This window comes from Campylobacter sp. CFSAN093233, assembly GCF_011068165.1.
GTDB lineage: Bacteria > Campylobacterota > Campylobacteria > Campylobacterales > Campylobacteraceae > Campylobacter_D > Campylobacter_D jejuni.
In genome coordinates this window covers 286,313-334,529 of the sequence record NZ_JAAMWY010000006.1, presented here as the reverse complement: position 1 = coordinate 334,529, position 48,217 = coordinate 286,313, and the positions used below count along the sequence as shown (strand labels likewise).

The 48,217-nt window shown below is 32.0% G+C and carries 46 protein-coding genes, 5 tRNA genes, 2 pseudogenes and 1 riboswitch (1 of these 54 only partly in view); of the genes and pseudogenes, 38 read left to right on the top strand and 15 right to left on the bottom strand.

Annotation, left to right across the window (positions count from 1 at the left end; genetic code table 11):
• Positions 1–182: 182 nt before the first annotated feature.
• Both murD and mraY read right to left on the bottom strand, forming a co-directional pair.
• The gene (murD, locus tag FBF15_RS06230) at positions 183–1,391 is read right to left on the bottom strand and encodes a UDP-N-acetylmuramoyl-L-alanine--D-glutamate ligase (protein ID WP_038816711.1); all 1,209 of its coding nucleotides are present in this window, start codon (positions 1,389–1,391) and stop codon (positions 183–185) included.
• Complete coding sequence (mraY, locus tag FBF15_RS06225; RefSeq protein ID WP_038816710.1) at positions 1,391–2,452, bottom strand: phospho-N-acetylmuramoyl-pentapeptide-transferase; 1,062 nt, start codon at positions 2,450–2,452, stop codon at positions 1,391–1,393. The genes murD and mraY overlap by 1 nt, the downstream gene beginning before the upstream one ends.
• A 79-nt stretch (positions 2,453–2,531) precedes the next feature.
• Here mraY and gpmI point away from each other — a divergent pair, with 79 nt between their 5' ends.
• The 7 genes from gpmI (at position 2,532) to sdhE (ending at position 9,238) form a co-directional block, all read left to right on the top strand.
• A complete protein-coding gene (gene gpmI, locus FBF15_RS06220; protein ID WP_038816709.1) occupies positions 2,532–4,010 on the top strand; it encodes a 2,3-bisphosphoglycerate-independent phosphoglycerate mutase in 1,479 nt (492 codons plus the stop codon).
• Positions 3,994–4,092: a hypothetical protein gene (locus FBF15_RS09950; protein WP_002869268.1), complete on the top strand. Its 99-nt coding sequence runs from the start codon at positions 3,994–3,996 to the stop codon at positions 4,090–4,092. The genes gpmI and FBF15_RS09950 overlap by 17 nt, the downstream gene beginning before the upstream one ends.
• Positions 4,082–4,825, top strand: a complete 744-nt coding sequence (gene fabG / locus FBF15_RS06215) for a 3-oxoacyl-ACP reductase FabG (RefSeq protein WP_002859879.1) — start codon at positions 4,082–4,084, stop codon at positions 4,823–4,825. The genes FBF15_RS09950 and fabG overlap by 11 nt, the downstream gene beginning before the upstream one ends.
• Positions 4,826–4,831: 6 nt before the next feature.
• Entirely contained in the window at positions 4,832–5,242 is a 411-nt protein-coding gene (locus FBF15_RS06210; RefSeq protein WP_072223319.1) for a pyridoxamine 5'-phosphate oxidase family protein, read from the top strand.
• A gap of 337 nt (positions 5,243–5,579) precedes the next feature.
• Positions 5,580–7,415: an 8-methylmenaquinol:fumarate reductase flavoprotein subunit gene (sdhA, locus tag FBF15_RS06205; protein ID WP_165434606.1), complete on the top strand. Its 1,836-nt coding sequence runs from the start codon at positions 5,580–5,582 to the stop codon at positions 7,413–7,415.
• The gene (gene sdhB, locus FBF15_RS06200) at positions 7,412–8,377 is read left to right on the top strand and encodes an 8-methylmenaquinol:fumarate reductase iron-sulfur subunit (protein WP_002854950.1); all 966 of its coding nucleotides are present in this window, start codon (positions 7,412–7,414) and stop codon (positions 8,375–8,377) included. Before sdhA ends, sdhB begins: the two co-directional genes overlap by 4 nt.
• Positions 8,378–8,380: 3 nt before the next feature.
• Entirely contained in the window at positions 8,381–9,238 is an 858-nt protein-coding gene (gene sdhE, locus FBF15_RS06195; RefSeq protein ID WP_002855106.1) for an 8-methylmenaquinol:fumarate reductase membrane anchor subunit, read from the top strand.
• A gap of 23 nt (positions 9,239–9,261) precedes the next feature.
• Here sdhE and tenA read toward each other — a convergent pair whose 3' ends face one another.
• Positions 9,262–9,930 carry a thiaminase II gene (gene tenA / locus FBF15_RS06190; protein WP_002864183.1) on the bottom strand — a complete coding sequence of 223 codons (669 nt, stop codon included), beginning with the start codon at positions 9,928–9,930 and terminating at the stop codon, positions 9,262–9,264.
• A gap of 109 nt (positions 9,931–10,039) precedes the next feature.
• On the opposite strand from tenA, the gene acpP reads away from it, so the two are divergent.
• From acpP to FBF15_RS06165, 5 genes and pseudogenes are all read left to right on the top strand, one after another.
• Complete coding sequence (acpP, locus tag FBF15_RS06185) at positions 10,040–10,273, top strand: acyl carrier protein (protein ID WP_002854831.1); 234 nt, start codon at positions 10,040–10,042, stop codon at positions 10,271–10,273.
• A gap of 26 nt (positions 10,274–10,299) precedes the next feature.
• The gene (locus tag FBF15_RS06180; RefSeq protein WP_038816771.1) at positions 10,300–11,514 is read left to right on the top strand and encodes a beta-ketoacyl-ACP synthase II; all 1,215 of its coding nucleotides are present in this window, start codon (positions 10,300–10,302) and stop codon (positions 11,512–11,514) included.
• 1 nt (position 11,515) lies between these two features.
• Positions 11,516–12,454, top strand: coding sequence for an acetyl-CoA carboxylase carboxyltransferase subunit alpha (locus tag FBF15_RS06175; protein WP_002859886.1), 939 nt, complete (start codon positions 11,516–11,518; stop codon positions 12,452–12,454).
• A 133-nt stretch (positions 12,455–12,587) separates the two neighbouring features.
• Positions 12,588–14,660, top strand: coding sequence for a TonB-dependent receptor (locus FBF15_RS06170; protein ID WP_052803879.1), 2,073 nt, complete (start codon positions 12,588–12,590; stop codon positions 14,658–14,660).
• A gap of 82 nt (positions 14,661–14,742) precedes the next feature.
• Positions 14,743–15,338, top strand: a pseudogene (locus FBF15_RS06165) (NUDIX domain-containing protein).
• Between the two features lie 31 nt (positions 15,339–15,369).
• Here FBF15_RS06165 and FBF15_RS06160 read toward each other — a convergent pair.
• From FBF15_RS06160 to rpmB, 3 genes are all read right to left on the bottom strand, one after another.
• Complete coding sequence (locus tag FBF15_RS06160) at positions 15,370–16,467, bottom strand: methyl-accepting chemotaxis protein (protein ID WP_002858516.1); 1,098 nt, start codon at positions 16,465–16,467, stop codon at positions 15,370–15,372.
• Between the two features lie 9 nt (positions 16,468–16,476).
• Positions 16,477–16,692, bottom strand: a complete 216-nt coding sequence (locus tag FBF15_RS06155) for a YdcH family protein (protein WP_002855201.1) — start codon at positions 16,690–16,692, stop codon at positions 16,477–16,479.
• A gap of 184 nt (positions 16,693–16,876) precedes the next feature.
• On the bottom strand, positions 16,877–17,071 hold the full coding sequence (gene rpmB, locus FBF15_RS06150) for a 50S ribosomal protein L28 (RefSeq protein ID WP_002854974.1): 195 nt from the start codon (positions 17,069–17,071) through the stop codon (positions 16,877–16,879).
• 139 nt (positions 17,072–17,210) lie between these two features.
• Here rpmB and rpe point away from each other — a divergent pair, with 139 nt between their 5' ends.
• From rpe to thiC, 3 genes are all read left to right on the top strand, one after another.
• On the top strand, positions 17,211–17,858 hold the full coding sequence (gene rpe / locus FBF15_RS06145; protein WP_002858571.1) for a ribulose-phosphate 3-epimerase: 648 nt from the start codon (positions 17,211–17,213) through the stop codon (positions 17,856–17,858).
• Entirely contained in the window at positions 17,855–18,616 is a 762-nt protein-coding gene (locus FBF15_RS06140; RefSeq protein WP_002874332.1) for a 3'-5' exonuclease, read from the top strand. Before rpe ends, FBF15_RS06140 begins: the two co-directional genes overlap by 4 nt.
• 20 nt (positions 18,617–18,636) lie before the next feature.
• Positions 18,637–18,741: riboswitch (TPP riboswitch) on the top strand.
• 56 nt (positions 18,742–18,797) lie between these two features.
• Positions 18,798–20,090: a phosphomethylpyrimidine synthase ThiC gene (gene thiC / locus FBF15_RS06135; protein WP_165434605.1), complete on the top strand. Its 1,293-nt coding sequence runs from the start codon at positions 18,798–18,800 to the stop codon at positions 20,088–20,090.
• Here thiC and FBF15_RS06130 read toward each other — a convergent pair.
• Genes FBF15_RS06130 through FBF15_RS06105 form a run of 6 tightly spaced genes read right to left on the bottom strand, consistent with a single transcriptional unit; the run spans position 20,082 to position 24,228 of the window.
• The gene (locus FBF15_RS06130) at positions 20,082–20,600 is read right to left on the bottom strand and encodes a hypothetical protein (protein WP_002868197.1); all 519 of its coding nucleotides are present in this window, start codon (positions 20,598–20,600) and stop codon (positions 20,082–20,084) included. The genes thiC and FBF15_RS06130 overlap by 9 nt on opposite strands.
• Positions 20,590–21,117, bottom strand: a complete 528-nt coding sequence (locus FBF15_RS06125) for a hypothetical protein (RefSeq protein ID WP_002858498.1) — start codon at positions 21,115–21,117, stop codon at positions 20,590–20,592. Before FBF15_RS06125 ends, FBF15_RS06130 begins: the two co-directional genes overlap by 11 nt.
• Positions 21,114–22,073, bottom strand: a complete 960-nt coding sequence (locus FBF15_RS06120) for a hypothetical protein (protein WP_052801885.1) — start codon at positions 22,071–22,073, stop codon at positions 21,114–21,116. Before FBF15_RS06120 ends, FBF15_RS06125 begins: the two co-directional genes overlap by 4 nt.
• A gap of 1 nt (position 22,074) precedes the next feature.
• Positions 22,075–22,704: a lysophospholipid acyltransferase family protein gene (locus FBF15_RS06115; RefSeq protein ID WP_002868794.1), complete on the bottom strand. Its 630-nt coding sequence runs from the start codon at positions 22,702–22,704 to the stop codon at positions 22,075–22,077.
• Positions 22,688–23,989, bottom strand: coding sequence for a tRNA (N6-isopentenyl adenosine(37)-C2)-methylthiotransferase MiaB (gene miaB, locus FBF15_RS06110; RefSeq protein ID WP_165434604.1), 1,302 nt, complete (start codon positions 23,987–23,989; stop codon positions 22,688–22,690). Before miaB ends, FBF15_RS06115 begins: the two co-directional genes overlap by 17 nt.
• Positions 23,986–24,228, bottom strand: a complete 243-nt coding sequence (locus tag FBF15_RS06105; protein ID WP_002851103.1) for an HP0268 family nuclease — start codon at positions 24,226–24,228, stop codon at positions 23,986–23,988. The genes miaB and FBF15_RS06105 overlap by 4 nt, the downstream gene beginning before the upstream one ends.
• A gap of 126 nt (positions 24,229–24,354) precedes the next feature.
• Here FBF15_RS06105 and nusA point away from each other — a divergent pair, with 126 nt between their 5' ends.
• On the top strand, positions 24,355–25,443 hold the full coding sequence (nusA, locus tag FBF15_RS06100) for a transcription termination factor NusA (RefSeq protein WP_002859895.1): 1,089 nt from the start codon (positions 24,355–24,357) through the stop codon (positions 25,441–25,443).
• A 15-nt stretch (positions 25,444–25,458) separates the two neighbouring features.
• Here the strand turns inward: nusA and FBF15_RS06095 are convergent, their stop codons facing one another.
• Positions 25,459–26,646, bottom strand: coding sequence for an MFS transporter (locus tag FBF15_RS06095; RefSeq protein ID WP_002859024.1), 1,188 nt, complete (start codon positions 26,644–26,646; stop codon positions 25,459–25,461).
• Positions 26,647–26,720: 74 nt separating this feature from the next.
• Between FBF15_RS06095 and FBF15_RS06090 the strand changes: the two genes are divergently transcribed.
• The 3 genes from FBF15_RS06090 to recG are packed head-to-tail and all read left to right on the top strand — an operon-like array spanning position 26,721 to position 30,800.
• Positions 26,721–27,767 carry a dehypoxanthine futalosine cyclase gene (locus FBF15_RS06090; RefSeq protein ID WP_165434603.1) on the top strand — a complete coding sequence of 349 codons (1,047 nt, stop codon included), beginning with the start codon at positions 26,721–26,723 and terminating at the stop codon, positions 27,765–27,767.
• A complete protein-coding gene (locus FBF15_RS06085) occupies positions 27,767–28,987 on the top strand; it encodes a pitrilysin family protein (protein WP_165434602.1) in 1,221 nt (406 codons plus the stop codon). The genes FBF15_RS06090 and FBF15_RS06085 overlap by 1 nt, the downstream gene beginning before the upstream one ends.
• Entirely contained in the window at positions 28,977–30,800 is a 1,824-nt protein-coding gene (gene recG, locus FBF15_RS06080) for an ATP-dependent DNA helicase RecG (RefSeq protein WP_002884840.1), read from the top strand. Before FBF15_RS06085 ends, recG begins: the two co-directional genes overlap by 11 nt.
• 15 nt (positions 30,801–30,815) lie before the next feature.
• Here recG and ctb read toward each other — a convergent pair whose 3' ends face one another.
• Positions 30,816–31,199 (bottom strand): truncated hemoglobin Ctb, encoded by a 384-nt coding sequence (gene ctb, locus FBF15_RS06075; protein WP_002872879.1) that lies wholly within the window; start codon positions 31,197–31,199, stop codon positions 30,816–30,818.
• Between the two features lie 95 nt (positions 31,200–31,294).
• Between ctb and nssR the strand changes: the two genes are divergently transcribed.
• From nssR to rpoC, 19 genes and pseudogenes are all read left to right on the top strand, one after another.
• On the top strand, positions 31,295–31,891 hold the full coding sequence (gene nssR / locus FBF15_RS06070; protein WP_002859899.1) for a nitrosative stress-sensitive transcriptional regulator NssR: 597 nt from the start codon (positions 31,295–31,297) through the stop codon (positions 31,889–31,891).
• Between the two features lie 14 nt (positions 31,892–31,905).
• Complete coding sequence (locus FBF15_RS06065) at positions 31,906–32,607, top strand: amino acid ABC transporter permease (protein ID WP_002859900.1); 702 nt, start codon at positions 31,906–31,908, stop codon at positions 32,605–32,607.
• On the top strand, positions 32,600–33,256 hold the full coding sequence (locus FBF15_RS06060; RefSeq protein ID WP_165434601.1) for an amino acid ABC transporter permease: 657 nt from the start codon (positions 32,600–32,602) through the stop codon (positions 33,254–33,256). The genes FBF15_RS06065 and FBF15_RS06060 overlap by 8 nt, the downstream gene beginning before the upstream one ends.
• A gap of 1 nt (position 33,257) precedes the next feature.
• A pseudogene (locus tag FBF15_RS06055) lies at positions 33,258–34,018 on the top strand (amino acid ABC transporter ATP-binding protein).
• A gap of 92 nt (positions 34,019–34,110) precedes the next feature.
• A tRNA-Thr gene (locus FBF15_RS06050) sits at positions 34,111–34,186 on the top strand.
• A 49-nt stretch (positions 34,187–34,235) separates the two neighbouring features.
• Positions 34,236–34,321 (top strand) — tRNA-Tyr (locus tag FBF15_RS06045).
• A gap of 6 nt (positions 34,322–34,327) precedes the next feature.
• A tRNA-Gly gene (locus FBF15_RS06040) sits at positions 34,328–34,404 on the top strand.
• Positions 34,405–34,508: 104 nt separating this feature from the next.
• A tRNA-Thr gene (locus tag FBF15_RS06035) sits at positions 34,509–34,583 on the top strand.
• A gap of 68 nt (positions 34,584–34,651) precedes the next feature.
• A complete protein-coding gene (tuf, locus tag FBF15_RS06030) occupies positions 34,652–35,851 on the top strand; it encodes an elongation factor Tu (RefSeq protein ID WP_002855271.1) in 1,200 nt (399 codons plus the stop codon).
• 52 nt (positions 35,852–35,903) lie between these two features.
• Positions 35,904–36,062 (top strand): 50S ribosomal protein L33, encoded by a 159-nt coding sequence (rpmG, locus tag FBF15_RS06025; RefSeq protein WP_002793551.1) that lies wholly within the window; start codon positions 35,904–35,906, stop codon positions 36,060–36,062.
• 12 nt (positions 36,063–36,074) lie between these two features.
• Positions 36,075–36,150, top strand: a tRNA-Trp gene (locus FBF15_RS06020).
• 18 nt (positions 36,151–36,168) lie between these two features.
• Positions 36,169–36,348, top strand: a complete 180-nt coding sequence (gene secE, locus FBF15_RS06015) for a preprotein translocase subunit SecE (protein ID WP_002869529.1) — start codon at positions 36,169–36,171, stop codon at positions 36,346–36,348.
• Positions 36,349–36,357: 9 nt separating this feature from the next.
• Positions 36,358–36,891: a transcription termination/antitermination protein NusG gene (gene nusG, locus FBF15_RS06010; protein ID WP_002851098.1), complete on the top strand. Its 534-nt coding sequence runs from the start codon at positions 36,358–36,360 to the stop codon at positions 36,889–36,891.
• Positions 36,892–36,916: 25 nt separating this feature from the next.
• On the top strand, positions 36,917–37,342 hold the full coding sequence (gene rplK, locus FBF15_RS06005; protein WP_002779452.1) for a 50S ribosomal protein L11: 426 nt from the start codon (positions 36,917–36,919) through the stop codon (positions 37,340–37,342).
• 54 nt (positions 37,343–37,396) lie between these two features.
• Positions 37,397–38,098, top strand: a complete 702-nt coding sequence (rplA, locus tag FBF15_RS06000) for a 50S ribosomal protein L1 (protein ID WP_002854928.1) — start codon at positions 37,397–37,399, stop codon at positions 38,096–38,098.
• 151 nt (positions 38,099–38,249) lie between these two features.
• Positions 38,250–38,729: a 50S ribosomal protein L10 gene (rplJ, locus tag FBF15_RS05995; RefSeq protein ID WP_002857585.1), complete on the top strand. Its 480-nt coding sequence runs from the start codon at positions 38,250–38,252 to the stop codon at positions 38,727–38,729.
• A gap of 20 nt (positions 38,730–38,749) precedes the next feature.
• Positions 38,750–39,127, top strand: a complete 378-nt coding sequence (gene rplL, locus FBF15_RS05990; protein ID WP_002859903.1) for a 50S ribosomal protein L7/L12 — start codon at positions 38,750–38,752, stop codon at positions 39,125–39,127.
• A gap of 108 nt (positions 39,128–39,235) precedes the next feature.
• Positions 39,236–43,372, top strand: a complete 4,137-nt coding sequence (gene rpoB / locus FBF15_RS05985) for a DNA-directed RNA polymerase subunit beta (RefSeq protein WP_079461906.1) — start codon at positions 39,236–39,238, stop codon at positions 43,370–43,372.
• Positions 43,365–47,918, top strand: a complete 4,554-nt coding sequence (gene rpoC / locus FBF15_RS05980) for a DNA-directed RNA polymerase subunit beta' (protein ID WP_002858508.1) — start codon at positions 43,365–43,367, stop codon at positions 47,916–47,918. Before rpoB ends, rpoC begins: the two co-directional genes overlap by 8 nt.
• 30 nt (positions 47,919–47,948) lie before the next feature.
• Here rpoC and FBF15_RS05975 read toward each other — a convergent pair whose 3' ends face one another.
• A protein-coding gene (locus FBF15_RS05975) for an IclR family transcriptional regulator (protein WP_002793545.1) crosses the window boundary here: on the bottom strand, positions 47,949–48,217 show its 3' portion. The gene runs 493 nt beyond the window's last position; 269 of the gene's 762 nt are visible here — the last part of the coding sequence; its start codon lies off the right edge, out of view; it ends in the stop codon at positions 47,949–47,951.

The following is a 48,217-nucleotide window of genomic DNA, read 5'->3' as shown; positions in this document are numbered from 1 at the left end:
GCTCATTGCGGACTTGTTAAATGTCTTCATTACTTACTTTATATATAAATCCTATGTTTATTTTTATTGTTGTTTTAGATGGTGCTTAGAATCGTGTTTAAAAAAGAGTTTGTTGCTGGTTAGGGTTTTTAGAGAGAATAGGGTGTTTTTAGGGGTTTGGAAAGTTTAATATGTAAAATAAATTAAATTTTATTCACACATTCTTTAAAGACTTTTCCACGCTCTGCGTAAGAGTTGAACTGATCTAAACTTGCACAAGCAGGACTTAAAAGAGCCACTTCATTGACTCTTAAGTGATTTGAAATTTCATTTACAGCCTTAGATAAAACTTCACATTTATAGGCTTTCAAATTCGCTTTTTTTGCATAATCAAGCATTTTTTCAGTACTAATACCTATAGCATAGAGTTCTATATCAAATCCTTTCATAAAATCAAATAAATTGCTAAGATCTACACCCTTATCATCTCCCCCTATGATAAGATGGATTTTTTTATCTTTATAGCGACTAAGTGCAGCCATTACAGCACTTTCATTTGTAGCTTTAGTGTCATTTACCCAAAGCCTATTTTGACTGTCTTTAAGCTCTTCGAGTTTATTTTTTTCCATTACAAAGCTATTTAAAAGCTCATAGCTTAAAGTATCAAGTAGAATTTTTTCTATAGCTAAAGCCATGATAGCATCGAGTAAAAAAGGACTTTTAAAGGAAATTTTTTCCGTATCAATGCCAAATTTAACAGCTAGATCTTTTTCATCTTCATAGCTTATTTTATGAGCTTTTGTTGGAGTATTTGCATAAATTTTAGGCAGTATTACTACATCACATTCATTCATTCTTTTTAAAACGCTTAGCTTATCTTGAACATAATTATCAAAACTTCCATGCCAAGAAAGATGATCAGGACTTATAGGTAAAAGTGCATAAATTTCAGGTTTAGCTTTATGAGTGTAGTGTAGGGTAAAAGATGAAGTTTCAAGTATCCAAAGTTTTGCATAAGGATTAAGCTCTGCTAAAGGAGTTCCAACATTTCCACCCATAACAGCACCAATGTGTGATAATAAATGTGTAGCCATTTGTGTGGTGGTGGTTTTGCCATTGGTTCCGCTTATCCAAACGGATTTTGGCATGACATCGTAAAAAAAGTCATATTCGCTTTGTAAATTTTTTGCTTTTTGAATGAGTTTGTGCTTTGGTGGAAAACCTGGACTAGGAATTTCAATATCGCTTAAATTATCATCAAAATCATTAGGATTTAAAAGTAAATTTCCTAGTGTATCTTTTTTTGTTTCTGTAAAATGATCATCATAGATATCAAAAGGCCCAAATTTATCTACCAAATTTTCAGCAATAGCGCGTGTGGTTTTTCCGTATCCAAAAAGTGAAATTTTCATTATCTTAGCTTTATTGATGCAAGTGCAAGTAAATTTGAAAGTAAGGCTATCATCCAAAAACGCACTATAATTTTATTTTCTACCCAGCCAACTTTTTCAAAATGATGATGAATAGGTGCCATTTTAAATACTCTTTTATTAAAAATTTTAAAACTTCCAACTTGTAAAATTACAGAAACAGTTTCAAGAACAAAAACAAAACCTATGAGTAAAAGTAAAATTTCATTTTTGCTAATGATAGCTAAAAATCCTATGAATCCACCTAAAGCTAAACTCCCGCTATCCCCCATAAAAACCTGCGCAGGATAACAGTTGTACCATAAAAATCCTATTAAAGCACCGATTAATGCAGCACAAATAATCACTACTTCACCAAGTCCTTGAATTTTTGGCAAAAGTAGATATTCACTATAATTTAAATTTCCACTCAAATATAAGAATATCCCTAAAGTAGATAAAGAAAAAATGCTTGGAACTGTAGCTAAGCCATCAAGTCCATCGGTTAAATTTACAGCATTAGAGCTAGAAATTAAAACCAAAATCCAAAAAGCAATGGCAAAAATTTCCATATCAAAAAGAGGGTGTTTATAAAAAGGTATAAAAAGTTCCGTGCTAAGCTCTGAACTAAAATATAAAGGTAAGATGCAGATAAGTCCAGCGATGATTTGTGCTAAAAGCTTCATTCTTGGACTAAGTCCTGAATGATTATTTTTTTTTAGAACTTTGCCTAAATCATCTATGAGTCCTATCAAACAAAAAAGTATCAAACAAAGTAAAGCACTTATAGCAAAAATATTATCAAATTTGATACAAAATAAACTTGCGATTACTGCAGAACTAATGAAAATAAGCCCACCCATGGTTGGAGTATGGCATTTGGTTTTATGAGTTTCTGGGGCGTATTCGTAAATAGGTTGACTAGCATTTTTAGCTTTTGCCCAAGTAATAAATTTAGGCATTAAAAATAAAGACAAACATAAAGCGATAAAAAATGCAAATCCTGCACGCACACTAATATAAGTAAAAAAAGCATAATGACTTAAATCTGAAAGATAATACAAAACCTAGCCTTCTTTTTGGTTTTTAAAAGTTTAATTTTAGTAAAATCTAACCAAAAAAATTCTTATAAAAGAGAGAAAAATGAAGCAAAAATGCGTTTTAATTATTACAGATGGAATAGGGTATAATAAGAATAGTAAGTTTAATGCTTTTGAAGCAGCTAAAAAACCAAGTTATGAAAAGCTTTTTAAGGAAGTCCCAAATTCTTTACTAAAAACGAGTGGTTTAGCTGTAGGTTTGCCAGAAGGGCAGATGGGAAATAGTGAAGTAGGGCATATGTGTATAGGAAGTGGGCGTATTATTTATCAAAATTTAGTGCGTATTAATAAAGCCATTGAAAACAAAGAACTTGAAAAAAATGAGAATTTACAAAAACTTTTAGCAAAATGTAAAAGAGTGCATATTATAGGGCTTTATAGTGATGGCGGGGTGCATTCTATGGATACGCATTTTAAAGCCATGCTTGAAATTTGTGCGAAAAATGGCAATGAAGTTTTTGCTCACGCAATCACTGATGGGCGTGATGTAAGTCCAAAAAGTGGCTTAAATTTCATAAAAGATTTAAAAGAATTTTGTGAAAACTTAGGCGTGCATTTTGCTACGCTTTGTGGGCGTTTTTATGCTATGGATAGAGATAAGCGTTGGGATAGGGTAAAAGAGTATTATGAGTGCTTGTTAGGTAAGGCTTATAAAGTGCCAAATTTATTAGAATACCTACAAAAATCTTACGATGAAAATGTTACTGATGAGTTTATCAAAGCAGCTCAAAATGAGAATTACAAGGGCATGAGAGAAGAAGATGGCATTATCTTTATCAACTTTAGAAATGATAGAATGAAACAACTTGTTGAAGTGTTAAATTCTAAGGATTTTAAAGAGTTTGAACGCGAAAAAATCTTTGAAAATTTACTTACTATGAGTGTTTATGATGATAAATTTAAACTCCCTGTGCTTTTTGAAAAAGAAAAAATTGAAAATACTTTAGCGCAAGTGATTTCTAAAGCAGGGCTTAGTCAGCTTCATACCGCAGAAACCGAAAAATACGCCCATGTAACTTTCTTTTTTAATGGCGGAAAAGAAGAGCTTTTAGAAAATGAAACAAGGGTTTTAATCCCAAGCCCCAAGATAAAAACTTATGATGAAAAACCCCAAATGAGTGCTTTTGAAGTGTGTGATGCAGTGAAAAAAGGCATAGAAAAGGGTGAGGATTTTATAGTGGTAAATTTTGCAAATGGAGATATGGTTGGACATACAGGTGATTTTAATGCTGCTATAAAGGCTGTCGAAGCGGTGGATACTTGTTTGGGCGAGATTATAGAATGTGCAAAAAAGCATGATTATGCTTTTATCATTACAAGTGATCATGGAAATTGCGAGGCTATGCAAGATGAAAAAGGAAATTTGCTTACCAATCACACCACTTTTGATGTTTTTGTTTTTGTGCAAGCAAAGGGAGTTTCAAAGATTAAAGATAATATGGGGCTTAGCAATATCGCTGCAAGCGTGCTTAAAATTTTAGACTTAGAAATTCCAAAAGAAATGAATGAGGCTTTATTTTAGTTTGTTTGCCTTTTTTATAAGAAATTTGTTAAGATTGCAATTTTTAAAATTAAACTTATTAAGGATAGATAATGAAATTTAGTGGAAAAAATGTTTTAATTACTGGAGCAAGTAAGGGAATAGGTGCTTCTATCGCAAAAACTTTGGCGGGTTTTGGACTTAAAGTTTGGATCAATTATCGTTCAAAACCTGAACTTGCAGATGCTTTAAAAGATGAAATTATTGCAAGTGGTGGCGTTGCTGCTGTGATTAAATTTGATGCAAGCAAAGAAGATGAGTTTGAAAACGGTGTAAAAACTATAGTTGAGAGTGATGGAGAATTAAGTTATCTTGTAAATAATGCAGGCGTTACAAATGATAAACTTGCTTTAAGAATGAAATTAGAGGACTTTAGTAGCGTTGTAGATACAAATTTAAGCTCAGCTTTTTTAGGTTGTAGAGAAGCTTTAAAAACCATGAGTAAAAAACGTTTTGGTGCTGTTGTAAATATCGCTTCTATTGTCGGAGAAATGGGCAATGCTGGACAAGTAAATTATTCTGCTAGTAAAGGTGGAATGATAGCTATGACTAAATCTTTTGCTAAAGAAGGAGCAAGTAGAAATTTACGCTTTAACTGTGTGACTCCAGGTTTCATAAAAAGCGATATGACTGAAGTTTTAAGTGATGAAATCAAACAAACCTATCAAGACAATATCCCTTTAAAACGCTTTGCAGAACCTGAAGAAGTGGCTAATTGTGTAGCGTTTTTACTTAGTGATTATGCCTCTTATGTGACAGGCGATGTGCTTAAGATCAATGGTGGTTTATATATGTAAGGAAAAATGATGGATTTAAAAGAAATAGCACAATTTTTAGATGATAATGCACCAGCATTTTTAGCCACTTTAGGAACTTGTGGAAATCCTAGAGTGCGTCCTATACAAAGTCCATTGCTTGTGGGAGATAAAATTTATTTTTGCACAGCAAATACAAAAGGACTTTTTAAGCATATAAAAAATTATAATGGTATTGAATTTTGTTCTTGTGCAAAAGATGGGACTTTTTTAAGACTTAGGGCTAATGCGGTTTTTGAACCAAATTTAGAAGTTAAAAAAATGATGTTTAAAAAATATCCTTATCTTGTAAATCTTTATGAAACTCCGCAAAATCCAAAATTTGAAGTTTTTTATCTTGATCATTTAAGCGCTAGAATGCAATTTATGAATGGAGAATTTAAGCTTTTTAAGGCTTAATGATTTGATAATTTTATTAACTATATATTAATTAAGATAAATATTATCTTAATTAATATTAACTTTTTGTTATTTTTTTAAGGTATAATCATTCCGTTTAATTTGCAAGGAATAGATTATGATATATTGCAAAAATTTTTTAATATTTATTTTATTATATTCATCTATCTTCTTTGATTATTTATCTTATGCTTTTTTATATTTACTAAATTATAAATTTGTTTTTAATCCATTTTATATTGAAAGGAGAGTTTGTTTTTGGATTTTTGGCATGCGGTTATGTAAGATTGACTTACATTAAAAATTATTATTAATTTTTTTAAATAAGGAGAATGATATGGGTGAATTTTCTAGAAGAGATTTTATAAAAACAGCCTGTATTAGTGTAGGAGCTTTAGTTGCAAGTTCAAGTGGAGTTTATGCTTTAGATGATTCATCTAAGATGGATAAAGATGCAAATTTACCTTCTTGCGATGTTTTGATAATTGGATCAGGTGGAGCAGGTTTGCGTGCTGCAGCCGCAGTGAGAAAAGAAAATCCAAAATTAAGCGTTGTAGTAGCTACAAAGATGATGCCATCGCGTAACGCAACTTGTATGGCAGAGGGTGGAATGAATGGAGTTACTGATTTTTCTAATGGAGATTCCTATAAATTACATGCTTATGATACTATTAAAGGCGGAGCTTATTTGGTAGATCAAGACGCGGCTTTAAAATTTTGCGAATTAGCTGGAAAGGCTATTTTTAATATGGATTTTATAGGAACCTTGTTTTCAAGAAATGAGCAAGGTGGAGTAGCTCAGCGTTTAATGGGAGGAGCTTCTAAGAAACGCTGTAACTATTCTGCAGATAAAACAGGTCATATTTTAATGCATTCTTGTTTAGATGATGCTATTAGTAGTGGTGTGAAATTTTTAATGGATCATGAACTTTTGGATATAGGTGTTGTGGATGGAAAATGCGAGGGTGTCGTTTTAAGAGATATACAAAGCGGTGGAATTTATCCTGTGTTATGCAAAGCTTTGGTGATTGCTACAGGGGGATACACAAGGATATTTTATAATAGAACTTCAACTCCTTTTATTGCCACAGGAGATGGTGTGGCAGCTGCTCTTAGAGCAGGACTTGGTTTTGAAGATCCTGAGATGATACAATTTCACCCAACAGGAGTTGCAAATGGTGGAACTCTTATTACAGAAGCGGCGCGCGGTGAAGGGGGATATCTTTTAAATAATCGTGGTGAGCGTTTTATGAAAAATTACCATGAAAAAATGGAGCTTGCACCGCGAGATGTGGTTGCGCGTGCTATAGAAACAGAAATTCGTGAAGGTAGAGGTTATGGCGAGGGACTTGGAGCTTATGTTTTGTGCGATGTACGCCACTTAGGAAAAGAAAAAATTTTAAAAGATTTACCAAAAATTCGTCACACTGCAATGCTTTTTGAAAATATTGATTTAGTAGATACTCCTGTACCTATCCGTCCAACGGCGCATTATTCTATGGGTGGAATTGAAGTGGCTAAATTTGAAGATATGAGTACTAAAATTGCTGGAATTTATGTAGGTGGAGAAGCTTCTTGCATTTCTATACATGGAGCTAATAGACTAGGGGGAAATTCTTTAGCCGATGCAGTTGTAACAGGGCATTTAGCAGGCATTGGTGCGACAAATTATGCTAAAGATGCAAGTTTTGGAAAAGGGGTAAAAACTCATGAACTTGCTCAAAAATGGCAGGTTAGATTTAAAGAAATTACAAATAATGGCGGAAATGGTCAAGAAATGTATGAATTGCGAGAAGAGCTAGGAAGTCAAAATTGGGATAATATGGGGATTTTTAGAACTCAAGAAAAACTCGATCTTCTAGCAAAAAAATTAGAAGATATACAAGCGAGATATGAAAAAATTCGTATTCCAAATCCTAATGAAGTGATGAATACTGCTTTTACAGATTATGTAGAGCTTGGTAATTTGATTTTACTTTCTCGCTGTGCTTGTTTAGCAGCTAGAAATAGACTTGAAAGCCGTGGGGCTCATACTAGAGAAGATTATCCAAAGCGAGATGATAAAAATTTCTTAAAACATAGCATTGTAAATTTAGAAAATGATGAATTAAAACTTAGTTATAAAGATGTCGTGGTAACTGAGTTTTCACTTGATGGAAGGAGAGTACAATGAAAATTATCATAGATCGTTTTAATGGCAAGGAAAAATATGAACAAAGTTATGATATTGATGATAAGGATATACAAGGAAAAACTCTGCTCTCTCTTTTGCTTTTTATCAAAAAAACAAAAGATATTACTTTAAATTTTACCGCCTCTTGTCAATCTGCAATTTGTGGGGCTTGTGCAGTTCGTGTGAATGGGCATTCTTATCTTGCTTGTGATACTAAAATGCAAGATTTATTAAAAGAATATGATAATCCTTCAAGTATACGCATTTCTCCGCTTGGAAATTTTAGAGTAATTTCTGATTTAATTGTGGATTGGGAGCCTTCTATAGAAAATTTAAGAAAAATTCGTCCTGCCATGGTGGCAAAAAATGAATTTTCAGCGGAAAAGGGCTGTAAACAAAGTCAAGAAGAATTTGATCGTATTAGCAAGCAATGGGATTGTATTTTATGTGGTAGCTGTGCCTCAGAGTGTAATAAATTAGAAGCAGATAGTAGCGATTATATGCAACCTTTTGTTTTTACTCATGCTTGGCGTGCAGCGGCAGACTCTCGAGGTAAGGATCCTATGTTGCATGTAAAACCCAGCGTAATGAATGGACTTTGGCTTTGTGTTCATTGTCAAGAGTGCGCTGATCGTTGTCCAAAGGGTATAAGTTCAGTAAGTGATATAGCAAATTTAAGAGTGATGGCGATTAAAAAAGGTTTAAATGAAGGCTTAGGGCCTGATCATGCTGAAGCTTTTTATAAAGATTTAGTTGAAGGTTCAGGACGCTTGAATGAAATTTATCTTGCTTTGCGTTCTGAGGGTGTTATAGGTTCTATGGGTAAAACAGATATAGCTTTTAAACTTATGCGTGCAGGAAAAATGAATCCTATGCATGTTTTTGGCGAGGATGAAATAGAAGGTCATAAAGATTTGGTTAAAATGATAAAGGCGGCACAAGAAGCTGCTGTTAAGGAGTAAAATATGCAAAAAGAATACGCTTTTTTTCCAGGTTGTGTTTTATCTCAAGCTGCAAAAGAATCTAAAATTTCACTTGAAGCTATTGCACCTATTTTGGGTTGGAAGTTGAATGAAATTAAGGGGTGGAGTTGTTGTGGGGCTTCTCAAGCGCAGTGTGTTGATCCTATTGCGACTTTGGTAGCTAATGCAAGAAATATTGCTTTAGCAGAAGAGATGAAAATGCCAATGCTTACAACTTGTAGTACTTGTATGCTAACTTTAACTAAAGCAAAAAATACTCTTGATAAGGGTGCAAAAGAACGCATCAATATTTTTTTAGCACAAGGTGGAATGAAATATCAAGGTTCAACGCCTATTACAAGTCTTTTGTGGGAGCTTTATGAGGATTTGGATAATTTAAAAAGCAAGGTGAAAAAGCCGCTTTCAAATTTAAAAGTAGCTTTATTTTATGGTTGCCATAGTTTAAGACCTGAAGATGCTTTCGGTAAAAAAGAAAGTTCAACCAATCCAAAAAGTTTTGAAAGTGTAGTAGAAGTTTTAGGGGCTAAAATAGTTCCTTTTGAAAAACGCCTTGATTGTTGTGGTTTTCATGCTTCTTATCCTGCAGAAAAATCTGTGAAAAAAATGTCTAGTCAAATTGTCAATAATGCAAGTGAAAATCAAGCTGATTGTGTTGTAACACCTTGTCCACTTTGTCAAATGCAGCTTGATATCTATCAAGAAAGATTTCAAGATTATACTAATTCTAAAGCAAGATTGCCTATTATTCATTTATCACAATTAGTAGGACTTGCATTAGGACTTTCTAAAGAAATGGTTGGTTTAGATTATAATATTATTGATGCAAGTAAAATTGCATAAAAACATGGGCAAAAAGCCCATGTTTAAAGATTTAATTCCATTCTTAAAGAATGCTCCCAAAAAGCCACTTCTAAGCGTGTTACAGTATGAAAAATTTCGCTGAGTTTTTGGAATTTTTGTGCACCAACACTTGAAGTATAAGAATTAACAAAATCTTCAAATTCTTTAGCTTCATTTTGAAAATTTTCACTTCCATAGGTCAAAATCCATTCCTTGTAAGGATGATCTTTTAAATTTTCATTTTTTAAACGATTTATAATTTCAGCACCTATTTTTGCATAGCCTATAGCGCAAGCACTAAGAGCAACTAACATATCTAAAAAATCTCCATTTTCACCTACGCTTAACATATAACGCGAATAGGCTATATTGACTAAACTTTCATCTTTTATATCGAGTTCATCTGCATTAATGCCAAGAGATAAAATTGCACGATGAAGTTCCATTTCTCCTTCAACTATATAATTTTGAAATTTCATAGCAAAACGAAGTTCTTTTGCAGTATTTGAGTTAAGTGCTAATCTTGCATAACATTTTGCGTAATTAAGCAAATAAATATAATCTTGCTTGAGATAAAAAAGAAAATTTTCTTGCTTTAGGCTTTTATCTTCCAATTTTTTAACAAAATCATGATGTAGATAAGCATTCCAAATTTTTTGATTTTCTTTGATTAAATTAGAGAAAAGCATCATTTTTCCTTTATGTTTTAATATTTTATTTTCAAGTATAATGAAAAACTATAAATATTTTAAGCTTTTTATAGTAAAATACGCTTTATTTTAATTTTTTGAAGGAGAACAAATGGCAACATTTGATGATGTAAAAGCAGTAGTAGTAGAGCAATTAAGTATTGATGCAGATGCAGTTAAAATGGAATCAAAAATTATTGAAGATTTAGGTGCTGATTCTTTAGATGTTGTAGAGCTTATTATGGCTTTAGAAGAAAAATTTGAAGTAGAAATTCCAGATAGTGATGCTGAAAAATTAATTAAAATTGAAGATGTTGTAAATTATATTGACAATCTAAAAAAATAATTTTTTTTCTTGCAAGGAGCTTATTCTTGAAAAGAGTTGTAGTTACAGGTATTGGTATGATCAATGCCCTTGGTTTAGATAAAGAAAGTTCATTTAAAGCAATTTGCAATGGAGAAAGCGGAGTAAATAAAATTACTCTTTTTGATGCTACGGACTTTCCTGTTCAAATTGCAGCTGAAGTTAAAAATTTTGATCCATTAGAGGTTGTTGATGGCAAAGAAGTAAAAAAAATTGACCGTTTCATACAACTTGGAATTAAAGCAGCAAGAGAAGCAATACAGGATGCTGGATTTAGTGAAGAATTAGATAAAGAAGAATTTGGCATTGTTTCGGCTTCTGGTATTGGAGGTTTGCCTAACATAGAAAAAAATTCCATTATTTGTTCCGAGCGAGGTCCGCGTAAAATTTCCCCTTTTTTCATACCTTCGGCACTTGTAAATATGTTAGGAGGTTTGATTTCTATAGAGCATGGACTTAAAGGGCCAAATATTTCTTGTGTTACAGCTTGTGCAGCAGGAACTCATGCTATAGGAGAAGCTTATAAAAGTATAGCTTTGGGAAATGCTAAAAAGATGTTAGTCGTAGGTGCAGAAGCTGCGATTTGTCCTGTGGGTATAGGTGGTTTTGCTTCAATGAAAGCTTTATCAACTAGAAATGAAGATCCACAGCATGCTTCAAGACCATTTGACAAAGAAAGAGATGGTTTTGTCATGGGAGAAGGTGCTGGAGCTTTAGTTTTTGAGGAATATGAAGAGGCTAAAAAACGCGGTGCTACGATTTATGCTGAATTAATTGGATTTGGAGAAAGTGCAGATGCGCATCATATTACTTCACCAACTTTAGATGGGCCTTTAAGAGCTATGAAAAAAGCTTTAAATATGGCAGGGAATCCAAAGGTAGATTATATCAATGCACATGGAACTTCAACCCCTGTAAATGACAAAAATGAAACAGCAGCAATTAAAGAGCTTTTTGGCAATAATATCCCGCTTATAAGTTCCACCAAAGGACAAACAGGTCATTGCTTGGGTGCTGCAGGTGCAATTGAAGCAGTTGTTAGTGTTATGGCTTTAAGAGATGGGGTAGTTCCACCTACAATCAATCAGCTTGTAAAAGATGATGAATGTGATCTTGATTATATTCCAAATATATCAAGAAAAGTAGATTTAAAAGTGGTGATGAGTAATTCTTTTGGTTTTGGTGGCACAAATGGCTGTGTTGTATTTAAAAAAGTAGATTAATATGGCTTCTTATTTAGATTTTGAAAAAAATATTCAGCAAATTGACGAGGACATTATCAATGCTCAGATTAAAGGAGATACTGAAGCTGTATCAATTTTAAAGAAAAATCTTGAAAAAGAAATTTCTAAAACTTATAAGAATTTAAGTGATTTTCAGCGTTTGCAATTAGCGCGTCATCCAGATCGCCCTTATGCTCTTGACTATATTGAACTTATTTTAAATGACGCTCACGAAATACATGGTGATCGTGCCTTTAGAGATGATCCTGCTATTGTTTGTTTTATGGGTTATTTAGGAGAGAAAAAAATAATTGTAATTGGTGAGCAAAAAGGACGTGGAACAAAAGATAAAATCGCTAGAAATTTTGGGATGCCACATCCTGAAGGATATCGCAAAGCCTTAAGAGTAGCAAGACTTGCAGAGAAATTTCAAATTCCTATTTTATTTTTGATAGATACTCCAGGTGCTTATCCTGGAATAGGTGCTGAAGAAAGAGGACAAAGTGAAGCTATCGCTAGAAATTTATATGAATTAAGTGATTTGAAAATACCGACCATTGCTATAGTTATCGGAGAAGGCGGTAGTGGCGGGGCGTTAGCTATAGGGGTTGCAGATAAACTTGCAATGATGAAAAATTCTGTTTTTTCAGTAATTTCTCCTGAAGGTTGTGCTGCAATACTTTGGAATGATCCTGCAAAAAGTGAAGCTGCAACCAAGGCTATGAAGGTAACGGCTGATGATTTAAAATCTCAAGGTTTAATTGATGATGTTATAGATGAGCCTACAAATGGTGCACATCGCAATAAAGAGGCTACAGCAGTAGCTATTGCTGATTATGTAAAAAAATCTCTAAATGAACTTGAAAATATTGATGTACGAGAACTTTCTGCAAATCGTATGCAGAAAATTTTAAAGCTTGGAGCCTATCAAGAGGCTTAGGCTTTTACTTCGCTTTTTTAAATAATTTTATTATTTATAATTGTTATCAAAATTAAGTTAATTAAAAGTATTCTTTTTTTATACTTCAAAAATGATTTTAAATATCAAAATAATTATTTTTAAAGGAATTAATTTGACTCAAATCAAAAATATAAAATTTAAAAAAAGTTTACTGTGTTTTTTAATTTTATCTGGAGCTTTGTTAAAAGCAGAAGAAAAATATCAACTTAATGATGTTGTGGTTAGTGCTAGTGGTTTTGAACAAGATTTGGTTGATGCGCCTGCTAGTATTTCTATCATTACAAAAGAAGAGCTTGAAAAAAAGCCAATTAAGGATATAGGAGAGGCTATAGGAGATATTCCAGGTGTAGATGTGACTATGAATAAAACAGGCACTTATGATTTTAGCATACGAGGTTTTGGTAGTTCTTATACTCTAGTTTTAATTGATGGAAAACGTCAAAGTGTTGCAAATGGGTTTTATGATAATGGTTTTAGTGGCAGTGAGTCAGGATATCTGCCACCTTTGTCTATGATAGAGCGTATTGAGGTTATACGTGGTCCAGCTTCTACACTTTATGGCAGTGATGCTGTAGGCGGTGTGATAAATATTATCACTAAGAAAAATCCTGATAAAATCGAAGCAAATATAGAATTTAATACTCTTTTACAACAGCACTCTAATCACTATGGTAATGCTGGGGGATTTAATGCTTATGTAGCAACTCCTTTGATTGAAGATACATTATCAATTTCTGCAAGGTTGAAGTATTATGATAAGGCAGCTTCTGATTTAAAATGGCCTACACCGGTTTGGAATAATAACAATCAAAGACCTGATAATTATCAAATTGCTAGTCATAGCCCAGGTGCTTTTACTAGCTTGGGTTTTGGTTCTAGGCTTAATTGGACAGTAGATGATAAAAATAATATATATTTTGATATAGAACGATATATTAATGAAATTTCAGTGAATTCTACAAGTAGTAGGGCTATTAAAAGTGAAAGACAACTTTTTAAGGATAATATTGTTTTGAATCATGATGGTAACTATGATTTTGGTTCAACTAACTCATATTTACAATATGGTAGCACTAAGGATAAGGAGCTGCATAGCCAAATTTGGGTAGGAGAAGGTAAGGTTGTTTTACCTTGGAATTTAGGTCAATACGGTAATTTAGTAAATACCTTTGGTGCAAGGATTGATTATGAGATATTAAAAAATGATCAAGCAAGCGCAGGTAGTCAAATAAGAGGTAAAAATCTTGATCAAACCACGGTTGCGCTTTATGGGGAAAATGAGTATTTTATAACCGATGATTTGATTTTTACTACAGGTTTGCGTTATATTTATAGCGATTTGTTTGATTCTGAATTTACGCCTAGGGTTTATTTGGTTTATCACTTAAATGATAATATAGCCTTGAAAGGAGGTGTTTCAAAAGGCTATAAAACTCCTGCTGCCAAGCAGTTGACAAATGGATATTATAATTATGCCAATAATAATGCTTATTTTGGAAACCCTGACTTAAAACCAGAAGAAAGTATAAATTATGAATTGGGTGTTGATTTTATGGTATTTGATTTTGCACATTATTCTATTACAGGATTTATTACTGATTTTACAAATCAAATCAGTAGTGAAGATTTAACAGGTATGCAAAATGATATTAATTGTAGCAATGGCATTGTTTGTAAGCGTCCTATTAATCTTGGAAAAACGCAGACTAAAGGTATAGAATTTGCATTTAATACCAAAACTTACAATGGCTTTAGCCTAAATTCAAGTTATACTTTTATGGATAATCGCTACAAAGATGGTCAAAAAAATTGGTTTGGTGGTGATAGAATAGAAAATTTACCAAGACATATAGCAATGTTAAAATTAAACTATGAGCGAGGTAAATTTAGTTCCTATATAAAAACACGAGCAAGACTTGATACTATAGCTAAAGCAAAAGGTGGCGGTAATGGTAGTCTGCCATGGCAAAAATATAAGCCTTTTTATATAGTAGATTTAGGGATAAATTATAAAATCAATAAGCAATCTAGCTTAAGTTTTGCAGTGCAAAATCTTTTTGATAAAAATTTCTTTGATCCGCAAGTTACAAGATGGGATGGGGCTAATCCTGCTGGATATGCAAATCGCTATCAAGATTATATAGAAGGAAGAAGTTTTTGGTTAAGTTATAAATATGATTTTTAATTTTTTAAGGCTTTAATCACCTTTATATTTTCAAAAAAGCAAAAATAAAGTACAATGTGAAAAATAAATAAAAGGTTTTATTATGGCGTTTAAAAATTTAAAAGAACTTTCTTTTGAAAAATCAAATTATATTAAGCCTAAGAGATTTGCTTATGAAAGTAATGGTAGGCTTTGCACTTGGGATTTTATAGAATCTAAAGATAGTGTTTCAGTGCTTTTGTATCATAAAGAATTAGAAAGTTTTATTTTTGTACGCCAATTTCGTATACCACTTTGGTATCATCAAATGCATGATAAAGATTATGTAAAAGATGATGATATGGGCTATACTATAGAGCTTTGTTCTGGGCTTGTGGATAAAAAATTATCTTTAGAGGAAATAGCAAAAGAAGAATGTATAGAAGAACTAGGATATGCTCCTAAAAATTTAGAAAAAATAGGAGATTTTTATACAGGGTTTGGTTCAGGTGTAAGCAAGCAAAGCTTTTATTTCGTAGAAGTTGATGAAAAAGATAAAATTTCTTCTGGAGGTGGAGTTGATGATGAAGAGATTGAAGCTGTTTATGTTAAGGTGCAGGATTTTGAAAAAAAATGTAAAATATGATAAGAACGCCTTTGCTTGATTTTGCTTATATGTGGTTTTTAAAGGAAAAGTGGGGAAAATTAAAGATTATTTAGGTTAAACCTTAAAAAGGTTCAACCTAGGATTTTAATGATCTGACTCATCAAGCATTTCTTTAAATACATTGAAAAGATCAAGCGATGCATTTTCAGCAACTTCGCATTTATTAATTATGCTGTGTTGAGTAATATCTTTGCTAATATCTTCTGTATTTGCTATTGTTATAGCATTATTCATATTTTCATGAACTTTTTCATGTGGCTCGTTAATTTTTAAGAAGCTTTTATTTTGCCCAAATCTTTCTTTTCCTGTGCTAGCAAGCCATTTTCCTAAGCGACAAGATGTATGATCGGCTAATTGCTTTCCTGATTTGGAAAAAATTTCTTTATAACCATTTAATTTAAAAGCTATATGATCTAGTTTTGCTAAAGATACGAAAGCTTCTGAAGCGATACCAACTGCATTTGAATTAGTAGAATGCGCTTCATTTACTAAGTGAGTAAATTTTTCGGAAAAACTCATAATATGAGCATTAGAATCTATAGAAATTTTTTCAACTTGCTCACTTTGAGTATACATTTCATTTGCATTTTGCTTTAGAAGGTTGATATTCATTTCAACTTCTGTGGTTGCTTTTTGTGTTTTTTCAGCTAGTTTTCTTACTTCATCGGCAACAACAGCAAAACCACGCCCATGTTCACCTGCGCGTGCAGCTTCTATGGCAGCGTTAAGAGCTAAAAGATTGGTTTGATCGGAAACATCTTTAATTAGATTAATTACATTAGTAATTTCATCTACACTTCTATGCAATGTTCCTGCAACATCTCTTGTTTTATTGGCTGATTCTGTAATATTTCCCAAAGAGGCATTGATAGAATTAGCAATATGGTTAAGTTCATCCATTTCAGCAAGAGAAGTTTTAGAATAGCTAGAGATAACTTCTGCCTTATTTACATTTTCTAACATATCGCCTTGAATAATAGTAATATTTTTTAAAACCCCAGTTAATAAAACATTTAAAAGATCTGTTTTAAGTTTAGACTCTAAAGCCGCTTGTTCTAATGATGTAATTTTATTTTTTAATTCTAAATTTTCCGATTGAAATTTTTCAATTTTATGTGTAAGATTTTTATTTTCTTCTTCAAGTTTTTGAAGATCAGAATGGTTTATTTTACTTCCAAACATTGTTTTGCCTTATTTTTTATAATTTGCTAGATATTGGCTAAGTTCATCTTTTACATGAAGCTTTTCTTTTTTTAAAGTTGAAATTTCCATGCTGCTAAGAGAAGTTCTACCTTCTTCTGCATCTTTAATCATGTCATCAAGTTCATTATGACGATCAAATAGTTTATCAAAATGAGCATCTTTACCTTTTAGCTCTGACATTAATTCTCTATATTCATGTAGCATAAACTCTCCTTGTATTAGTGAAATTTAAAATTCATTTAACAAGGTATTTTACACTATTAAAAGATATTTTTAGCTTAAAAAATAATAAAATTAATAATAATTTTTAAATGTGTGTTATATAAGTGATTTGTTAAAGTTTATTTTTAAATTGGAAATTTTAAAATTGAGGAATAAATCCTCAAAATTATTTAGAATTTTGTTTTTTTAGAGTTCTTAGAGTAGAAGCTGCAATTCTCATTTTTCTCGTGGTGCCATCTTCTAAAGTTACACGAACTGTTCTGAGATTAGGTAAAAAGCGTCTTTTTGTTTTATTGTTAGCATGGCTGACATTATTACCCACCATTGGACCCTTGCCTGTGATTTGACATACTCTTGCCATTTTTTTGTCCTTATGAAAATTTTTAAATGGAGATTTTATCAAAATTAAGCTTAAAATATTCCATAATTTATAGTTTTTTTAATATATAAGTCGATAAAATATTATTTATCACATTTATATATAGTTTAAGGTTTTGATCATGTATGTAGCTCCAAGTTTATTGTCTGCAAATTTTTTGAAATTAGAAGAAGAAGTTAAAGCTATTGAAGCTGCAGGTGCGGATCTTTTACACATTGATGTAATGGATGGACACTTTGTTCCAAATTTGACTTTCGGACCTTGCGTGATCGAAAAGATTTCAACTATTAGTAAGTTGCCATTAGATGTGCATTTAATGGTTAAAGATGTAAGTAAATTTGTAGATCTTTTTATCTCTTTAAAACCGAAATTTATCTCTTTTCATATGGAAAGCGAAGTTCATCCTATAAGGCTTTGTGAATATATAAGAAGTCAAGGAATCCATCCTGCTATTGTTTTAAATCCACATACTCCTATTGATTCTATTAAACACATGCTAGAATTTGTAGATATGGTGCTTTTAATGAGTGTTAATCCTGGATTTGGTGGGCAAAAATTTTTACCTTTGATACATGAAAAAATCAAAGAATTGCGCCAAATGATTGATAAAAAAAATGCTAAAGTTTTTATAGAGGTTGATGGTGGTGTTAATGGTTTAAATGCTAGTGATTTAGAAGAATCTGGAGCTGATATTTTGGTGGCTGGAAGTTATATTTTTTCTTCCAATGATTATAAAACTGCAATTTCATCTTTAAAGCTTGAATTTTGAGTTTACAGCAAATTGATCAGATTATTTCTATATTAAATAAGCAAAGCAAGCCTTATGATTGGGTGATGCAAGAGTTTGCCAAAGTTGAAGAATTAAAAAATTTTGATTTAGATTTAGAAACTTTTGAGCTTTTGGGGTTAGGTTTAACTTTAAATAAAGATAATATTTTTACTCTTAAAACACGCACAACAAAAATTAAAGATGAAATTTTTTGCATAGTGGATATAGAAAGTACTGGTGGGGTGAGCAAGGGGGAAATTTTAGAAATTGGAGCGGTAAAAATTCAAAATTCTAAAGAAATTGGACGCTTTCAAAGTTTTGTTAAAGTAAAAGAAATTCCAAAAAATATAACTGAACTTACGGGTATTACTTATGAGATGGTGGAAAATGCTCCAAGTTTAGCAAAGGTTTTAAGTGATTTTAGGCTTTTTTTAAAAGACAGTATTTTTGTAGCGCATAATGTGCGTTTTGATTATAGTTTTATTTCTAAGGCTTTAAATGAGTGTGGTTTTGGCATTTTGCTTAATCGTCGTATTTGCACTATAGAATTTGCACAATGTTGTATAGAAAGTCCAAAATATAAACTAGAGGTTTTGAAAGAATTTCTTGGCGTGGAAAATATGCATCATAGAGCCTTAGATGATGCTTTGGCAGCTGCTGAAATTTTTAAATATTGCCTTGGAAAACTTCCTTATCATATAAAAACTACAGAAGAACTTATAAATTTTACAAAAACTGCACGTATAAAGCAAAAATAAATATTTAAAGTGTATAATAAAACATAAATGACGGGAGCTTGTGTAACAGGCTGAGAGTAAGCTAAAAGCTTAGACCGAACCGGATCTGGATAATGCCAGCGTCGGGAAGATTTATAAATTTCAATACTTTAAAAATTTATACTCACCCTTCATTTATCCAAATTTTTTAAAGGATAAATTTATGAAAACTCAAATGAATTATGCGAAAGAAGGTATTTTTACTAAAGAAATGCAGATTGTTGCACAAAAAGAAAATTTAAGTAAAGATTTTTTGCTTGAAAATATTGCTTGCGGTAAAATTATTATCCCTGCAAATATTAATCATAAAAGTCTTGATCCAAATGGTATAGGTTTTGGACTGCGTACTAAGGTTAATGTAAATTTAGGAGTTTCAAATGATTGTGTTGATTATAGCGAGGAAATGAAAAAAGTAGAGCTTGCTCATAAATTTGATATAGAAGCGATTATGGACTTAAGCAATTATGGCAAAACAAGTCGTTTTAGAGACGAGCTTGTTAATGTTTCAAAAGCTATGATAGGAACAGTTCCTGTATATGATGCGGTAGGATTTTTAGAAAAAGATTTAAAGCAAATTAATGCCAAAGACTTTTTAGATGTTGTATATCATCATGCTAAAAGTGGGGTTGATTTTATGACAATTCATGCAGGTATTAATTCTCGTGCTGCACATATTTTTAAACAAAGTAAAAGACTTACAAATATAGTTTCAAGAGGAGGCTCTGTGCTTTATGCTTGGATGATGATGAAAGATGCTGAAAATCCTTTTTTTGAGTATTATGATGATTTGCTTGACATTTGTTTAAAATACGATGTAACTTTATCTTTGGGTGATGCTTTGCGTCCTGGCTCTACTCACGATGCAAGTGATGGGGCGCAAATTTCAGAGCTTATAGAATTGTCGCTCCTTACTCAAAGAGCTTGGGATGTTGGAGTTCAAGTAATGATAGAAGGTCCAGGGCATATGGCCATTAATGAAATAGAGGCAAATATGCAATTAGAAAAGCGTTTATGTAAAGGAGCTCCTTTTTATGTCTTAGGACCTTTGGTAACAGATATTGGTGCAGGGTATGATCATATTAGTGGTGCTATTGGAGGAGCTGTGGCTGCAGCTAGCGGTGCTGATATGCTGTGCTATGTAACACCTGCTGAACACTTAAGACTTCCAAATTTAGAAGATGTTAGAGAGGGTATAGTTGCAACTAAAATTGCAGCTCATGCAGGAGATATAGCCAAACTTCCAAAAGAAAGAGCAAGGGATGATGAGATGAGTAAGGCTAGGCAAGAGATAGATTGGGAGAAAATGTTTAAACTTGCTATTGATGGAGAAAAGGCCAAAAAAATGTTTAATGAGCGTCGTCCTGATGATTTAAACTCATGTTCCATGTGTGGAAAAATGTGTGCAATGAATACTATGAATCAAATTTTAAAAGGCGAAGATGTGAGTTTAGCTTGAATAAACTTTGAGAGTAAGATCTATAGAGATACCTTGCTCTCCTGCTTTAAGATTAAGTGGATAATCAAGCTTGATTAAATTATTATAGTTTTTTAGAGCATCAATAAAATCATAAAGTCTTCTAGGATTATTCATTGTCGCTTTAATGGCTAAGCGGTTTTTTAGATATTTTTCTTGTTTTTCGGGCTTAGTTTCTTGAATTTTTACATTTTGAAAATATTTTTGTAAAAAAATATCAAAATTTCCTATATTAAAATTTTGCTCAAATTGCTCTAAACTTTTGTTGTTTTCGCTTCTTAGAGTTGATATTTTATCTTCACTAAAGTCAAATTTTGATTTAGCGGCTTTTAAGATAGCAAGTTGTGAGTTTTCTCTAAGATTTGCTTGTTTGTAATTTTTTAATGTCGGTAAAAGTAAAAATAAGATCAAAGCTGTGCAAACGCTTATAAAACTTAACGCGCAAATGATAAGCTTTAATAAATCAATTTCTTCTAGACTTTTATCTTTCATCTGCAACTCCTGGAATTTGTTTACTAATACTAACAAAACGATACCACCCATTATCTAAGCGATAATAGGTTGTGTAGCTTTGATCAAAGATGCTTTTTAAAGGGGTTTCTAAAAGTAGAGTAAACATTTCTCTTGTAGGAGTGACTCCGATAAGTTTTAAGGAATATTCGTCTTGTTCAACACTTTCAAGAGTAATGTTATCAGTTTTTACAATAATATCAAATAGATTTCTTAAGCTTTCTTTAACAATTTGATTTTGAGTGTTAAAATTTTTCGCTATTTGGCTTTGATCAAATAAAATTTCATAAAGCATTTCATTTTGCTTAGTTTGATTTTGAAGCACTATAACTTGTTGTTTTTCATCATCGATAGAGCTATTGATTAATGCAATTTTTATTGTATATGTAAAATATACTAGTAAGATAAATAATATACTAAAACCAAAAAGTCCTAGCCAAATTTTATCAAAGAGTGTGAAAATAGGTTTTTTTCTTGGCTGTATAAAGCTATAAGTCATTTAACCTCCTTTCGCATCAATTCTATTATAAGATCTAAGGTGTTGATTTGTTTCGTTTTTATCTCTAAAAAAGTTTCACTTTCTAAAAAATCAATAGCACTTATGTTAATATCTGATTCGCTATATAATAAAATACCATTGATAAATACCCCAGCATATTTATCATCATTATAAAATTTTTCAATGCTCGTAATAATATAACGGCAAAGTTCCATATCATTGCTAAATTGATTTAATTCATCAAGATTAAAATTATCATTATTATCCAAAGTTTCAAGATTATTTTCTTGATCAAGTAGATCAAATTTATTATTTAAGGCTTCATTGAAGTTATCTAAGGTAACTTCAGTATCATCGTTGTTGTTTTCAATTTCTTGATTATCTTCTGATGGAAGTTCAAGCTCTAAACCTAATTCTTGCTCAAATATTTTAAAATCACCGTATAAGATAGTATTGCCTTTAGCAACAATAATTGCCAAAAGATGTCCTTGCTTAAATCCATAAAGTAAAATTTGATCATCAGGCTGTTTTTCTTTTTGCATATTGTAGTAAAGAAGAGCAAAAGGGGAATATAAAAAATCTAAACCTCTATATTCTTCAAAAAGCTCACTATAATATTCTACATGTTCGGTAGCCGTATAAACAAGGGCATTATTAAGCAAAATATGCTGTAAGCTGATTTTTCCTATATTAAAGTGCTCACAATCTTGAATATTTGTACTAGGTATTAATCCTTGTTCTTTGGCGTCTAAAAATAAAGCAGTGTGGTAAAATAAGAAATGCTTGCTTAAATTTTTTATGTACTCTAATAAATTTTCACTTTTATCAAAAGTTTTTTCATTGCTACTGATTAGTTTATTTCGTCTGTAAATAGAAGCTTTTACAATATTTTTTTTATCTTCTAAAATAATACTAATAAAAAGTTGTGGAAATATTTTTTTAAGTAAAAATAACATTTCATTCCTTAAATTGATCAGCTAAGCTAATTTTATCAAATTGTTCCATTAGAAATTCTTTAGCTTTTTCTTTATCTAAAGATAAAATATCCAAAGGTTCACTTAGACTATAAGTAATCCTACTAAAAGGTTTTGGCATGATCATCTTATCCCAACTTTTAAATTCCCAAAAACGATTTGCTTCATAGTTTAAAATTCTTATCTTTAGTTCTTTTTTTTGAGCCAAAATGATAGAACCATCTGAAATACTATGATAAGGCCCTCGTGGACCATCGGGCGTGATAACTATATCGTCATTTTGTTCTAAAACTTTAAATGCAGCTCTAAGTGCACTGCTAGCACCCCTTGAAGTGCTTCCTCTTACAGTATCAAGACCGAAAAGCTTGATGATTTTTGCAATTTGCTCTCCATCTTTATGGTGAGAGATCATGACATAGGCTTTTTTATTTTTTTGCCTATAATGTCTAAACGCAAAAGGCATAAGTGCTAATTTTCCATGCCAAAAAAGTATCACACCAGCTTTACGGTCAACTTTTTCACCTTTATAGTGCTTTTTACAGCTTAAAAAAATAAGCCATTGCAAGATGAAAATTATATATGTTAAGCAATGGATTTTAAACGATTTCCCCATATAAAACCATACGCTTTGCATTAGTTATTTTTACTTCTTTAAATTGCCCTAAAAGTTCTTCGCTACCTTCAACTTGAACTAAAAAGTTATTATCTGTTCTTCCAGCAATGCTATTGCCTGCTCTTAATTCTTCAAATAAAACTTTAAAAGTTTTATTTTCTTGTTTTTTTACAATTTTATCTAAAATTTCACTATGACGATTTTGTAAGGTGCTAAGTCTTCTTGAAGCTATTTCTTCATCGATTTGATTAGGCATGGTTGCGGCTTTTGTTAAAGGGCGTTTGGAGTATTTAAAAGAAAAAATTTGTTCAAAACGCACTTTTTCCAAAACATCCATAGTTTCTTCAAAATCTTTTTCACTTTCCCCTGGAAAAGCTACAATAATGTCTGTAGAAATGCTAACATTTGGACAAAGTTCTCTAAGTTTTAAAGCTCTATTTAAATACCATTCTTTAGTATAGCCACGCTTCATAGCTTTTAAAATTTCACTTGAGCCGCTTTGTAAAGGCATGTGCATGGATTTGCAAACTTTTGGATTATTGGCAAAAACTTCTAAAAATTTATCATCCATGTGCAAAGGATGTGGACTTGTAAAGCGAATGCGTTCCAAACCTTCTATAGTGCTAAGTTCTTCTAAAAGATCTGAAAAGTCCATTTTTTTATGTTCGTTTCTAAATCTTTTGCCATAGTTATTGACATTTTGTCCTAGCAAGAAAATCTCTTTAGCGCCTTTTTCAATAGCTTTTTGAGCTTCTTTGTAGATGATGTTAAAAGGTATGGAAATTTCATCTCCTCTAGTATGTGGCACTATACAATAAGTGCAGTGTTTGTCACAACCTATGGAGATATTAATATAGGATTTATAAATACTATTTCTAAAATCTGCAAAAGCAAATTCACTTTCATCATAGTCTATGTCCACGCCCATAAATTTTGGAGTTTTTATAGCTTGAGTGATTTTGGAAATATTTCTTGCTCCTAGAACAAAATCCACATAAGGAGCACGTTTGAAAATTTCATTTCCTAAATGTGATGCAGTACATCCACAAACTCCTATTTTAGCACCTTCTTTTTTAACTTTTTCAAAACCACCTACTTCTGAGAAAAGTTTATGCACAGGTTTTTCACGCACTGAACAGGTATTGATAAGAATAAGATCTGCTTCTTTGATATCTTCTGTTAGTGCGTAATTTTCTTTTTGTGTTAATTCTGCGATCATATGCTCAGAATCTCTGACATTCATCGCACAACCTAAAGTTTGGATAAAAAGTTTTTTAGCACTCAAAGAATATGTACCTCATACATAAAATCATTATCATCAAGTCCGTATTTTACGGTTCTATGATAAATGCTTACTCCTTTTTTTTCAAAATGATTTACAAGGGCAATAAGTTGTTTGTGTGTATTATCTTTATCAAAATAAAAAAACTTTTGTCCTTCTTTTTCTATAGCCTCTTCGATTTTTTCTAGGCTAATATTTTTAGGTTTTTCATTAATCAAAGTTCTTGCCAATTTTAATTCCATAGCTAAATCCTTAAGAATTTTCATTTTAATCTATAATTTTAGCAAATTTTACTTTTAATTAAACTTATTAAGGATATAATTTTTATCTACATTTTTAAATTTCCCACAAAAAAGGTTTTATAAAATATGGAAAAGATAGCAGATATTATCGAATCTATTGCTAATGAAAAAAATTTAAACTTAGAGAATGTAAGAGAAAAGGTAGCTACCGCTTTAATCAATACTGCAAAAAGAATTTATGGACAAGAATATGAGTTTTTTGTGGATCCTAAAAATTTAAATCTTTATCAAAAAATTACCATAGTAGCAGATAATGACGAGAGATTGCAAAATAAAAGTGAGAGTTTTATCGCGTTAAGTAAGGCAAAATCAGAAGCTCCAGATGTTGAAATAGGAGATGAATTAACCTATGAATGTTCTTTGGAAAATTTAGGAAGAACTGCGGTAAATACCTTGCATAAAGAACTTGAATATCATATACAAAAATTATTAGAACAAACTATTTTTGAAAAATATAAAAACAAAGTAGGGCAAATGGTTTTTGGTACAGTTGTTAGAGTGGATAATGAAGAAAATACTTTTATTGAAATAGATGAATTAAGAGCTTTTTTACCGAGAAAAAATCGCATTAAAGGGGAAAAATTTAAAATAGGTGATGTGGTAAAAGCTGTGATACGCCGTGTTTATACAGATAAAGGTATTAAAATCGAGCTTAGTCGTACAAGTCCTAAATTTTTAGAATGTTTACTTGAAGCTGAGGTTCCAGAAATCAAAGATGGTTATGTCAATATTATAGGATGTGCTAGAATTCCAGGTGAAAGAGCAAAAATCATTCTTCAGGCCAATGGAGCAAATATCGATCCTGTAGGTGCTACAGTAGGTGTTAAAGGTGTAAGAATTAATGCAGTAAGCAAAGAGCTTCATAATGAAAATATTGATTGTATAGAATTTACAAATGAGAGTGAAATTTTAATTTCTCGTGCCTTGGCTCCCGCTATTGTAAATTCTGTAAAAATTGAAGATAAAAAAGCTATTGTAAGTTTAAATAGCGAACAAAAAAGCAAAGCCATAGGAAAAAATGGTATTAATATTCGCCTTGCTTCTATGTTAAGTGGTTATGAAATAGAGCTCAATGAATTAAGCTCATCACAGCTAAATAATGCCATCAGCAATGAAGAAGCAATGAAAAATCTTCAAGATTTATTTAAAATTTAAAATATTTGTGAATTTTCACAAATATTTTTTATAAAACCACTTCCAATAAAATGCCACAAAGATAAAAATCATACCCAATAAGCCTGTAATTAGTTCTAAACTCAAGCCTATTTCAAATAAAAAGCCCATAAGCATTGAAATAATAGCGCTAAAACTAAGATAAATCATATCTGTATAAGCGATCACTCTACCATGATATTCTTTGTCGGCATTTTTTTGTATCATAGTGTAGGTGTAAGCCCAAAGTGCTGAGGTAAAAAAACCTGCACCGATTAAACCTAAAAAAGAAATATAAAAATTAAATTGAGTTAAAGCCCAAAGTATAATACCCAAGCCTTGACCAAGATACATGTAAAATAAATTTTTATCATTAATAAATTTGCTTAAAACCATAGGTCCTATAGCTAAAGAACAAGCACGTACTGCATTTAAAAACCCTATTACTAAAGCAGCAGATAAAACTTCTTTATATTGATGTTGCGCTAAAAGCGTAACCAAGGTTTCATAAGCAGTTAAACCTATAAAAGCGTGAAGCAAGATAAGATGAAAAATTATCTTATTGTTTAAAACATAGAAAAATCCTTCTTTTATCATGGTAAAAAAGCGACTTTGTGTTTTGTGATGAAAATCAGGAATGCTTAATCTTACTAAAAAAGAAATGCCTATGAGTATAAGTATACAGTCAAATAGAAAAGCGGTTTTAACTCCTAGAAAATAAATAAAAATTCCCGCACTTGCCATACCTGCTGTATAAGAAATCGCCCAAATGACACTGTGCATTTCATTAGCGAGTTTAAGTTCTTGAGGAGTTAAAATTTTGGCCAATAAACTCATTTCAGCTTGAAAATAAATCGAAGCAACACAAAGTCTTATGAAAATTAAAATAAATAAAAGCCAAAGCATACTAAGACTTGTGACAAAAATAAGACAAAAAATAGAAATTAATTCTATGCTAATCATGCTGAGTAAAAGTTTTTTAGGTTTATTTTTCTCTACTATGACGCCATTAATAGGAGCAAGTAAAACTCCAGGTAAAAAAGCAAGCATAGCACTTGTAGCTGTTGCCCAAGTAGGAGCATTAAGCTCGACTAAAAGGGTAAAAACTCCCGTTTGAGAAAACCATGCTCCAAAATATACTATAAACTGAACCGAAGCCAATATTCTGATATTTTTATTATTTTTTAATAGTTCAATGTAATTCATAAGCGAAACTATAGCATAATTTATATTTTAAATGCTATAATTATTTTAATTATGTAAAAAAACAAGGAAAAATTTTGAAAAGACTGGATAAAAAAGAAGCTTTAGATTTATTACACCATGCAAGTTTAACTGAACTTGGAGAAATGGCTTATAAAAGAAAATTAGAACTTCATCCTGAAAAAATCACTACTTTTGTTGTAGATAGAAATATTAATTATACCAATGTTTGTTGTATTGATTGTTCTTTTTGTGCTTTTTATCGCCATCATAAAGAAGATGATGCTTATATTTTAAGCTTTGAGGAGATAGGCAAGAAGATAGAGGAGCTTGAAGCTATTGGGGGTACGCAAATTCTTTTTCAAGGCGGGGTGCACCCAAAGTTAAAAATAGAATGGTATGAAGAATTAGTTTCTTGGATAAAAGAACATTATCCAAATATCACTGTACATGGTTTTTCAGCGGTTGAGATCGCTTATATCGCAAAGGCATCTAAAATTTCAATTACTGAAGTACTTCAAAAACTACAAGCTAAAGGTTTATTTTCTATACCAGGAGCAGGTGCTGAGGTGCTAAGCGATAGGGTGCGTGATATTATCGCACCCAATAAATGTGATACAGCTACTTGGTTAGAAGTACATCGCCAAGCTCATAAAATCGGCATGAAAAGTACAGCTACTATGATGTTTGGAACGGTTGAAAATGATGAAGAAATCATCGATCATTTTGAGCATTTGAGAAAATTGCAAGATGAAACAGGGGGATTTAGAGCTTTTATTTTATGGAGCTTTCAAAGTGATAATACTGCTTTAATCCAAAAACATCCAGAGATTATGAAACAAAGTTCTAACAAGTATTTAAGACTTTTAGCTTTAGCAAGACTTTATTTAGATAATTTTAAAAATTTACAAAGTTCTTGGGTAACTCAAGGCTCGCTTATAGGTCAACTTGCTTTAAAATTTGGGGCCAATGATTTAGGCTCAACCATGATGGAAGAAAATGTAGTAAGTGCTGCAGGAGCAAGTTATAGAATGAATCAAGATGAGATGATAAGGCTGATTAGAAGTTTAGGCGAAAATCCAGCTAAACGCAATACCGCTTATGAAATTTTAGAAAGGTTTTAATGCAGTATTTAGACAGTAGGGGTGTTAAAATCCCTTTTATTTTTGAAAAAAATTCTGATTTTCCTATTGTTGTTTTAAAGCTTGTTTTTAGAAATTGCGCTAGAAGTTATGATGAAATAGCAGGCTTAGCTAAGATGTTTTCACGTATTTTAAATGAAGGTGTGGATGATAAATTTTTTAAAGATTTAGAATTTAGAGCGATAAATTTAGAGGCAAGTAGTGGTTTTGAAAGTTTGGAAATCAATCTTTCTTGTTTAAAAGAAAATTTTGATTTTGCTTTAAAGAGCTTGGAAAAATTGCTTTTAAAACCAAGAATAGAAGAAAAAATTTTGCAAAAATTAAAAATCAATGCCTTAGGTGAGCTCGCGAGTAAAAATAGTGATTTTGATTATTTAGCAAAAAATTTACTTAATGCTCAAATTTTTAAATGCAAAGAATTTCAAAGCTCAAACGATGGAGATGAAAAAAGTATAGAAATCTTATCTTTAAAAGATTTACAAAATTTTTATAAAAATTTTATCCATCTTAGCGATTTGGTTGTGATTTTAGGAGGAGATTTAGAAGAAAAACAAGCCAAGGAAGATCTTTTAAAACTATTATCAAAACTTCAAATAGGCAAAAAAAATACTCCAAAAAAATATGAATTAAGCAAAAACATTAAAGATGAAATTTTGATACGCCCAGAAAGCGAACAAGCTTATATGTATTTTGCTACACCTTTTTTTGCTGATTTTAAAGATAAGGATTTATATCTTGCAAAAATTGCTTTATTTGTTCTAGGGCAAGGAGGATTTGGTTCAAGGATTATGGAAGAAATTCGTGTTAAAAGAGGTCTTGCATACTCAGCTTATGCTATGCTTGATATGAATATGTCTTTTTCTAGAGTTTTTGGATATTTACAAACTAAAAATGAAAGCGCTAAAGAAGCTAAAAAAATCGTAAAAGAGCTTTTTGAAGATTTTATAAAAAATGGCATGACTCAAAATGAACTTGATCAAGCTAAAAATTTTCTCATAGGATCAACTCCTTTGCGTTATGAAAGCTTAAGCAAGCGTTTATCTATGTCTTTTAACGAATTTTATCAAGGTTTAAATTTGGGATATTATAAAGAAGAGTTAAAACTTATGGAAAAGGTTAAACTTGAAACCATAAATGCTTATATTAAAAAACATCAAGAGCTTTTAAATCTAAGTTTTGCAAGCATACAAAATGAAAATTAAAGAAAGTGATTTTGAATTTTTTAAAAAATTAAAAATTAAAAGTGCTATTGATTTAGCGCTTCTTTTACCTAAAAAAATTGAAAATTTAAATCCAAGTAAAAATCCTAAAGAAAATGAAATTTGCACCCAAAAAATCACTATAAAAAGCGTTAGTTCAAGAAAAAATCAACTTTTTGGTTTAGGTTTTTGTGAAGAATGGCAAGAAAATATTTCTTTTGTGTTTTTTCATCCTAGAGCTTGGCATTTTGGGATTTGTAAGGTAGGAAAAGGGCTTATTTTTAATGCTAAACTCTCGCGTTTTAATCACACTTGGCAATTTAACAATCCTAAAATTTTAACTTCTTTTGAGGGTTTTAGTCCAAAGTATCAAATTTTAGGTTTAAAAGATGCAAAAATTGCTGCTTTTATACATAAATATCTTAATTATGAAAATTTACAAGAAAGTGGCATAGGGGATAAATATATACATTTTCTTTTAAATTTGCATGCTTATGATGAAAAAAGTTTTTTTATGTTTGAAAATTTGCAAAATTTTAGCAAAGATTTAAAATATATAGAAATATATAATTTTTTAAAGCGTTTAAAAGCTAAAAAAACGCATTTTAAAGCTCATCAAATCAATGTTTTTAACATAGCCAATTGGCTTAAAGATTTGCCTTTTTCTCTTACTAAAGATCAGCTTAACGCCTTAAAAGATATAGAAAAAGATTTACACTCAAAAGAAGCCAAAAGGCGTGTGATTATGGGTGATGTAGGGTGTGGTAAAACCTTGGTTTTGCTTGGTGCGGCTTTGATGGTTTATCCTAAACAAGCTATTTTGATGGCACCTACTAGTATTTTAGCGCATCAGCTTTATGAAGAGGCTAAGAAATTTTTGCCTGATTTTATGAATATTTTGTTTATTAAAGGAGGTAAAAAAGAAAAAGATTTAGAACAAAATATTCAAAAAGCAAATCTTATTATAGGTACTCATGCTTTAATTCATTTAGAAAGCCATAATGCCGTACTTGTAATGATAGATGAACAACATCGTTTTGGCTCGGCTCAGCGTGAGAAAATTCATTCTTTAAGTAAACAAGAATTTGCCCCTCATTTTATACAGTTTTCGGCTACGCCTATTCCAAGAACTTTAAGCATGATACAATCTGAACTTTTAAATTTTAGTTTCATTAAACAAATGCCTTTTAAAAAAGATATCACAACTTATTGTATACAAAATGAAGGCTTTTCTAAGCTTAGCGAGAAGATCAAAGAAGAAATCGCTAAAAATCATCAAATTATCATTATTTATCCCTTAGTGAGTGCTAGTGATAATATTCCTTATCTTTCTTTAGAGCAGGCTAAAGAATATTGGCAGAGTCACTATGAAAAAGTTTTTGTAACTCATGGGAAAGATAAACAAAAAGATGAAATTTTAGAGCGTTTTAGAGATGAGGGAAATATTTTACTAAGCACTACAGTAGTGGAAGTGGGCATTTCTTTGCCAAGATTGAGTATGATAGTGATTGTAGGAGCGGAACGTTTAGGACTTGCTACCTTGCATCAACTTCGTGGTCGTGTAGGTCGTGTAGGGCTTAAAAGCACTTGTTATCTTTATACTAAACTTAAAGAAATTCCAAGTCGTTTAAAAGAATTTGCTAGCACTTTAGATGGGTTTAAAATAGCAGAGCTTGATCTTAAAAACCGTTTGAGTGGAGATTTGCTCGATGGTTTTATGCAACATGGAAATGAGTTTAAATTTTTTGATTTTTCTAAGGATGAGGAGATTTTAGAAAAGGTAAAAAAAGATTTGGCAAAAAAAATGCCAAATTAATGTCCACCATACTTATTAATGTCCACCATACTTATAAAGCATATTTTGAAAATGTGAAGCTATCATTTGTGCACGCTGTAAAATAACTGTTTTCATTTCTTCATTATAAACTATATTTAAACTTTCTTCAAAAAGTCCTAGCCAAACTTCAAAAAATTCTTGAGGAAAAGGAGGTAGATCTAGATGCTTTTTTAAGGGTTGCCCATTATAATCACCTTCGCCTAAAAGCATGCCTGTCCAAAAATTTCCTATTTTTGCTTTATGTTCTTTCCACTCTTCATCACTTGTTCCAATAGCATTGTTAAAAATAGGACCTAAATCCTTATCTTTTCTAACTTTTTCATAAAATATTTCCATGAGTTTTGCTATGCTTTCTTGATTAATTGTTTCAAATTTCATATAAGCCTTTCTTGAATGTTAATTTTATGGCGTTAATATAGCAAAAATAAGATAAATTAAATTTAACATAAGTTAAGAATGGAAAATATTATATAATGAAAGATTATTTAGAACTTTTATCTAGTGTAGGAAAATTAAAAAAATTTCAAAAAAATAGTATTTTATTTTATGAAGGCGAAGAGGCTAAAAAATTTTTTATTTTACTCAAGGGAAAAATACGCATTTATAAAAGTACATCAAGTGATAAAGAAATTACTTTGCATTATTTTAATCCTCCAAATTTTATAGCAGAAATGCCTGCTTTTAAAAAATTAAATTATCCTGCTAATGCCATCTTTGAAGAAGATGGAGAAATTTTGGAAATTGATTTTATTAATTTTCAAAATTTATGCAGTGAAAATAAAGAATTCAATTTTTTACTTATCAGCTCACTTTTTGATAAAATCAAAATTTTAGAAAAGAAATTATCTCAAAATGCATTAGATTTAAGAACGAGATTGTTAAAGTATCTTTTGGAAAATGAAAAAAAATTAGATACAATTTCGCAAAAACAAATCGCAATTGATTTAAATGTTAGAGCGCAATCTTTATCTCGAGTGTTAAAAGAGCTTAAAATTTCAGAACTTATTGATACAAAAAAAGGTAAAATTGAAATTTTAAATAAAGATATGATTATAAAAGAACTTTGGTAAAATTAAGGTAGAGAATGGATTTTGATTTTATATTAGCTCAAGCTCCCGCTTTTTTAACAGCTGCTTGGCTTACGATAAAACTAAGCTTTTTTGGAATTATTTTTTCTTTAATAATAGGCTTGTTTTGCATTTTAATGAGTTATTTTAAAATAAAAATTTTAGAAAATATTTGCAAGCTTTATATAGAGTTTTCAAGAAATACGCCTTTATTAATTCAACTTTTTTTCTTATATTATGCTTTGCCTAAATTTAATATACATTTAGAGCAAATTCCACCGCTCAATTTAATTTGTTTAAGCGTAGAAGAAACTTTAAGACCTTCTTTTGCTTGTGCTATAGTAGGACTTAGTTTTTTAGGGGGTTCTTATATGGCTGAGAGTTTAAGGGCGGGATTTGAAGCCATAAGAAAACAGCAGTTTGAAGCAGGACTTTCTTTGGGTTTTTCAAAATTTGGAAATTTGCGTTATGTGATTTTGCCGCAAGCTTTGGCTATTTCTATGCCAAGTATTAGTGCTAATATTATATTTTTAATCAAAGAAACTTCAGTTGTTAGCATTATTGCCTTGCCAGATTTGGTGAATTTAATGAAGAGTTTAAATTCCTTAACCTATAAGACAGATGAGCTATTGTTTTTGTTGTTTATGGGATATTTGTGCATTATTTTGCCTTTGTCTTTTATTTTGCTAAAGTTTGAAAAAAGGTTGCTTTATGCTTGAACTTTTAAATACCGATACGCTTTTAAGACTCTGGCAAGGGCTTTTTGTCACTCTTGAAATTTCATTTATCAGCACTATTATTACTTCGATAGGCGGGTTGTTTTTGGGAATTTTAATGAGTTTTAAAAATACCTATATCTATGCTTTTTGTCGTTTAGGTTTAGAATTTGTACGTGTTATGCCACTTTTAGTATGGTTTTTTGTGGTGTATTTTGGTTTTCCTAGATGGTTTGGGTGGGATTTGAGTTCTGTAAGTGTAGCTATTATTGTTTTTAGCATTTGGGGTTGTTTTGAGATGATGGATTTGGTGCGTGTTTCCTTACAGAGTATTCCAAAACATCAGTATGAAAGTGCATCATCTTTAGGTTTAAATACGGTGCAAAGTTTTGCTTATGTTATTATTCCACAAGCTATGCGTCGTTTAACTCCTATGAGCATGAATTTACTTACTCGCATGATCAAAAGTACAACCTTTGCTTATTTAATCGGCGCGGTAGAGCTTGTAAAAGTAGGGCAACAAATTATAGAATTTCATAATAGAAATGATTTTGCACCTTTTATTATTTATGGTTTGATTTTTTTTATCTTTTTTATACTTTGTTATCCTATCGCTTTATATTCAAGAAAATTAGAGAAAAAATGGAGCTAAAATGAGTATACTAAAAATAGAAAATTTACAAAAGTATTATGGTTCGCATCATGCTTTAAAAGATATTAATTTAGAAGTTAAGGATAAGGAAGTTGTGGTGATTTTGGGTCCTAGTGGGTGCGGAAAATCTACGCTTTTGCGTTGTATTAATGGGCTTGAAGAGATTGCAAGTGGTAATATTTATATTGACAATGAAAAAATAGATAAAGATTTCAAAGAATGGCCAAGAATGCGTCAAAAAGTTGGTATGGTTTTTCAATCTTATGAGCTTTTTGAGCATTTAAGTGTTGAAGAAAATATACTTTTAGGGCCTATGAAAGTGCAAAAAAGAAAGAAAGATGAGGTTTTACAAGAGGCTAAAATTTGGCTTGAAAAGGTGGGGCTTTTGCATAAAATTCATGCTTATCCAAGAGAACTTAGCGGAGGACAAAAACAAAGAATTGCTATAGTAAGAAGTTTATGCATGAATCCTGAGTTAATGCTTTTTGATGAGGTTACAGCAGCGCTGGATCCTGAGATTGTCAGAGAAGTTTTAGAAGTGATGTTAAATCTTGCAAAAGAGGGTATGACTATGCTTATTGTTACTCATGAAATGGGTTTTGCTAAAGCTGTAGCAGATAAAATTATTTTTATGGATGAAGGAAAAATCATCGAAGAAAATGATCCTAAAAGTTTTTTTAAAAATCCAAAAAGCGAAAGAGCAAAGAAATTTTTAAATTTATTTGATTATCACAAATAGATAAAAATAATATTGGTTTATGATAATAAAATTTACAAGACTAAAAATTTTATAGAAAAACTAAAAAAGTCTTGACAAAATTTTTTTTTTGAGTTATAATCTTACTTTTATTTTTGCTGGTTTAGCTCAGTTGGTAGAGCAGCTGCCTTGTAAGCAGCAGGTCGGGGGTTCAAGTCCCTTAACCAGCTCCATTTATTTTAGCAGTGTTTGACCAGAATATTGAAAAAGCAATATTTTTATGGTGAGTTACTCAAGTGGCCAACGAGGGCAGACTGTAAATCTGCTGGCTTTCGCCTTCCGTGGTTCGAATCCACGACTCACCACCATGCTTTGCGGGAGTAGCTCAGTTGGCTAGAGCATCAGCCTTCCAAGCTGAGGGTCGCGGGTTCGAGTCCCGTTTCCCGCTCCAATAATTTAAAAGAACTGGGAGCTGTATTTTAAAACCTTTAACTTACAGTATATATCCCATTTAAGAGTTTTTGTTGTCTGTTATTGTGTATAATTTTTCTGAGCGCTCGTATAGCTCAGAGGTAGAGCACTCCCTTGGTAAGGGAGAGGTCGCGGGTTCAATTCCCGCTATGAGCTCCATGAATTGAAAAAATTATATAGATATAAGACTTGCTTTGCTCAATTTATTTTTTATACGGAGGAAAAAAATGGCTAAAGAAAAATTTTCACGTAATAAGCCACACGTAAATATTGGTACTATTGGTCACGTTGACCATGGTAAAACTACTTTAACAGCTGCTATTTCTGCTGTTCTTTCTAGAAGAGGTTTGGCAGAGCTTAAAGATTATGATAATATCGATAATGCTCCAGAAGAAAAAGAGCGTGGTATTACTATTGCTACTTCTCATATTGAATATGAAACAGACAATCGTCACTATGCACACGTTGACTGCCCAGGTCACGCAGATTATGTTAAAAACATGATTACAGGTGCTGCACAAATGGATGGAGCGATCTTGGTTGTTTCTGCTGCAGATGGCCCTATGCCACAAACTAGAGAGCACATTCTTCTTTCTCGTCAAGTAGGTGTTCCATATATTGTTGTTTTTATGAATAAAGCAGATATGGTTGATGATGCTGAACTTCTAGAGTTAGTTGAAATGGAAATTAGAGAATTATTAAGCTCTTATGATTTCCCAGGCGATGATACACCTATTATTTCTGGTTCTGCTTTAAAAGCTCTTGAAGAAGCTAAAGCTGGACAAGATGGTGAATGGTCAGCAAAAATTATGGATCTTATGGCTGCAGTTGATAGCTATATTCCAACTCCAACTCGTGATACTGAAAAAGACTTCTTGATGCCAATTGAAGACGTTTTCTCAATTTCAGGTCGTGGTACTGTTGTTACAGGTAGAATTGAAAAAGGTGTTGTAAAAGTAGGTGATACTATCGAAATCGTTGGTATTAAAGATACTCAAACAACAACTGTAACAGGTGTTGAAATGTTCAGAAAAGAAATGGATCAAGGCGAAGCAGGAGATAACGTAGGTGTTCTTCTTCGTGGTACTAAAAAAGAAGAAGTTATCCGTGGTATGGTTCTTGCTAAACCAAAATCAATTACTCCACACACTGACTTCGAAGCTGAAGTTTATATCTTAAATAAAGATGAAGGTGGTAGACATACTCCATTCTTTAACAACTATAGACCGCAGTTTTATGTAAGAACAACTGATGTTACAGGTTCGATTAAATTAGCTGATGGTGTTGAAATGGTTATGCCAGGTGAAAATGTGAGAATTACTGTAAGCTTGATCGCTCCAGTAGCACTTGAAGAAGGAACTCGTTTTGCTATTCGTGAAGGTGGTAAAACTGTTGGTTCAGGTGTTGTTTCTAAAATTATTAAATAATTTAATAAAGCCAAGTTAAAAGCTTGGCTTTAATTTTTTAAGGAAAATTGAAATGAGAATTAAAGTTGGTTTAAAGTGTGAAGAATGTGGTGATATTAATTATAGCACCTATAAAAATAGTAAAAATACTACTGAAAAATTAGAATTAAAAAAATATTGCCCAAGATTAAAAAAACATACACTTCACAAAGAAGTTAAGCTAAAAAGTTAAGCTTGCGCCCTTAGGGCAATAGCTCCAACGGTAGAGCGCCGGATTCCAAATCCGATGGTTGGGGGTTCGAATCCCTCTTGCCCTGCCATAATTAAGGTTTAAATAAATGGAAAAATTAATAACTTATTTTAAATTATCAAAAGCCGAATTAAGGAAAGTAATTTTTCCTTTAAAAGAACAGGTAAGAAATGCCTATATTACAGTTTTTGTGGTTGTTGTGGTGATTTCTTTGTTTTTGGCGTTAGTGGATTGGCTTATGTCCTCTATTGTTTCTGCGATCGTATAAGGAGAGTAAATGAGTACTCATAAATGGTATGCAATTCAAACTTATGCTGGCAGTGAAATGGCAGTTAAAAGAGCCATTGAAAATTTAGTAAAAGATAACGGAATTGAAGAACAACTTAAAGAAATTGTTGTTCCAACTGAAGATGTTATTGAATTTAAGAATGGAAAGGAGAAGATTAGCGAAAGAAGTTTGTATTCAGGATACGTTTTTGCACTTCTTGATTTAAATACAGAGCTTTGGCATCGCATTCAATCTCTTCCAAAGGTTGGTCGTTTTATTGGAGAATCCAAAAAGCCAACCCCTTTAACAGAAAAAGATATTAATTTGATTTTGGAAAAAGTTCACAATCGTGCAGCGCCTAAACCAAAGATTTCTTTTGAAGAAGGGGAAAATGTGAGAATCACAGAAGGGCCATTTGCAAACTTTACTGCAATTGTAGAAGAGTATGATATGGTTCGTGGTTTATTAAAATTAAATGTTTCTATTTTTGGACGTTCAACTCCAGTGGAGATCTTATATTCTCAAGTTGAGAAAATAATTTAATTTATATCAAGTAAGGAGATTTGTTATGGCTAAAAAAGTCGTAGGCGAAATTAAATTGCAAATTGCTGCCACAAAAGCAAACCCATCACCACCTGTTGGTCCTGCTTTGGGTCAGCAAGGTGTTAATATTATGGAGTTTTGTAAGGCTTTTAATGAAAGAACAAAAGATATGGCAGGTTTTAATATCCCTGTTGTTATCACTGTTTATGCAGATAAAAGTTTTACTTTTATTACAAAACAACCGCCAGCTACGGATTTGATCAAAAAAGCAGCTGGAATTTCTAAAGGTACGGATAATCCACTTAAAAATAAGGTGGGTAAGTTAACTCGTGCTCAAGTTTTAGAAATAGTAGATAAGAAAATTGCAGATTTAAATACTAAAGATAGAGATCAAGCTGCTAAAATTATTGCAGGTTCAGCTCGTTCTATGGGTGTTGAAATCGTAGATTAATCCTTTCACCGCCAAGGTAAAAGGCGGTAGCACTTTAAAATGCGGAGAAAATAAATGGCTAAGATAGCAAAAAGATTAAAAGAATTATCACAAAAAATTGATTCAAATAAAGAGTATGCTTTAAGCGATGCAATTGATACAATAAAGACTTTAAAGTCTGCTAAATTTGATGAGACTGTAGAAATTGCTTTAAAACTTAATGTTGATCCAAGACATGCAGATCAAATGGTAAGAGGATCTGTTGTTTTACCTGCTGGAACGGGTAAAAAAGTTCGTGTTGCTGTAATTGCAAAAGACGCAAAAGCTGATGAAGCGAAAAATGCTGGTGCAGATATTGTGGGTAGCGATGATTTAGTAGAAGAAATTCAAAAAGGTAATATGAATTTTGATGTTTTGATTGCTACTCCAAATTTAATGGGACTTGTTGGTAAAGTTGGTAGAATTTTAGGGCCAAAAGGTTTAATGCCAAATCCTAAAACTGGAACAGTGACTATGGATGTTGCTCAAGCAGTTAATAATGCAAAAAGTGGTCAGGTAAATTTCCGTGTTGATAAGCAAGGAAATATCCATGCAGGTCTTGGTAAAGTAAGTTTTTCCAAAGAACAATTATGGGACAATGTTAGCACTTTTGTAAAGGCAATTAACAAACATAAACCTGCTGCAGCTAAAGGTAGATATATTAAAAATGCGGCTTTATCTTTGACAATGAGCCCTTCTGTAAAGCTTGAAACACAAGAATTGCTTGATATGAAATAAGAGTTGCTTTTTTGCAACTCTTTTGTTTTAAAATAAACATTTGAAAAAATTTTTGATTTTTTGAGATGTTTATTTTAGATTGAAGATAGTCGAGGCGTAAGCTTAATTGGATTTCCACTCTACTTGAAATCTCAATCGGAAAGGAGAAAATGTGACTAGAAGCGAAAAAGTTGAGATTATTGCTAAACTTGAAGAAGGTTTTAAAGCTAGTGAAGCTATTGTAGTTTGTAATTACAGAGGTCTTAGCACAAAAAAACTAGAAGAGCTTAGAAATAATGCAAGAGAAAACAATGTAAAAGTTCAAATTGTTAAAAATACTTTGGCTAACATTGCTCTTAATAATTCCGGTAAAACAGGTCTAGTTCTTAAAGATACAAATATTTATCTTTGGGGCGAAGATCAGCTAGGTGTTTCAAAAGTAGCTGCTAAATTTGAAGAAAATAACGATAAATTTGAAATCAAAACAGCTCATATTGAAGGCGAAGTTGCAGATGTTGCTAAGGTTAAAGCTCTTGCTAAAATGCCTTCACGCAATGAGTTGCTTGCTATGCTTTTGCAAGTTTGGAATGCGCCAATTACCAATTTCACAATAGGTTTAAATGCGCTTAAAAATAAAAAAGAATCTGAATAAATTAAATAAAAGGATAAAAAATGGCAATCTCTAAAGAAGATGTATTAGAATATATTTCAAATTTAAGTGTTCTTGAGTTATCAGAACTTGTAAAAGAGTTTGAAGAAAAATTTGGTGTGTCTGCTGCTCCTGTAATGATAGCTGGTGGTGCTGCAGCTGGTGGTGCTGCAGCTGCTGCTGAAGAAAAAACTGAATTTGATATCGTTTTAACTGATGGCGGTGCTAAAAAGATTGAAGTTATTAAAATCGTTCGTGCTCTTACAGGCCTTGGTCTTAAAGAAGCAAAAGATGCAGTTGAGCAAACTCCTTCAACTCTAAAAGAGGGTGTGGCTAAAGCTGAAGCTGAGGAAGCTAAAAAACAACTTGAAGAAGCTGGTGCTAAAGTAGAACTTAAGTAATTTTAAGCTTTAAAGTTAGAAGAAGATTTGCCAAGGCAAGTCTTCTTTTTTTATTTTTACCTAATTTTTAGGTCTTCTTTTTTAAATTTACAAAATTTACCATGAGGTATGTGCGATATGTTAGATAATAAATTAGGAAATCGTTTAAGAGTAGACTTCTCAAACATTTCAAAACAAATAGAAATCCCAAATCTTCTACAATTACAAAAAAAGAGTTTTGATTATTTTTTAAATCTTGATAATGGTGAAAGTGGTATAGAAAAAGTTTTTAAATCAATTTTTCCTATTCATGATCCGCAAAATAGATTGAGTCTTGAATATGTTAGTAGTGAAATAGGCAAGCCAAAATATACCATTCGCGAATGCATGGAAAGAGGTTTGACTTATTCTGTAAATTTAAAAATGAAAATCCGTCTTACTCTGCATGAAAAAGATGAAAAAACAGGGGAAAAAGTTGGCGTAAAAGATATTAAAGAACAAGAAATTTATATCCGCGAAATTCCTTTAATGACAGATCGTGTATCTTTTATCATTAATGGGGTTGAGAGGGTGGTTGTAAATCAATTACATAGAAGCCCTGGTGTTATTTTTAAAGAAGAAGAAAGTTCAACGGTTGCAAATAAGCTTGTTTATACAGCACAAATTATTCCTGATCGTGGTTCGTGGCTTTATTTTGAATACGATGCCAAAGATGTTTTGTATGTAAGAATCAATAAGCGTAGAAAAGTTCCTGTAACTATGCTTTTTAGAGCTTTAGGGTATAAAAAACAAGATATTATTAAGTTGTTTTATCCTATTCAGACTATACATGTGAAAAAAGATAAATTTTTAACAGAATTTAATCCAAATGATTTTATGGATAGAATAGAATATGATATTAAAGATGAAAAAGGAAAAATCGTTCATCAAGCTGGAAAAAGACTTACAAAGAAAAAAGCAGAACAGCTTATTAAAGACGGTTTAAAATGGATAGAATATCCTGTAGAAATTTTACTTAATCGTTATTTAGCAAATCCTATTATTGATAAAAAAAGTGGAGAGGTTTTATTTGATTCTTTAACTTTGTTAGATGAGAGTAAGCTTGCTAAGATTAAAGAGCAAAAAAGTTTTGATATAGCAAATGACTTGGCTAATGGCGTTGATGCAGCGATTATTAACTCCTTTGCTCAAGATGGAGAAACTCTAAAACTTCTTAAACAAAGTGAAAATATCGATGATGAAAATGATTTAGCTGCGATTAGAATTTACAAAGTTATGCGCCCAGGTGAACCTGTGGTAAAAGATGCAGCGAAGGCTTTTGTAAATGATTTATTCTTCAATTCTGAAAGATACGATCTTACTAAGGTAGGTCGTATGAAAATGAACCATAAGTTAGGTCTTGAAGTGCCTGAGTATGTTACTGTTTTGACTAATGAAGATATTATTAAAACTGCAAAATATTTAATTAAAGTAAAAAATGGTAAAGGACATATTGATGATAGAGATCATTTAGGAAATCGTCGTATACGTTCTATAGGTGAACTTTTAGCTAATGAACTTCATTTAGGTCTTGCAAAAATGCAAAAGGCGATCAGAGATAAATTTACTTCTTTAAATGCGGATCTTGATAAAGTAATGCCTTATGATTTAATCAATCCTAAAATGATTACTACAACTATCATTGAATTTTTTACAGGAGGTCAGCTTTCGCAATTTATGGATCAAACCAACCCTTTAAGCGAGGTTACTCATAAGCGTCGTTTGTCAGCGCTTGGTGAAGGTGGACTTGTAAAAGAAAGAGCAGGTTTTGAAGTGCGTGATGTTCACGCGACACATTATGGTAGAATTTGTCCAGTTGAAACACCTGAAGGTCAAAATATTGGTTTGATTAACACTCTTTCTACTTATGCAAAAGTAAATGAACTTGGCTTTGTTGAAGCGCCATATAGAAAAGTTGTAAATGGTAAAGTGACTAATGAAGTTGTTTATCTTACAGCGACACAAGAAGAAGGCTTGTTTATCGCACCAGCTTCAACTAAGGTTGATGCTAAAGGCAATATAGTAGAAGAATTTGTTGAGGCTAGGCAAGATGGTGAAACTATACTTGCAAGACGCGAAGAAGTGCAATTAATCGATCTTTGCTCAGGTATGGTTGTTGGAGTTGCAGCTTCTTTGATTCCGTTTTTAGAGCACGATGATGCAAACAGAGCGCTAATGGGTTCAAACATGCAACGTCAAGCTGTACCACTTCTTACTGCTTCAGCTCCGATAGTAGGAACAGGTATGGAACAAATTATTGCGCGTGATGCTTGGGAAGCTGTTAAAGCAAAGCGTGGCGGTGTGGTTGAGAAAGTGGATAATAAAAGCATTTTCATTTTAGGTGAAGATGATAAAGGTCCATTTATTGACCATTACACTATGGAGAAAAATTTAAGAACCAATCAAAATACAAATTATATTCAACACCCTATTGTTAAAAAAGGTGATATCGTAAAAGCAGGACAAATTATCGCAGATGGTCCTTCTATGGATCAAGGCGAACTTGCTATAGGTAAAAATGCTTTAATCGCTTTTATGCCTTGGAATGGTTATAACTATGAGGATGCTATAGTTGTAAGTGAGAGAATTATTCGTGAAGATACTTTTACAAGCGTGCACATTTATGAAAAAGAAATTGAAGCAAGAGAACTAAAAGACGGTATAGAAGAAATTACCAAAGATATTCCAAATGTAAAAGAAGAAGATGTTGCGCATCTTGATGAGAGCGGTATTGCAAAAATTGGTACCCATATTAAACCAGGTATGATTTTGGTGGGTAAGGTTTCTCCAAAAGGTGAGGTTAAACCAACTCCTGAAGAAAGACTTTTAAGAGCGATTTTTGGAGAAAAGGCAGGACATGTTGTGAATAAATCCCTTTATGCAACCGCTTCTTTAGAGGGTGTTGTTGTGGATGTTAAAATTTTCACTAAAAAAGGCTATGAAAAAGATGATCGCGCAATAAAATCTTATGATAAAGAAAAAATGGCTTTAGAAAAAGAGCATCATGATAGACTTTTGATGATGGATAGAGAAGAAATGCTTCGTGTTTGTGCTCTTCTTTCCAAAGCCCCTTTAAATAGCGATCAAAAAATTGGAGATAAAAATTATAAAAAAGGACAAACTGCAGATATTAGCGAACTTGAAAAAATCAATCGTTTTACTTTAACAACTTTGATTAAAGCTTATTCTAAAGAGATTCAAAAAGAATACGATGATTTAAAAAATCATTTCCAAAATGAGAAGAAAAAATTAAAAGCAGAACACGATGAAAAGCTTGAAATTTTAGAAAAAGATGATATTTTACCAAGTGGGGTAATTAAGCTTGTTAAAGTTTATATTGCTACAAAAAGAAAGCTTAAAGTCGGTGATAAAATGGCAGGACGTCATGGAAATAAAGGTATAGTTTCAACTATAGTTCCTGAAGTAGATATGCCTTATTTGCCAAATGGTAAGAGCGTGGATATTGCGCTTAATCCACTTGGCGTTCCAAGTCGTATGAATATAGGTCAAATTTTAGAAAGTCATTTAGGTTTAGTTGGACTTAGACTTGGGGATCAAATTCAAGAAATTTTTGATAGAAAGCAAAAAGATTTTCTTAAAGAATTAAGAGCGAAAATGCTTGAAATTTGTTCTATTCCAAGACTTGCAAACGAAAAAGAATTTATTAAAAGCTTAAGCGATGAAGAGCTTTTAAACTATGCTAGAGACTGGAGTAAAGGAGTTAAATTTTCTACTCCTGTTTTTGAAGGTGTAAATATAGAAGAATTTAGCAAGCTTTTTAAAATGGCTAAGATAGATATGGATGGCAAAACAGAACTTTACGATGGACGAACAGGGGAAAAAATTGCAGAGCGTGTTCATGTAGGATGTATGTATATGCTAAAACTCCATCACTTGGTTGATGAAAAAGTTCATGCAAGAAGTACAGGACCTTATAGCTTGGTTACCCAACAACCTGTGGGTGGTAAAGCACTCTTTGGGGGACAAAGATTTGGAGAAATGGAAGTTTGGGCACTTGAAGCTTATGGAGCGGCTCACACTTTAAGAGAAATGTTAACCATAAAATCAGATGATGTAGAAGGTAGATTTAGTGCTTATAAAGCATTGACAAAAGGTGAAAATGTTCCAGCAACAGGAATTCCTGAAACATTTTTTGTATTAACCAATGAGCTTAAATCTCTTGCTTTAGATGTTGAGATTTTTGATAAGGATGAAGATAATGAGTAAATTTAAAGTAATAGAAATTAAAGAAGATGCAAGACCTAGAGATTTTGAAGCATTTCAACTGAGACTTGCAAGTCCTGAAAAAATCAAATCATGGTCTTATGGAGAAGTAAAAAAACCAGAAACTATTAATTATAGAACCTTAAAGCCTGAAAGAGATGGGCTTTTTTGTGCAAAGATTTTTGGACCTATAAGAGATTATGAGTGTCTTTGCGGTAAATACAAAAAAATGCGTTTTAAAGGCGTTAAGTGTGAAAAATGTGGTGTTGAAGTAGCAAATTCAAAAGTGCGTCGTTCTAGAATGGGGCATATCGAGCTTGTAACTCCTGTGGCTCATATTTGGTATGTTAATTCTCTTCCAAGCCGTATAGGAACGCTTTTGGGTGTTAAGATGAAAGATCTTGAGCGCGTGCTTTATTATGAAGCTTATATTGTTGAAAACCCAGGTGATGCTTTCTATGATAATGAAAGTACTAAAAAAGTGGAATATTGCGATGTTTTGAACGAAGAGCAATATCAAAATTTAATGCAACGCTATGAAAATAGCGGCTTTAAAGCAAGAATGGGTGGAGAAGTTGTTCGTGATTTACTTGCAAATTTAGATCTTGTAGCGCTTTTAAATCAACTTAAAGAAGAAATGGGGGCTACAAATTCAGAGGCTAAGAAAAAAACTATCATTAAACGCTTAAAAGTTGTAGAAAATTTCTTAAATTCAAATTTAAACGCCAATACCGATAGCGACGAAGCTGTACCAAATCGTCCTGAATGGATGATGATTACAAATCTTCCAGTTTTACCGCCAGATTTGCGTCCTTTAGTGGCTTTAGATGGTGGGAAATTTGCAGTTTCTGATGTGAATGACTTATATCGTCGTGTTATCAATAGAAATACACGTCTTAAAAAACTTATGGAACTTGATGCACCTGAAATCATTATCAGAAATGAAAAAAGAATGCTTCAAGAGGCTGTTGATGCGCTTTTTGACAACGGTCGTCGTGCTAATGCTGTAAAAGGAGCAAATAAACGCCCATTGAAATCTTTAAGTGAAATCATCAAAGGGAAACAAGGACGTTTTAGACAAAATCTACTAGGTAAAAGGGTGGATTTCTCAGGTCGTAGCGTTATTGTTGTAGGTCCAAAACTTAGAATGGATCAATGCGGTTTACCTAAAAAAATGGCTTTAGAGCTTTTTAAGCCACATCTTTTAGCTAAGCTTGAAGAAAAAGGTTATGCAACCACAGTAAAACAAGCTAAAAAAATGATAGAAAATAAAACCAATGAAGTTTGGGAATGTTTAGAAGAGGTAGTAAAGGGACATCCTGTTATGCTAAACCGTGCACCTACTTTGCATAAGCTTTCTATCCAAGCTTTTCATCCTGTTTTAGTGGAAGGTAAGGCTATACAACTTCATCCTTTGGTTTGTGCAGCATTTAACGCAGACTTTGATGGGGATCAAATGGCAGTGCATGTACCGCTTTCTCAAGAGGCTATTGCAGAATGTAAAGTGCTTATGCTTTCATCAATGAATATTCTTTTACCAGCAAGCGGTAAGTCTGTAACCGTTCCATCGCAAGATATGGTTTTAGGAATTTATTATCTTTCGTTGGAAAAAGCAGGTGCTAAAGGTTCGCATAAAATTTGTACAGGCATTGATGAAGTGATGATGGCACTTGAAAGCAAGTGTTTGGATATTCATGCGAGCATACAAACTATGGTAGATGGTAGAAAGATTACCACTACAGCAGGAAGATTGATTGTTAAATCCATCTTGCCTGATTTTGTGCCTGAAAATAGTTGGAATAAAGTCTTAAAGAAAAAAGACATTGCTGCGCTTGTGGATTATGTTTATAAACAAGGTGGTTTAGAGATTACAGCAAGTTTCTTGGATAGACTTAAAAATTTAGGTTTTGAATATGCAACTAAAGCAGGTATTTCAATTTCGATTGCAGATATTATTGTTCCTAATGATAAACAAAAAGCTATCGATGAAGCAAAAAAACAAGTAAGAGAAATTCAAAATTCTTATAATCTCGGTTTGATTACTTCAGGGGAAAGATACAATAAAATCATTGATATTTGGAAAAGTACAAACAATGTTCTTTCAAAAGAAATGATGAAGCTTGTAGAAAAAGATAAAGAAGGTTTTAACTCTATTTATATGATGGCAGATTCTGGTGCTAGGGGTAGTGCAGCTCAAATTTCTCAGCTTGCTGCGATGAGAGGACTTATGACCAAACCTGATGGTTCTATTATCGAAACGCCTATTATTTCAAATTTCCGTGAAGGGCTAAATGTTCTTGAATACTTTATTTCAACTCACGGTGCTAGAAAAGGTCTTGCAGATACCGCTCTTAAAACAGCAAATGCGGGTTATTTGACAAGAAAACTCATCGATGTTGCACAAAATGTAAAAATTACCATTGAAGATTGTGGAACACATGAGGGTGTTGAAATCAATGAAATTACCGCAGATAGTTCTATTATAGAAACTTTAGAAGAAAGAATTTTAGGCAGGGTTTTAGCTGAGGATGTGATTGATCCTATTACAAATTCTGTGCTTTTTGCAGAAGGTACTTTAATGGATGAGGAAAAAGCAAAAATTCTTGGCGAAAGCGGTATAAAAAGTGTCAATATCCGCACTCCTATTACCTGCAAAGCTAAAAAAGGAATTTGTGCAAAATGTTATGGTATCAATCTTGGTGAAGGTAAATTAGTAAAACCAGGCGAAGCAGTGGGAATTATTTCCGCTCAATCTATCGGTGAACCAGGAACGCAGCTAACTCTAAGAACTTTCCATAGCGGGGGAACTGCAAGTACGGATTTACAAGATAGACAAGTAAGCGCACAAAAAGAAGGTTTTATAAGATTTTATAATCTTAAAACTTATAAAAACAAAGAAGGTAAAAATATCGTAGCAAATCGTAGAAATGCGGCGGTTTTACTTGTGGAGCCAAAAATCAAAACTCCATTTAAAGGTGTGATTAATATAGAAAATATTCATGAAGATGTGATTGTTTCTATTAAAGATAAAAAACAAGAAGTAAAATACATATTAAGAAAATACGATCTTGCTAAACCAAATGAATTAGCAGGTGTAAGTGGCAGTATAGATGGAAAACTTTATTTGCCATATCAAAGCGGCATGCAAGTAGAAGAAAATGAAAGTATCGTAGAAGTGATTAAAGAGGGTTGGAATGTACCAAATCGTATTCCTTTTGCGAGTGAAATTTTAGTAGAAGATGGCGAGCCTGTAGTTCAAAATATCAAAGCAGGCGAAAAAGGAACACTCAAATTTTACATCCTTAAAGGCGATGGTTTAGATAGAGTAAAAAATGTTAAAAAAGGTGATATTGTTAAAGAAAAAGGATTCTTTGTAGTGATTGCTGATGAAAATGATAGAGAAGCAAAAAGACACTATATCCCAAGAGAATCTAAGATAGAATTTAACGATAGTGAAAAAATCGATGACGCAAATACTATCATTGCAAGTGCTCCTAAAAAAGAAAGAAAAGTGATTGCAGAATGGGATGCTTATAATAATACTATCATTGCAGAAATTGATGGTGTTGTAAGCTTTGAGGATATTGAAGCAGGTTATAGTGCTGATGAGCAAATTGATGAAGCTACAGGTAAGCGTTCTTTAGTAATTAATGAGTATTTACCTAGCGGAGTTAGACCAACTTTGGTAATTGCAGGAAAAGGTGATAAAGCTGTGCGTTATCACCTTGAACCAAAAACCGTTATTTTTGTTCATGATGGCGATAAAATTGCTCAAGCAGATATTTTAGCAAAAACTCCAAAAGCAGCAGCTAAATCAAAGGATATTACAGGAGGTCTTCCAAGAGTTTCTGAACTTTTTGAAGCAAGAAAACCAAAAAATGCGGCTGTGATTGCAGAAATTGATGGTGTTGTTCGTTTTGATAAGCCTTTGCGTTCTAAAGAAAGAATTATTATCCAAGCAGAAGATGGAACAAGTGCTGAGTATTTAATCGACAAATCAAAACATATTCAAGTAAGAGATGGAGAGTTTATTCATGCAGGTGAAAAACTTACAGATGGAGTTGTTTCGAGTCATGATGTGCTTAAAATTTTAGGTGAAAAAGCCTTGCATTATTATTTGATTTCTGAAATTCAGCAAGTTTATCGCGGACAAGGTGTTGTGATTTCTGATAAACATATAGAAGTTATCGTTTCTCAAATGCTAAGACAAGTAAAAGTTGTAGATAGTGGACATACGAAATTTATTGAAGGTGATTTGGTTTCAAGACGTAAATTCCGTGAAGAAAATGAAAGAATCATTAGAATGGGTGGAGAACCAGCTATTGCCGAGCCTGTGCTTTTAGGTGTAACAAGAGCAGCGATTGGAAGTGATAGTGTGATTTCTGCGGCTTCATTCCAAGAAACCACCAAAGTTTTAACTGAAGCAAGTATAGCAGGTAAATTTGACTACTTAGAAGATTTAAAAGAAAATGTTATTCTAGGTAGAATGATTCCTGTTGGAACAGGGCTTTATGGCGAACAAAATTTAAAACTTAAAGAACAAGAATAAAACTCTATTTTATAGCCCTTCGGGGCTATATTAATACAGTGTATCTAAATCATTAAAATAAATTTTTAAAACTTTTTCTATTTTATTTTTTTCTTCTAGAAGTATTTTTTTATTTTTTTCTCTAAAAGCTTTATTAGAGCAATAAATTAGATAAGATATACTAATGGCAGCAATTATTTTATTTTTATGTTCTATGCCTATAGCCATACATTCAATTTGAGGATTCATTTCTCCAATTTCTATGGCAATTTTTTCTTTTTTAATTTGTTTGATTTGTTGATAGAGTTCATTTATATTAT

Bases quoted from the DNA above. Each gene is read 5' to 3' on its own strand.
- FBF15_RS06115 (WP_002868794.1), bottom strand. From the start codon at position 22,704: ATGGGGAAATCGTTTAAAATCCATTGCTTAACATATATAATTTTCATC.
- rpoB (WP_079461906.1), top strand. From the start codon at position 39,236: ATGTGCGATATGTTAGATAATAAATTAGGAAATCGTTTAAGAGTAGAC.
- FBF15_RS06085 (WP_165434602.1), top strand. From the start codon at position 27,767: ATGCAGTATTTAGACAGTAGGGGTGTTAAAATCCCTTTTATTTTTGAA.
- FBF15_RS06065 (WP_002859900.1), top strand. From the start codon at position 31,906: ATGGATTTTGATTTTATATTAGCTCAAGCTCCCGCTTTTTTAACAGCT.
- sdhB (WP_002854950.1), top strand. From the start codon at position 7,412: ATGAAAATTATCATAGATCGTTTTAATGGCAAGGAAAAATATGAACAA.
- thiC (WP_165434605.1), top strand. From the start codon at position 18,798: ATGAAAACTCAAATGAATTATGCGAAAGAAGGTATTTTTACTAAAGAA.
- rpmG (WP_002793551.1), top strand. From the start codon at position 35,904: ATGAGAATTAAAGTTGGTTTAAAGTGTGAAGAATGTGGTGATATTAAT.
- fabG (WP_002859879.1), top strand. From the start codon at position 4,082: ATGAAATTTAGTGGAAAAAATGTTTTAATTACTGGAGCAAGTAAGGGA.
- FBF15_RS06175 (WP_002859886.1), top strand. From the start codon at position 11,516: ATGGCTTCTTATTTAGATTTTGAAAAAAATATTCAGCAAATTGACGAG.
- sdhE (WP_002855106.1), top strand. From the start codon at position 8,381: ATGCAAAAAGAATACGCTTTTTTTCCAGGTTGTGTTTTATCTCAAGCT.
- FBF15_RS06125 (WP_002858498.1), bottom strand. From the start codon at position 21,117: ATGACTTATAGCTTTATACAGCCAAGAAAAAAACCTATTTTCACACTC.
- FBF15_RS06155 (WP_002855201.1), bottom strand. From the start codon at position 16,692: ATGCTACATGAATATAGAGAATTAATGTCAGAGCTAAAAGGTAAAGAT.
- FBF15_RS06160 (WP_002858516.1), bottom strand. From the start codon at position 16,467: ATGTTTGGAAGTAAAATAAACCATTCTGATCTTCAAAAACTTGAAGAA.
- tenA (WP_002864183.1), bottom strand. From the start codon at position 9,930: ATGATGCTTTTCTCTAATTTAATCAAAGAAAATCAAAAAATTTGGAAT.
- FBF15_RS06210 (WP_072223319.1), top strand. From the start codon at position 4,832: ATGATGGATTTAAAAGAAATAGCACAATTTTTAGATGATAATGCACCA.
- gpmI (WP_038816709.1), top strand. From the start codon at position 2,532: ATGAAGCAAAAATGCGTTTTAATTATTACAGATGGAATAGGGTATAAT.
- tuf (WP_002855271.1), top strand. From the start codon at position 34,652: ATGGCTAAAGAAAAATTTTCACGTAATAAGCCACACGTAAATATTGGT.
- ctb (WP_002872879.1), bottom strand. From the start codon at position 31,199: ATGAAATTTGAAACAATTAATCAAGAAAGCATAGCAAAACTCATGGAA.
- rpe (WP_002858571.1), top strand. From the start codon at position 17,211: ATGTATGTAGCTCCAAGTTTATTGTCTGCAAATTTTTTGAAATTAGAA.
- rplA (WP_002854928.1), top strand. From the start codon at position 37,397: ATGGCTAAGATAGCAAAAAGATTAAAAGAATTATCACAAAAAATTGAT.
- FBF15_RS06095 (WP_002859024.1), bottom strand. From the start codon at position 26,646: ATGAATTACATTGAACTATTAAAAAATAATAAAAATATCAGAATATTG.
- FBF15_RS06130 (WP_002868197.1), bottom strand. From the start codon at position 20,600: ATGAAAGATAAAAGTCTAGAAGAAATTGATTTATTAAAGCTTATCATT.
- nusG (WP_002851098.1), top strand. From the start codon at position 36,358: ATGAGTACTCATAAATGGTATGCAATTCAAACTTATGCTGGCAGTGAA.
- acpP (WP_002854831.1), top strand. From the start codon at position 10,040: ATGGCAACATTTGATGATGTAAAAGCAGTAGTAGTAGAGCAATTAAGT.
- FBF15_RS06120 (WP_052801885.1), bottom strand. From the start codon at position 22,073: ATGTTATTTTTACTTAAAAAAATATTTCCACAACTTTTTATTAGTATT.
- rplK (WP_002779452.1), top strand. From the start codon at position 36,917: ATGGCTAAAAAAGTCGTAGGCGAAATTAAATTGCAAATTGCTGCCACA.
- recG (WP_002884840.1), top strand. From the start codon at position 28,977: ATGAAAATTAAAGAAAGTGATTTTGAATTTTTTAAAAAATTAAAAATT.
- FBF15_RS06060 (WP_165434601.1), top strand. From the start codon at position 32,600: ATGCTTGAACTTTTAAATACCGATACGCTTTTAAGACTCTGGCAAGGG.
- sdhA (WP_165434606.1), top strand. From the start codon at position 5,580: ATGGGTGAATTTTCTAGAAGAGATTTTATAAAAACAGCCTGTATTAGT.
- nusA (WP_002859895.1), top strand. From the start codon at position 24,355: ATGGAAAAGATAGCAGATATTATCGAATCTATTGCTAATGAAAAAAAT.
- rplL (WP_002859903.1), top strand. From the start codon at position 38,750: ATGGCAATCTCTAAAGAAGATGTATTAGAATATATTTCAAATTTAAGT.
- murD (WP_038816711.1), bottom strand. From the start codon at position 1,391: ATGAAAATTTCACTTTTTGGATACGGAAAAACCACACGCGCTATTGCT.
- nssR (WP_002859899.1), top strand. From the start codon at position 31,295: ATGAAAGATTATTTAGAACTTTTATCTAGTGTAGGAAAATTAAAAAAA.
- secE (WP_002869529.1), top strand. From the start codon at position 36,169: ATGGAAAAATTAATAACTTATTTTAAATTATCAAAAGCCGAATTAAGG.
- rpmB (WP_002854974.1), bottom strand. From the start codon at position 17,071: ATGGCAAGAGTATGTCAAATCACAGGCAAGGGTCCAATGGTGGGTAAT.
- FBF15_RS09950 (WP_002869268.1), top strand. From the start codon at position 3,994: ATGAGGCTTTATTTTAGTTTGTTTGCCTTTTTTATAAGAAATTTGTTA.
- rpoC (WP_002858508.1), top strand. From the start codon at position 43,365: ATGAGTAAATTTAAAGTAATAGAAATTAAAGAAGATGCAAGACCTAGA.
- FBF15_RS06105 (WP_002851103.1), bottom strand. From the start codon at position 24,228: ATGGAATTAAAATTGGCAAGAACTTTGATTAATGAAAAACCTAAAAAT.